The following is a 57,671-nucleotide window of genomic DNA, read 5'->3' on the forward strand; positions in this document are numbered from 1 at the left end:
CGTGGAACAGCGACTCGACGCCGTGGAACAGCGACTCGACGCCGTGGAACAGCGACTCGACGCCGTGGAACAGCGATTGGAACGGATTGAAACGGACGTGGCGGAGATCAAGGACCTCCTGGTCAAAGTACTGGCGAAGTTGTAGTTCGGGTCGATCTGGACAGCGAATGAGGAGACCCCGCCTGCCGCTTAAACTCCTTGAAAGGCCTTCCAATCTTCCTGTATCTTGACAGGCCGTATCTTCACAGCATCGGTGCGCTTACAGGCCTGGACTCCGAGAGCTGTGGGATTGGGCCGGGCACTGGATACGGACATTGGATACTTATGTCGCGCGGCGATAGAAACGGATTCGTTTTTCGAGGGAAGGACCTATGAGTGAAGAACATCAACACGACGATCTGAAAATCGTCGAAGAGCTCAAAGAAGCGGGCGAAAACATACGGACTGAGATTTCCAAGGTCATCATCGGCCAGCAGGACGTGATTCAACAACTGCTGACCGTCCTCCTGGCTAACGGCCACGCCCTGCTGATCGGCGTTCCGGGGCTGGCCAAGACGCTGCTGATCAACACGCTATCCAGGACGCTCGATCTCAAGTTCAGCCGCATACAGTTCACGCCGGACCTGATGCCTTCCGACATCACGGGAACGGAAATCCTGGAAGAAGACCGGACGACCGGTCACCGGGAGTTCAAGTTCATCCGCGGACCGATTTTCGCGAACGTGATCCTGGCCGACGAGGTCAACCGTACGCCGCCCAAGACCCAGGCGGCCCTTCTGCAGGCGATGCAGGAACACGAAGTAACGGCCGCGGGCGAGTCCATGAAGCTCGACGAACCGTTTTTCGTCCTGGCGACGCAAAACCCCATTGAACAAGAAGGCACCTATCCGCTGCCCGAAGCCCAGTTGGACCGTTTCATGCTCAGTATTTACATGGATTATCCGTCCCGAACTGAAGAGATCGAAATCGCCCGGAGTACGACGAGCGTTCAGGAGGCCGAACCGGAGCATATCCTGACGGGGACCGACGTTAAGAAACTGCAGCAGTTAATCCGAAGAGTGCCCGTGGCGGACCATGTGGTCGAATACGCCGTCTCATTGGCACGCATGACCCGTCCGAACGAGCCGGACGCCCCGCCTTTCATCCGCGACAGGGTCAGTTGGGGCGCCGGTCCACGGGCTTCCCAGTATCTGATCCTGGGTGCAAAGGCCCGGTCGGTGCTCATGGGAAACTATACGCCCACGCCGGAAGACGTGCGCGCCCTGGCGCTGCCCGTGCTGAGGCACCGCATCGTGACCAATTTCAACGCCGACGCGGACGGGGTCACCGCCGATGACATCATCACGCAACTGATGGATGAAACGAAGGGCGCCTGATCCTTTCGAAAGGCGCCTGATCTTTCTGCAAGCTCGACAGCACACTAAACAGCACGCCATGAATTCGACCGAATACCGAAAATACCTCGATCCGATGACCGTGTCCCGGCTTGCCCGGCTGGATCTCAAGGCGCGGCTGGTCGTGGAAGGGTTCATCGCCGGGCTGCACAGCAGTCCCTACCACGGGTTCAGCGTCGAATACGCGGAACACCGGCAGTACATGCCGGGCGATCCCATCAAGCACATCGACTGGAAGGTCTTCGCCAAGTCAGACCGGTTCTACATCAAGGAATACGAAGAAGAAACCAATCTGAAATCCTATATCTTCCTGGACGTCAGCGCGTCGATGGAATTCGTGTCTACGGGTATAAGCAAGCTGGAGTACGGGAGATACCTGGCGGCCGCGCTCACCTACCTCATGCTGAGCCAGCAGGACTCCGTGGGCCTGGTGCTGTACGACGAGCGGATCAGGCAATACGTTCCCCCGCGGTCGGTCCGCAACCATCTGCACATCATTCTGCAACGGCTGCACGCCGCGGCGTCCGGATCAGGAACGCGAAGCAGGGCAACGTTTCACTCGCTGGCGGAAAGGATCAAGCGGCGCGGGCTGATCATCATCATATCCGATCTTTTCGACGAACCCGGGGACATCGTCGACAGCATCCGGCATTTCCGCCATCGAAAACATGAAGTGATCGTGTTTCGCCTGCTAGATCCCGCCGAGAAGGACTTCGAATTCCGCCATCCCGCCCGTTTCCGCGACATGGAGACCGGGGAAGAGGTGTATACCCACCCGCACGTGATCCGTGAAGCCTACCTGGGGGACCTGAAGGAACAGGACGAACTGTACACCCGCGTCTGCCGGGAGAACGCCGCGGACTATCTCAGCCTGGACACCGGCACGCCATTCGACCAGGCCCTGTTGACCTTCCTCGCAAAGCGCGCCCATTTGGGCTGACCGGCGCCCTCCAAGGTTGACGCCCGTGCCCACCTGGGCTGACGGCCGCGCCCGCTGCTAACCGGTCAGATGATCGCCGCTTCATCTTCCCTGGAGAAGAAGTGGGCCCTGGCCATGTTCACGAGGAGCGGCAGTTCCGTGTTAATGGCGGGGTCTACGAAGGCGTCCACCCTGGCGATGAACGGGTACCGGCCGGTCGTCATGTAGAGGAAAGTCTCGCTTCCCATGGGTTCCACCACTTCGACGGTCGCCTTGATCTGACGGGCTTCCCGCCAGTCCTTGTTCGCATCCACGGAAGTGATGTCCTCCGGACGGATGCCGAAAGTGACCTCCCGGTCCCGCCAGGGCGACAGGGCCTCCCGCATGCCGTCCGGAATGGGAAGCCGGAGGCTGCCCTCGTCGAAGGCCGCATGCCCGTTGTCGAAAACGACCCTGCCCTCCAGGAAGTTCATGCCCGGACTGCCGATGAAGCCCGCGACGAACCGGTTCGCCGGTTTCTCGTAAAGCTCGAGGGGCGCGGCGACCTGCTGCACCTCGCCGTCTTTCATCACCGCGATCCGGTCGCCCATGGTCATGGCTTCGACCTGGTCGTGGGTGACGTAGACGATGGTCGCCTCGAGGCTGTTATGGAGTTTGCTGATCTCCGTCCGCATCTGCACGCGCAGCTTGGCGTCCAGGTTCGAGAGGGGTTCGTCGAAGAGGAACACCTTGGGCTTGCGCACGATGGCGCGGCCCACCGCCACGCGCTGACGTTCGCCGCCCGACAGCGCCTTCGGCTTGCGGGCGAGGAGATGGCCGATGCCCAGGATGCCGGCGGTCTCGTTGACCCGCGCCTCGATCTCGGCGCGGGGATACTTGCGCAGCTTGAGCCCGAAGGCCATGTTCTCGTACACCGTCATGTGGGGGTACAGCGCGTAGTTCTGGAACACCATGGCGATGTCCCGGTCCTTCGGCGGGACGTCGTTCACGCGTTTCCCGTCGATGTGGATTTCGCCGGAAGTCACTTCTTCCAGCCCGGCGATCATGCGCAGCGTGGTGGACTTGCCGCAGCCCGAGGGGCCGACGAGAACCACGAACTCCCGATCCTTGATCTCCAGGTTTACGTTGCGGACCACGGTGTTCTTGTCGAACCGCTTGTCCACGTTCTTCAGGACTACATCCGCCATGAAAGCACTCCTCCGGGACCTCTCCGGTTGGTCTGTGAGACTCCCGTATTGTGTGACACGCAAGGGTTTTTGTCAATACAATATCCCCGCCTTCCACGCCCGGTATCCGCGCGGTTTTATTTGACTTTGCCCCATAAAAACGTTATTTTGTCTGCTCATTTTTGGGAAACATTCCACTTGCCTGTTGCGCCGTGCGCAAACCCCAGTTAACCGGACTGCCGGGAGGAGTCTTACCATGCCGCTCATCGTCGAACTGGACCAGATCAAGGAAGCCCTCGAAGGCATAGACGTCATTCAGGATATCGAAGACGGTTTCGTCGCCTATTCGCAGGGGAAGGTGCAGGTGCCGCCCGTCGGTGAGATGCACTTCGAGGATCCTCCCGGGAACGTGCATATCAAGTACGGCGCGATCGACGGAGACGACTACTACGTCATCAAGCTGGCCTCCGGGTTCACCGACAACCCGAACGTCGGCGTTCCCCGCGTCCAGGGCATGATGCTGATCTTCAACCAGCGGACCGGTCAGCCTGTGGCGATACTACTCGACGAAGGGTACCTTACCACGGTGCGCACGGCCGCCATGGGGCCGGTCGTGGCCAGGGCCCTCGCGCCGAAGAACGTGAGCCGCATCGGCGTATTCGGCACGGGACTCCAGGCGCGCATGCAGGTAGAGTACCTCAAGGGCGTCGTCGACTGTACGGACGTGATCGCCTGGGGACGTTCCGCCGAGAGCAAGGCCTCCTACAAGAACGAAATGGAAGCCCAGGGATACACCGTCGAGATCACGGATGACGCCGGCGCCGTGGCGGCGACAAGCAATCTCATCATCATGTCCACGCCGTCCCTTTCACCGCTGCTGACCGCCGACCAGGTGCGTCCCGGTACGCACATCACCGCGATGGGCTCCGACACGCCGGACAAGATCGAACTCGATCCTGGCGTCCTCGCGAAGGCCGACGTGGTCGTGGCGGACAGCATTCCGCAGTGCAGGCTGCGCGGCGAAATCGCACAGGCGATGAAGGCCGGCGCCATAACCGAGGACAAGGTGGTCGAACTCGGAAACGTGATCCAGGATCCGTCCCTGGGCCGTACTTCCGACGACCAGATCTCGATCGCCGATTCGACGGGCGTCGCAGTACAGGACATCCAGATTTCCAAAGCCGTCTATCACGCCGTAAAGTAAGGAGCAATCACATGGCAGCGGCCTTCCAGCCTTTCGAACTGGAACGCATCATGTCGGACTGGGAGCAGGTCGTGGAGTACAACCTGTCCGAGAGCGGCGCGCACCCGGTTAAAGTCAGAGAATTGATCGAACACGATCCGGACATCCTGGACCGTATGCTGGATACCGAACTGGGCTACGGATACGCGAATGGCTCGCCCGAACTGCGGGAGGCCATCGCCCAGTACTATCCCGGCGCGACCGCCGAGAACGTCCTGGTGACCATCGGGTGCATCGAGGCCAATTTCATCACGTTCCAGACATTGCTGGAAGGTGGCGGAGAGGTGGCGGTCCAGGTGCCCTGCTACCTCCAGAGCTGGGGACTCGCGCACAACCTGGGCGCCGTCCGGCGGACGTTCCGCCTCGATCCCGACCGCAACTGGGCGCTCGATACGGACAGTCTCGAAGACGCCATCTCGGACGAAACGAAGCTGATCTCCATCTGCAATCCGAACAATCCGTCCGGACAGATCCTGACGGAAGCCGAAATGGACGCCGTCGTCCGTGTGGCCGAAGGCAGCGGCGCCTACCTGCTCGCGGACGAGATCTACGCTGGGTCCGAACGGGAACGCGAGGAAGTATCGCCCACCTTCTACGGCCGGTACGACCGGGTCATCTCTGCAGGCAGCATGTCCAAGTCCTTCGCCATGCCCGGCCTGCGGATCGGCTGGCTCGTCGGTCCCCAAGACCTGATGAAGCAGCTCTGGATGCGCCACGAGTACCTGACGCTGAGCACGGCCAAGCTGTCCAACCACTTCCTCGCGCCGCTGGCGCTGCGCCCCGACGTGCGGAAGGCCATCTTCGAGCGGACGCGGGGCTATATAAGGCGCGGATGGGACAACTACCAGACCTGGATCGACGAAAACGCGGACATCCTGAGTCTCGTGCCGCCCCAGGCGACGGCCATTTCCTTTGTCCGGTACAACCTGAAGACCGATTCCGCGACGCTCGCGAACCGGCTTATCCAGGAGAAATCGGTGCTCATCGGGCCCGGCGACTACTTCGGCGTGCCCAACCATCTCCGCATCAGCTACGGCCTGCCGCCCGACTACCTGAACGAGGGGTTGCGCCGGATCTCCAGCCTGCTCCGCCAGGTCGCCGAGGAAGAGGCCGCCGGATCCGAAAACGAGCGCGGCGCGGCCGCCGGCTGATCACGGGGAGGGCCTGCCATGAAGCCGTCCCTGGATCCGCTGGTACCGGTTGACGAGTTCCCAGTAGCGCAGACCTGCACGTATATCAACGCGGCCAACGTGACGCCCATGTACCGTCCGGCGGCCGCAGCGATCACCGAATGGTACCGGGACGTCGCCGAGCACGGCAGCAACCACTTCGACGAAGAAGCCGAAGCCACGGTCTTCGACGAACTCCACCGGCAGGCAGCCCGGCTCTTCAACGCTTCTCCGACAGACATCGCCGCGGGATCCAGCACCACGGAACTCCTGAGTTCCCTTGCCTGGGCGGTCATTCCCGGCGCGGAGGCCAACGTTGTCAGCACCGACGTTTCCTTCCCCGCCTCGGTCTACCCCTGGCGTCGCGTCGCCAACCACACGGGCTGCGAGATCCGGCTTGCGCACGCGCGGGGAGAGACCGTCGATCCGGATCGCGTCAGGGACCTCGTGGACGACAATACGGCGGTGGTGGCCCTGTCCCATGTGGAGTTCCGCAGCGGCCAGCGCTGGGACCTCGCCGCCTTTGCAGAGATCGCACACCGTCACGGCGCACTGCTGGTCGTGGATGCCACGCAGTCCGCGGGCGCGGTGCCCATCGACGCGCCCGGCATGGGCGTGGACGCCGTGGCCGCCGGGGCGTACAAGTGGCTGTGCGGCCCATTCGGCGTGGCCGTCATGTACCTCGCGCCGCACCTCTACACGAGCCTCGAACCCGGCCTGGTGGGTTTTCGAAGTCAGAAGGACATCTGGGATATCCGCACCGATCCGCCCGACTACCCGGAGGACGCGTCCCGGTTCGAGTTCAGCACCATGGCTTACGGGCTGTCCGGCGGGTTCGCGAAATCGATCGGGTTCCTCGTGGACACGGGGATCGACCGGATCTTCGAACATAACCAGGTCCTGGCCGACCACCTCATCGACGGCCTGGCCGCGATCGGCGCCGAGGTCACCTCCCCGCGGGATGCCGACCAGCGTTCGGCCATCGTCACCGCCCGTTTTCCGGGCCGCGATGTCTCCGAAGTGGCTCGGTACCTGAAGCAGGCCAGCGTCATGGTCGCCCTGCGCGGCCCCGTGATCCGCTTCTCGCCCCACCTGTACAACCGGATGGCCGACGTGGAACGGGCGCTTGAAGTGATTTCCGGAATGCCCTGATTCCGATACCGGACCGGTCCGAAAAAAAAAACCAACCATGTACAAGTACCAGTGGTACCAGTCGATCTACGACAACTTTCCCGCCATTGCTGAAGAAGCCCGGAAATACGGCGAGAAAATCGGCACGCTGAAGCTGAAGCAGGACATCGGCCTGTACGCCGGAAGCTCGGCCAGACCGGGCAACCTGCCCGATTACGTACTCGACGCGATCGTGGAAGCCAACCGGGGCGGCAAGACCTACCCGGTCCGGGTGATCGAGGACGAACTACGCGAAGTCGTCAAGGACGTCTACGGCGACGAGTACGACGCGGTGGCCGCCAATACCTGCGAAGCACTGCTGCGCCTCACGCTCGAAACCCTGTGCGCGCCGCCCTCCATGCGCCACGGCGACATCTACCGCGGCCGAGTGCTCATGCCCTACGGGGAGGATTACGAGTGGATCGGCGGATACGGCCGGGCCTTCCCGCCGCGGTACAAGAACCTCCTCGTGGACCGGACCATCGCCGGCGGCGAACTGGGCATCGAGAACAAGAGCCTGGCGAACCTCGAGACGCTCTACGTCCGCATGGCCGGCGCGAAGTACGATCCCCACGGGATCCGATACAATCCCACCTCGCTGCTCACCGCCGTCGACGTGGACGGCACCATCGAAAACGTGAAGAAAGCAGCCGAAAGAAACGCTTCGCTGCTCACGGGCATCGCCACGGTGGGGTACGACACCCCCAGCTACGGGCTCGGAGAGCAGGACGAGCAAGGCGCGCCTATTCTCCTGAAGAAACTGGCCGACGTGGCCCGGGATTACGACGTACCATACATTGTCGACACTGGCGGCTCGATCCCCATCGTGGGCATGGACCCGAGGGACATCGGCTGCGACATCATCACCTTCAGCATGGACAAGCCCGGCCGCGCACCCGCGTCGGGACTGCTCATCGGCAGGGAAGAGACCATCAACCCAATCCGCAAGGGCATGGGCCTCGGCGGCCAGCGCTACGGCGAGCTGTCCTCCCACGGAAAGGCGGTCTATACCTTCAGCGATCCGGGCCGGGACACCCTGGTGGGCCTGACCGCGTACCTGAAGGTCCTGCGCGACCGGCCCCGACTGGTAACCGACCCCGTGGACCGGTTCCACGAAATCATCGTGGAGGAGTTCTCGCAGCTGGAGCCCGCACGCTTCCGCGACGACCTGATCTTCACGAAGACCTACCAGCTGGGAGGCACCGAACTCAACTACGAACGCACGTGGAAGGACGGCGCCTTCGGCATCCCGATCTTCAACCTCGAAGACCTGTGGGCCAACACCAACCCCATCGTGCTCGCCCAGGAGCACATGGGCGTCGAACCCGCCACGATCTACAGTGGGAAGATGTTCCTCGGTCCCGGCTTGGGCACGTTAGACCGGGAGGGGAACCTGATCGAGGAATACGCGGTGCTCGGCGCGAAGACCCTGGTCAAGGCCGTGGAAATCGTGTGCCGGCATGCGGGGTTGGAGGATTGACTGTTACGTTGTCTTGACGACGAAGTACTTGCATGTGATATTGAAATGTGATATCATATGACATGAACAGTCGTCAGCGGTAAATTCTGGAAGCGGTTTTTACCGACCCGATATCCTCGAACATAGAATGGCGACAAATCGAGACTCTTCTTGTTTCAGTGGGTTGTGAAGCAATAGAAGGTCGTAGATCCAGAATAGCTTTCAAGTACGGGACGCATCGAGCAGATTTTCATCGACCTCATCCGGGCAAAGAGGCTAAACCCTATCAGGTACGCGCTGCACGGGAGTTTCTTACATGTATGGGAGTAACACCATGAAGCCGATGCGCTACAGGGGATATCCAGCACGCATCGAATACAGCGATGAGGACGGATGTTTCGTCGGCCGCGTGGCTGGTATTCGCGACATCATCACGTTTCACGGAGAAAGCGTTGGAGAAGTTCGCGAGGCTTTTGAAGAGGCGGTTGAGTTCTACCTGGAAAGCTGTGACGAACGGGGCGAGGCTCCGAACAAGCCTTATTCCGGGAAACTCCTGTTGCGAATAGATCCTGAAATCCACGCAGCAGTAGCCGAGGCGGCCGATGTCGACGGCGTGAGTATAAACCAGTGGGCTGGAGAAAAGCTGTCAGAGGCGGTTGTTCAAAAACACTGATTCCGGAAAGTTCGTCGGATACCCTTCCTTAACCTGCACCGCGTATCAATTCCATCCCACGTCTTCCAGCACAAGCGACTCCATTTCATCCCACTGGCCGGAGGGCAGATCCTCCTCGCACAACTGCGCCAGTTCTTTCTCGAAGAAAAACGCCTCCTCGCCGAAGGCCGGCTCGAGGTCGTCCAGCCAGATGGCTTCTCTATCGTACCGGGCAAAAAACGGCCGCAGGACCCAGTCGGGATTGCGGCCCTGCAGGAACCGGAGGGCGATGATCTTCTCCCCGTGGATCTCGCTGATGCCCAGTACGTGGACCTTGCCGGGATGGGCCGACATGCTGGGTCCGCGCACGGTCCGGCAGATGCCGCTAACCTGCTGATAGGCGTTCTGAAAGATCTCCCAGGCCTCGACCATCGGCACGGCGAAGAAATGCTGAACGCCGGTGTCCCGCACCATGAACATGTAGTACGGCACCATCCCCAGGTCCACCTGCCTGCGCCACATGGCCGCCCACGTATCCGGATCGTCGTTGATGTTCCTCAGGATGGGCGACTGCGTGTAAACCTTCGCTCCCGTTCCGCGAATCCGGCTGACCGCCTCTGACACCACGTCGGGCCGGAGTTCGGCGGGATGGCTGCAATGGGCCATGATGGCCAGGTGCTTGCCGGCGCGGTTGATCCGTTCGAACAGCGCCAGCACGTCGTCCGCATCCGGGTCGGTGAGGTACTTGTAAGGCCAGTAGGCCAGCGATTTCGTCCCGATCCGGATCGTGTGCAGATTGGGGAGATCGGCCTTCAGCAACGCATCGATATACACGCTGAGGTTCTTTGCCCGCATGACCATGGGATCGCCGCCCGTGAAAAGCACATCGGTGACCTGGGGATTGTCTTCGAGGTATCTGATGAGACTTTCGACCTCGCGGCTGGCGAACTTCAGTTCATCGATGCCCACGAACTGCGGCCAGCGAAAGCAGAATGTACAGTAGGCGTGGCAGGTCTGGCCCTGGGAAGGGAAGAACAGGACCGTTTCCCGGTACTTGTGTTGCATGCCGTCCAGTTTCTCGTTGTCCTCCCTGGGGACGTTGTGCTCGAGCTGACCCGCGGGCTGTGGGTTCAGATCCCATCGGATCCGGTTCACGGTCCGTGCCATTTCCGCTTCCCCCGCCCCCTTTTTCACCAGGGCCGCCACCTCGTCGAAGTGGTCTGGCGACAGCATTTTCCGTTGCGGAAAGGTGAGCTGGAACATGGGATCGTCAGGGATGTTCTCCCACTGGATCAGGTGCTCCACCACGTGGGAATTGGTCCGGAAAGGCAGAACCCGCGCCACGACTTCCATTTCGAATTTCAGGTCGTCCGGGAGTCTGTCGATCTGAGGTATTTTTCGGTAGTTCCTGAGATCGTATATCCGAAACCTGGGGGTCTTGCCGTTCATGTTTCTGATCATGGTACTTTCCTTACTGATAACCGGGATCCGGCGCCCGGATATCGAAACCGCCCCGCGTGCTTCCTACAACACGACTCGATTCGGGTAGTGACAGGGTGGGGCGTCGGACTATCAATTGCAACGCGGACCCATGAGTGACGGCTCAGACCCAAAGAAGTCGGCTCGGAACGGAGAAGGGCGGCTCGGACCCATAGAAAGTGGCTTGGACCCGTGAAGTTCGATCCGCGCGGGGCGAAAAGAAAAGCCGCGATGGGATCGGAATCCAGGCGGCTTCAGGCACGGATGCCCGTGCATCCACGAGCCGCCATCGCCCCGGGTGGCACAAACAAGAAGGCCGTCCGGGCCTAAAATAGAGAGAAAGCCGTTCCGCGAGAACTATCGGAGACGCTCAACTAGTGACGCTCAATGAGCGCGAATCCCGAGGGATACGTCTTTGTCGCGCAGTTACCCGCTGTCGCCGGTTAGTTATGTGGGAGACCATTTTCGGCGGGGGCAACAACCGCGATAGAGCAGGCTACGCAGACACTGCCTCGCGCCGCGGGAGGACGATACGTCCACTTAAACCTCCTTTGGGTGAGGGCGTGTTCAGGGGAAGATCGGTACAGTTTCAAGATAACCGAAGGCGCACCGCGCTTCAAGTCCTTTCGACCAATGGCGCGAAGCCTGGCCTTCTTGCACCTGTGCTTTCCAGGAGAAGGAACTAACCGAACTTTGCGAACCAGTCCGTTCCGAACAGCCGCTCTGCCGCCGCGATGCGGTCCGCGCTTCCGAGATCCGCCCACCGCGCTTCTTCGGCCCGATAGGCTCGAATTGGGCTGCCCGTACCCGCCAGATCCAGGAAGAAGTCGATGATCGAAAAGGGACCGGTACTGGTCATCTTGCGCAACGCCTCTGGGGACACGACGTAGACGCCCATGAAGGGCAGGGCGGTAACGGGACCCTCCATCGACCGGACCGTGCGCGTCTCTCCCGTGATATCCGAACGCCAGCCGCCCAGCCGTCCCGCCCTATCGAAAAGCAGGTGACGCGAACTCTTCCTTCCCTTCACGGCCAGGGTGGCCAGAGCGTCCGAAGCCGAACCGGCATTCGAGGCGCGGTGGACCGTCATCAATTCGGAAAGATCCAGGTCGGTCAGCACGTCCACGTTGTGCACCAGGAACGGCTCCTCGCGGTCGAAGAACCACGCGGCCTTGCGCACCCCGCCGCCCGTGCCCATGATCTCCTCCTCCACGGATACGGTCAGCGAAACACCGGGGCCATCGTGCGCGGCCGCGAAGGCCTCGATCTGATCCGCGAAATGGTGGGCGTTGATGATGATGTCGGTGAAACCATGGCGGGCGAGCCGCCTGATCACCCAGTAAAGCATGGGCCTGCCGGCCACTGTCACGAGCGCTTTGGGCCGGGCGTCGGTGAGGGGCCGGAGCCGGGTGCCCAGGCCCGCCGCAAGGATCATGGCCTTCACGAATCCTCCTGCTCCCGGTGCCTCAGGCGGACCACGACCCCCTGCCGGCCCGCCAGGTGCGCCGCCAGCCGCTCCGCGAAGTACACCGATCGGTGCTGGCCGCCCGTGCATCCGAAGGCGACGGTCAGGTCCGTGAACCCGCGACGCAGGTGGTGATCGACCGCCCGGTCGACCATGGTCCGCACGTCCCCCAGGAAGGACCGTGCCTCCTCGAGTTCGTCCAGGAAGGCCGCCACCGGTGCGTCCTTTCCCGTCAGATCCGCGTATGCCGGAATGCGGCCGGGGTTCTTCACGATCCGGCAGTCGAAGACGAACCCTCCGCCGTTTCCGCTCGGATCCCGGGGCAGGCCGAGATGATAGGAGAAACTCCAGAGGTGGACGGTCAGTCCTTCACCGGAAACCTCGCCCATACGCCGGAGCGCCGGATCGTCGACGATGCGCGACCAGGCACGGTTCAGCTCAGGCAGGTCGACTGGCAGGCCGGCCCGCTCGAGCAACCCCTCGAGGTTACGGACGCCGTGGGAGATGCTGGTCAGGAAGTGGGACTTGCCTTCGTACAGGCCACGGTACCCGTAAGCGCCCAGCGCCTGCATGAGACGGACCAGGGCGTAACCGTAATAGTGCGCGAGGAACGCATCCCGGCGAAGGGGGGCATACTCGCCGGCCGCTTCGACATAGTGATCCAGGAGTTCGTCCCGGATCTCCCACGGGATGTCGGCCTTGGCATCCTGCAGGAGAGACGCTACGTCGTATTGAAGCGCGCCCTGCCGCCCGCCCTGGTAGTCGATGTAATGCGGATGTCCCTCATGCCACATGATGTTGCGGGACTGGAAGTCGCGGTACAGGAAGTAACGTGTATCCGCTTCCAGGAGGAACGCCGTGAGCCGCTCGAAATCGTTTTCGAGGGCCTGCTCGTCGAAGTCGACAGGCACGAGCTTCAGGAAGTGGTACTTGAAATAGTTCAGGTCCCACCGGATGGACTGGGCGTCGAACCGGCTCCTGGGGTAACAGACCGAAAAGTCCAGGTCCTCCGCCGCGGTGACCTGGAATCGGGGCAGGTCGTCGAGCACCTGCCTGTACATCGCGACCATTTGATCCGAGAAAGCGCCTTCCTCGGCGCGGGTGGCGGCCACCCGGCTGAACAAGGTCTCGTCACCCAGGTCCTGCTGCAGGTATACGCCCTGTTCCAGGTCCTCGGCGAAGATCTCGGGCACCGGCAGGCCGTGGCGGTTGAAGTGGCGCGAAAGCGCAAGGAAGGCGACGTTCTCCCGGCGGTCGGAATTCGCCGCGCCGATAACGGTCGATTCACCTTCCAACAACCGGTAGTACTGCCGTCTCGAGCCGTCCGCGCCCAGATTGGCGATGCGTGTCGGCGCACGGCCGAACGTGCGGCGATAGAGACGTGCCAGCCTGTCCTGGGCATCACGAGTCATGGTCGCCTGTCCCGGCCGGGTGCGGTCCGGCGTCTCATCAACCAGGCCGCTTCATGATCAGGAGCAAGGGTCTGTGATCGGTGGGATACATCCGGCGCGCGTCGTTGTTGTTGTCGAGAATGACGTAGACCCGGTCGCGGTCCATGGCGAGCCCCTCCGCCGTCTTCGCGCCGAACTGTTCGTGTTGATAGAGGTATTCCGGGTCGTTGACGATATGGGCGAAGGACCAGATCGTCGAGGGGCTGTCCACGTCCAGGTACCGGATGGTCTTCCGGATGGTCGCGGTGCTTCGCTGCAGGATGTATACGTTCTCGACCTCCCGGTGCAAACCCGTGTAACTGTTCGCCGAGCCATGATTGGCGATCTCCACGATCCGCTGCACCGGCGCCATGTCGACTTCGATCAGGCCGCAGGGCTCCCGTTCCGCGGTGACCAGGAACCGGTCCCGCGCCATCAGTGTGATGCCTTCGAGATACCCGCCGCGCGTCTGGAAGAGACCCGCCGATGCGCCTACTTTCCGGAGGCTCGTGGTGACCCAGGACGCCTTCTTTCCGTCCGCGTCGACCTTCAGAATGGCGAACGCCCCTTCGCTGGCGAGATAGAAGCTTCCGTCGTCATCGCGGGTGATGCCCTCCAGGTCCAGCCTGAACACCCCGAAGGGTTTTGGCGCTTCGAACCGGATATGCGGAACGAATACCGCGGCATCCTCCCGGAGTTCGATCCGGAAGATGGTATCGTCGTGCTTGTCGGAAACGGTGTACAGGGTGTCGTTATGGATGAAGAGTCCCGATGGCTGGTTGGATTCGGGACCTTCCACGGGGAGGACGCTGATGGCTTCGAGGAGGACCGGGTTTTCCTGCGCTGCGGCCAGCCCGGGCATCCAAAGCAGGGCCGATGCGCATAGGGCGAGCGGCGCGAGTAGGAGGCGGAATCCGAGCGGCTGGCGTGGCGCGGCCGGTAAACGAGGGGCGTCCGGACCCCGCTTTCTCCCGGAAATCCTCCTACTCCCCATCTTCCACCTCGGCGATGTATAACTTGTGCCAGCGGAAGGAACCCACGGTGCCGTCGTCGTTTACGGCATAGCCCTTCAGCCAGGGCTTCCGGAGCTGCAGGCCCATCTTGTGATAGAGGAACGCGCCGGGATAGTCCGCCACGTGTACGGCCGAGGCTTCACGGTACAGACTTTCCCGGATCTCCGGATTCAGTTCGGCCGCGGCCGCATCCACGAGGCGGTCGAAGGTGGGATTGTGCCAGTCCTGCCGGCCGTGGCCCCGGGGCTGCGAGTGCCAGATCATGTCCAGTATGTTGCGGGGGTCGAGGAAATCGGCGCCGAAGGCGATCAGCCCGAGGTTCATGTTCCACTCGTACAGATGGTCCATGTAGGTGTGCAGGTCGGCCGTCCGGATGTCCACGTCGACGCCGAGATGCTCTTTCAGCATGCTTTGTATCGCCACGCCGATCAGGCGGTCGGAGGGCGTAGGCGCCCTGAGCCACAGCTCCTGGCGGGGGAAACCCTGTCCACCCGGATATCCGGCCTCCTGCATCAGTTGCCGGGCCCGTTCGGGATCGAAGCCCTGTACCGCGGCATGCGTGTCGCCCTCGAATTCCCTGAAGCCGGGCGGGATCATGGAATAGGCCGGTACGGCCCCTCCCCGAAGGATGATGTTGCAGATGTTGTCGCGGTCCATCACCCGCGTGAAGGCTTCCCGGACGCGAATGTCGTTGAAGGGCGGCAGCTGCGTCCTGAAGAAGAGATACCAGGTATTCAGTCCGTGAAAGCGCACGAGATCTTGCTTCAGGTCGGGATCACGCTCGATGCGTTCCAGGTCGTTCACGTCCACGTTCTCCATGTCGACCTCGTCGCTCTCGTAGGGAAGGATGGTGGCCGCGGCCGCGTTGCGAAAAGGGTGTATCACCTTCTCCAGGAAGGGCTTGTGGGGGCCGTTGTAGTAGGGATTGGGAACAAGCGTCATGTGGCTGCCGTTGACCCACTCCGTGACCATAAAACCGGAATTCGTAATGATGTTCTGCGGTTCGGTCCACTTGCGGCCGTATTTGTCCACGAGCCGCTTCGGCACCGGCATGGCGTCGCCGAAAGAAACGATATGGGGCAGGTAAGGCGCCCGCTTTTCCGTCTCGATGACCAGGGTCGAATCGTCCACGGCACGGATGCCCAGGGACGTGAGATCCTTGTTCTCCCCCTTGACGATCGCTTCGGCGTTCTTGATGTCGTAATAGAAGAAGGCGTAGATGTTGGTGGATTCAGGATCAAGCATCCGGCGGTAGGAATACACGAAGTCATGGGCCGTCAGCGGCGATCCGTCGCTCCAGCGCATCCCGGACCTGAGATTGAAGGTCCAGACTATCCCGTCATCCGAGCCCCAGCTGTGCGCGGCGCCCGGGATCGGGTTCCAGTGCTCGTCCTTGAACAGCAGGGCCTCGAAGGGCAGGATCGTCTGCTCGGTATCGTAGGGCTCGATACTGGGGTCCAGGCTCTTGGGCTCCGGACTCATGGACCGCAGCACCTGACGGGAGGCGTCCACGGCGTCGTCGGGCAACGTCACGCCGATCGAGTTGACGCGGCCGCCTTCCGTGGCGGTCCCCGTCTGTTCCCCGCCACGTTCACTTTCGCCGCAGGAAACCAGCAAGAGGATCGATACAAGTACTGCGGGAGTGCGCATAGCGTACCGTCGTCTGGTGATGGAAGCGCCGGACTTCCGGAAATACTGCGCGCTAGATCCGGATCAGTTCCTTGACCAGGAGGTCGTTAATCCGGCTCGCGAAGCCCACGGGATCGTCGAGCTTGGAACCCTCGGCCACCACGGCCTGCTCGTACAACAGGCGGCCGATGGATTCGACGCGCGCATCTTCGCCGTCGCTGTCGTGGAGCTTCTGCAGGCCCTGGACCACGGGATGTCCCGCGTTGAGTTCCAGGATGCGCTTGGAGCTCTGACCGCCGCCCTCGCCCATGCGCTGCATCAGCCGTTCCATGTGGGCGCTCATGGCGCCCTCGTCGGCCACCAGGCAGGAGGCGCTGTCCTTGAGGCGCGTGGACAGCCGGATATCCTGTACCTCCGGAATCTTGCCCTTCAGGGCCTCGATCAGGGCCTGGAAGGTCTTCTCGTCGTCCTCCGCCCTGGCCTTGTCGGTTTCGTCCGCCGCAATGTCGCCTTTGTCGGCCGCCTTGTACTTCTTCTCGCGGTACTCGTCCACCGACGACATGACGAATTCGTCGATGGGGTCCGTCATGAAGAGGACGTTCCAGCCGCGGTCCCGGAAGACCTCCAGGTACGGCGTCCGCTCGAGCATGCCGCGGTGCTCGCCGATCAGGTAGTAGATCTCCTCCTGGTCGGGCGGCATCTGGTCGACGTATTCATCCATGGAAATGTACTTCCCGGCCTCGGTGTTCATGGACTCGTACACGGCCAGCGATGTAAGCGTATCCCGGTTCTCGAAGTCCTGCGCCATCCCCTCCTTGAGGATTAGGCCCAGTTCCCGGTAGAACGCCACGTACTTGTCGAACTCGTCCTTCTTCATCTCCTCCAGCACGGTGAAGATCCGCTTGACGATGTTCTTCCGGATGCGGTCGAGGATGGGGTTCTGCTGAAGGATCTCGCGGGAGACGTTGAGGGGCAGGTCCGCGCAGTCCACCACGCCCTTGATGAATCGCAGGTAGGGCGGCAGCAGCTCCTCGCAGTTCTCCATGATCTGGACCCGCTGCACGTACAGCCTGGGCCCCACTTTGGGATCGCCGAACATCATGTCGAAGGGCCGCTTGGCCGGGATGAAGAGCAACACCTTGAACTCCGTCAAGCCCTCGGCCGTGTAGTGGATCACCCTGGCCGGATCGCCGTAATCGTGGGAGATCTGGCGGTAGAAGGCGTTGTATTCGTCTTCTTCGATCTCGTCCTTCGAACGCAGCCAGAGCGCCTTCATGGAGTTGAGCGTCTCTTCCCGGACCACCGCCTCCGTCTTGTCGTCCTCCTTGTCGTCCTCGCCCTCGACGGGTTCGTGCCGTTCCACGTCCATGACGACCGGGTACTCGATGAAATCGGAGAACTCCTTGACCACCTGCCGGAGCCGCCATTCCTCCAGGAACTCCTTCTCGTCCTCCTTGAGATGGAGCGTCACGTCGGTTCCGTGGGCCTCCTTCTCCACCGACTTGATGGTGAACTCGCCCTCTCCCGCGGAGACCCAGCGGACGCCCTGGTCCTTTGGATCGCCCGCCAGGCGGGAGACCACCGTTACCCGGTCGGCCACCATGAACGCCGAGTAGAAACCCACGCCGAACTGGCCGATCAATTCGGGACGACTGGCTTCGTCGGCCTGCTGCAGAGTCTCGAGGAAGGCCCCGGTGCCGGACTTCGCGATCGTGCCCAACTGATCGATGATGGTTTCGCGGGACATCCCCGTGCCGTTGTCGGAAACCGTCAGCGTGTTCTTTTCCTTGTCGGCGATGAGCTTGATCTTCCACTCGGTGTCGCCGTCCAGCAGGTCGCTGTTGTTGATGGAATTGAAGCGGATCTTGTTGATCGCGTCGCTGGCGTTGCTGATCAATTCGCGGAGGAAGATTTCCTTGTTGGAATAGAGCGAATGGGTGATCAGGTGAAGGATCTGCCGCAACTCGCTCTTGAATTCCATGGTTTCGGTGGACGCGGTAGGTGCTTCGGACATCGGTTGGCCTTTCCTTCTGGGCAGAGGAGCGGGTTGCTCCCCGATGGACATGCCGTCCCGGGCGGTGATTTACGCCCGGATACTACGGGTCTGGTTGGTTTTTATGCGCGCAACGTGGTGCGTTCTGCCGGCCGGCCGCTCGTCTGCGTCGAGCCGGACAACATGCGTATTATAGGGACTAAAGCCGGTAAAGTCAACACGGGGCTTCCTCCAAAAAAGGCTTTGGCGGCTTCGTGACGGGGGGTAAATTGGTAACCTGGAATACACACGTTAATGAATACCGCAGATACTTCAACAAATGAGACGAAATGCGTCGATGACATGGGTTGTTCCCGTGCTTCGTACGCGGACGAAACGGGAGGCGCCGGGATGTTGACTGATGACCAGATAGCCGAATTCCGCGGGAACGGTTTCCTCAACGGAGGCCGCGTGCTCGACGACGCCGGTGTCCAGGAACTTCGCGACGAGTTGCAGCGTGTGCTCGACACCGGCCCGGAAGGCTTTCCCGAGGACGGGCCGAGGCCGGTGCTGTTCCACAACATGGTCCGCGACCGGGAACCGGAACGCTGCGTCTGGCAGATCGTGAACATCTGGGAAGTGTCCGGCGCCTACCAGCGCTTGATCCACCATCCATTCATTGTGGATGCCATCAGCCGGCTCACGGAGGCGGACGAACTGATGGTCTGGCACGACCAGATCCAGTACAAGCCGGCGGGCTACGGCGGCGTAACCAGCTGGCACCAGGATGCGCCGCTGTGGCCCATCATACGGCCTATGACGCCGGTATCCGCATGGGTCGCCCTCGACGATGCGACGGTGGAAAACGGGTGCATGTGGATGACGCCGGGCAGCCACCGGTGGGGCAACCAGATCGAGTTTCTGCGTACGCAGGCCCACCTGCAGCAGGTCGAGGACTTCGGGCGGATCGAAGGCTTTACGCCCCCGGGCGGCAATGGCGCGGAAAAGGGGCAAATGGTAGCACCCCGGCCCTGGCCGGTGAAGGCCGGCGAGGTATCGTTCCACCACTCGCTGACCTGGCACGGATCGCCCTTCAACCGGTCCGATCAACCCAGGCGGGCCATCGCCATGCATTACATGACGGGCGAGTCCCGCTTCGTCGCTTCCGGTCAGCACGTCATGAAGGCCTTCGTCGACCTGCCGGACGGGGCGCCCATGAACCAGGCGGGCGAGCATTTCCCCTTCGTGATGAGAAACGGAAAGCCGGCCGCCCTCACTGGTTAGCGAACCTGGACGGGTGAAAGCCGCCGAACGCGAAAGCCGCCGGAAGGAGTAAACCATGGACGTCGTACGCATCGGTGTGATCGGCCTCGGGAACATGGGTGGGTTCCACGTCGAATACCTCACCGAAAACGAAGTGCCGGGCGCGAAGCTGGCGGCCGTCTGCGATGTCGATCCGGATCAACTGGCGCGTGCGAAATCGCTCGCCGGCGACGGCGTCTCGACCTATGGAAGCGCCGATGAACTGCTGGCGTCAGCGGCGATCGACGCCGTAATCATCGCGACGCCCCACTACGAACATCCGCCGCTGGCGGTCAAGGCCTTTGCCCGGGGACTGCACGTGCTCTGCGAAAAACCGGCTGGCGTATATACGCGCCAGGTGCGGGAAATGAACGCGGCGGCCGAGAAGAGCGGCCTCGTCTTCGGACTGATGTTCAACCAGCGGACGCTGGGCGAGCACCGTAAGCTCAAGGAACTCGTGTCATCGGGCGAACTGGGCGAGTTGCGCCGGACGAACTACATCATCACGAACTGGTTCCGAGCGCAGAGCTACTACGACTCGGGCGGCTGGCGCGCCACGTGGTCCGGCGAAGGCGGCGGCGTGCTCGCCAACCAGTGCCCCCACAACCTCGACCTCTGGCAGTGGATCTGCGGCATGCCCGTGCGCATTCGGGCCTTCTGCGGTTTCGGCAAGTACCACGACATCGAGGTCGAAGACGACGTGACGGCCTACGCCGAGTACGAGAACGGCGCCACGGGCGTATTCATCACGACCACGGGCGAGTCGCCCGGAACCAACCGCATGGAAATCACGGGCGACAACGGTAAGGTGGTCATGGAGGAGGGCCGGATCACCTTCTGGCGCAATCGCACGCCGGCGGATGTCTTCAACCGCGAATGGAAGGGCGGTTTCGGCAGCCCGGAAACCTGGAAGTGCGAAATCCCCTTCCAGGCCGGGGGCGAAGAGCATCGCGGCATCACGAAGGACTGGGTGCGCGCGATCCTGGAAGGCACGCCGCTCATCGCGCCGGGCGTCGAAGGCATCCGGGGCGTCGAACTGGCCAACGCCATGCTGCTTTCCGCCTGGCAGGACGACTGGGTCGATATCCCGGTGGACGAAGCGCTCTACTACGAGAAGCTGCAGGAGCGGGTTCGGTCGTCCACGGTGCGCAAGAAGGAGACCGGCGGCACGACCCTGAGCGTGGAAGGCACGTTCTAGGACGGATTGTCCACGCCCACGGCATCGGTAATCCGGTCCAGGCCGTCCCTGGCCATCAGGCTGCACAGGCTCCGGTTGATGCGTTTCACCAGGGCCGGACCGTGGTAGACCAGGGCCGTGTAGACCTGGACCAGGGTCGCGCCCAACCGGATCTTCCGGTAGACGTCTTCGGCCGTGAAAATGCCCCCGGTCCCGACGATCACGTGGCGGCTGCGATCCATCCGGGGATACCAGGCCTGGATGGACGCGTCGATCAGCGCCCGGGTCGGCCGGCCGCACAGGGTCCCGGGCATGCGGTCGAGGAGCTGTGGCGAGGTATTCAGGCTATCATAGGGCTTACCGGTGGGCAGGCCGAAGACGATGCCCTTAACGAAGGGGAATGGATCCACAGCAGCGAGCGTCTCCTCGATCGTAGCAGGGTCAGTGGTCGGCACGACCTTCAGGAAGGTAGGCGGCATGGCGTCGTAACCGGCGTATCCCGCGAGCAGCTTCCCCAGCGTGCCCGGATCGTCGAAGGGGCTTCGGCCCGATGTCGTGTTCGGGCAGTTCAGATTGAGCGTCGCGTAGTCGGCAAGGCCCAAAAAGGGACGCATCGCCGCGACCAGTTCCTCCACCACCTCTTCCGTGCCCGCCGGCCTCCCGGTATTCGTCTCCACCAGGTTGATGCCCAGGGGAACGGATGGCCGGGGTTGACCGGGCTGGCCAGGCGGGCAGGATGATTGGGTCGATCCGGCCGATCCAGGCAACCGGGGTGGCCTGGCGGAAGCAAATCGCTGCGCCACTGCGTCCGCACCGTCGTTGGGCACCCCGTAATTGACCACGATCGCTTCATCCTCCGGTACACGGAACAGCCGTGGCCGTCCGGGATTGCCCGCCGAAGGATGGAACGAGACCGAACCCACCTCCACGAATCCAAAACCCGCCGAAGCGAGTCCTTCTATGGCGACGCCGTTCTTGTCGAACCCGGCGGCCAGGCCGACGGGATTGGGAAAGGCGAGCCCACCGGCTTCCACCCTGAGCCGTGGATCCTCCACGGTAAGGAGGCCCCGGAGCATTCCGCGCACAGGTGGAATGCGTCCCGCCCTGCCGACCGCGGCCAGCGTTGCACGATGTATCCACTCCGGGTCCAGACGGAATAGCAGGGGACGAATGAGGGGGTAGAGAGACATGGGCGGCGTGGTCCGGCATTGGGTCGGCGAGGCCTGTCGTTCGGCGGTTGTCGATGGGTCTATGCACGATTATATGCGGCTGCCATGCGGCGCAAGGACAAAAAAACCGGGCGCCTCTGGAAATACGAGACGCCCGGCTTGCGTCTGGAGGAATGTCAACTGATCAGGTCAGTCGTCACACCTCCGTTGTTCAGATATCATAATTCCTCCTTTCTTTTTTTGCGCCGCCGTGCTGCAGTACGAGGCGCGGTCCATGCCGATGCATCAACATGCCGGATATGATCCGGCGTCAATTCCCCGATCGAGCCGGGGAATAAACCACAAGTCACGCAGTTTCATCGAGATAAGGAAATCGAATCGCCTCCTAAAGATTCCACGGGAGCGGATGCAGGTTGCCCCGAAGTTCAAGCATACTCCGGTCTCGGCGTGACGCCGAATCCGGGACGGACGGTCGGTGCGATGCTGCCTTCCGACACCACGGGCTCGTCGAGCAGGACCGCGTCCTCCCCTCCGCTCCACCGGTCCGGATGGGTCTCCGCCAGGTCCATGCAATCCGTGGCCGCGATCAGGTGCAGCCCCCATATCTCGCCGCCGCGATGGGGGCATACGGGCACGCCGTGTGATCTCGCCAGGTCGACGATTCGCAGTCCCGCTGAAATGCCGCCGCACCAGGTGATATCCGGCTGCCACAGATCCAGGGCGCCTGCTCGGGCGATGGCGGCGAAGGCATGGTGTGAGAAATCATGCTCGCCGCCGGCCAGCAGCACCGGAGCCAGCCGCGGCCGGAGTTCCGCCAATTCGGCCAGATGGTCCGGTGTGACGAGATCCTCGAACCAGTACGGCGCATATCCGTCCAGGATCTCGTGCATCCGCTGGGCTACCTCGGTATCCCAGGACATGTAGCAGTCGAACATGAGCAACGCGTCCCGGCCGAACATCTCCCTGCAACGGGCCGCCTGGGCCACGGCCGTATCGTAGTCGGCCTCCGACCGCCACTGGTGCGATCGCTTCACCGCGGTATAGCCCAGGTCGCGAACCCGGGACAAATCGCCCCCGGTCGCGTAGGCACGGATCCTCTCCTTCTTCAACCCTCCGATCAGATCGTACACGGGCCGGCCCTCGGCCTTTCCAAGCAGATCCCACAGGGCCAGGTCGATCCCGCTCAGGGCCATGATCGCGATGCCACCGCGACCGTACGGCAGGGACTTGAAGTAAAGGTGGTCCCAGACTCGGCGGATATCTTCCACGCTTCCGATGGACCGGCCGATGAGTGCATCGCGCAGATGTCCGTTGACGATCAGTCTGCCGGGCTCGCCGCCCCCGCCATACCCGTACCCGGTCACGCCCGTGTCCGTGTCCACCCGGACCACGATCTGCCAGTAGTATTCCTGCCAGGCGCCCGTCCCTTTCTTGTCTCGTGACGGGTAGACGGCCTTGACGTCCGTGATCTTCATTCGGTAATGGCAACAAGCTGCGGATAACAGCAACAGGTCGCGGATCGGGTGGGCATGAGAAACCCGGCCGGGGAGACCCGTGCCGGGCAGCTAAACGGTTCGGAATCGAATGGGCGCTAGTGGGATCGAACCACTGACCTCCACGATGTCAACGTGGCACTCTAACCATCTGAGCTAAGCGCCCTGCAGATCAGCATTCACCAGTGTGTTCATGACCCCGAATGCCGAGGGCCGGACTCGAACCGGCACGGACTATTGAGGTCCGGGAGATTTTAAGTCTCCTGTGTCTACCAATTCCACCACCCCGGCAAACCGTCCCCGGATCTCCCAACACAACTGCACCATGGTAGGGCGCGAGCCCCTGCAAGTCAAGTGGAAAAGAACTACGGCACGCTAAGGGAGACGCGTTGGAAACGTCCGTACAGAGGACCCGGAAACATCCTTACAGAGACGCCGGAATCGTCCGTGCACATTCAGTTGCCGGCCAAAGATCCATGGCACTAACCGGGACCTTCCCCCAGTGCCCCGGACCAGCACGCGAAGGGCCGGCCCTTTCGTTCGTCGTCCTTGAAGAAGGCCAGGTAGGTCATGACGTCGTAGGCGATGAAGGCCCGGCCTGAACGGGAGGACCGGGCGAGGCGGTGCACCCGGCGCCAGGTACCCGCGTTGAAGTAGACCTGTGCGCCCCGGCTCCCGTTCCCTGGCGGGACGTCGAGGGGCACGATTTCGTGATGATGGGTGTGACCGTACACCACGAACCGGGCTCCGAGGTCCTCCACCGCTTTCTCCCTGGCGGCGTGGGCAAAGTAGGAGTCCGCTGCATCGCCCGTAACCCGGTTCCACCACGCGCCCAGCTTACCGGACAGGCCCAGCGGAACGTCCCGCGTGAACCGGAGCGCGTACTCCAGCTTGTCCACGCTCTCGAAGGGGTTGTACATCGAACCCCGGTCCCGTATGAAATCCAGGCCCAGGAAGTCGTCTACCAGGCTGTTCCACGTATCCTTGACTTTCCCTGCCTGCATCGGGGACACGCCGTGTTCATGCAGCAGCGCGTCGACCCAGACGGAGGCGGCGGCCAGCGGGCGGACATTGTCCAGTTCGCGCAGGCCTTCGATATAGGTCCGGGGAAGCAGCGAGCCCATGCGGTTGCGGACTTCGAAGGGAAATCGATTCAACAGCTCGATCACGATCGCGTCCCCCAGGGAGGGTTGGTCCCGCGAACCGGAGAAGTTGAACGGGTCGTAGATATCGCCATGGCACGCCCGGACGCCGTGCTCCCGCAGTATCCCGGCAATACGGGCCGACTCTTCGAGTTCGTGGGGGAAGGGCTGTTCAGGGTCGTTTACGAGTCCCAGGGCGGCTGCGACCTTTCTGCGAAGGAGTTGGCAGGATCTGCCTGGGATGCAGTAGAACCAATCGTGATTCCCCACCATGTAGTGGATGCCGACCTCGACCGGCACGCCGGGTGCGGATGGCCGTGGGTCTCCATTGGCGCCGCCGGGCGGAGGCAGCAGGAGGCCGCCGGGTTCGGCCAGGTTCCTCAGGCAGGTCAGCGACGGTTCGTTGTGCGCCAGGATAGCGGTGGTGATGTCGTTCAGCTTCCCGATGTAAGGCAGATCATCGGGATCGCTCCAGGGACGCGGTCCATAGTCGTTCTCCAGCCACGCGGTGGACCTGAGGACGTCCAGGATATCTCCGAGAAGGAGGATGTCGATTCGTTCGATCGGCTGGTACCGGCCTCCCTTGCGCCATGAGGCCGCGATAGCCATGTCCCGGACACGCCTGGCAAAAATCCGAAAGGCGTTTTCCTTGATGGTCTGCCCGGTCGTGCCGTCGGTAAGGTGAAGATCGCTGATGATTACTATCATGAAGGTTCTGGTCATCCATCCCGCTGGGTGAGGTCGAAACCGATCAGGTAGGTTCCACCGGTGCCCCGGCCATGGACAGTCATGCGGGCCTTTTCACCATCGGTCAATTCCCCGAGCGTGGTTGATCCCCTGAAGAGGATCGCATCGCCGCCCGCGATCTTCTTCAGGAGGAAGGATTGAAGGTCGTCCGCAGCGGCGCCCAGGGATTCGGGCAGGTGCAGGGGCAGGTTTTCAGGGATCGTTCCCTTGATTCTTCCGATAACGGCTTCGACGATCCCGCTCAGGAAATCCTTGATCTTGTCCCAGGCGTCCCTGCGGTCCACGTCGAACACCTTGAACTGGATGTAATGGATACGCTTCCCCCGCACCAGCAGGATCAGCGTGTACCAATCGTCTATCGCCTCCATTTCGAACCGGCCGCACCGGTCGGGCGTTCCTTCGCCGATCCTGAGATTCTCCTCCCCGGCGCTTCGAACGTAATTCGGCTTGCCCGACCTCCCGGAATCACATTCCCAGAAGGTGTCGAGGCTCGGCATCACGGCATGTTCGGTGGCAAACTGGCTTCGGTGGTTGATAAAGCGCAGATCGACGACGAAGCGGAAATTGGCCTTGTTGTTCGGAAGATCCGCGGGAAACAGGAAATCCGTGAGCGTGAATTCATAGAGCGGCAAGGAGATGCTCCGCATATGCACACGTGTGCGTAAACGGTCAAAAAAAGTACGACTCGGCATTCCCGGTTCAAGCAGGAAGACGGATGGGATACCTCAAGGCGCCAGGACAATCGACGTCTCGCAGATCGGATCCATCCGTGAGTCGATATATCGGAAGGAGCCGGACCGGACAATACGACCGGACCGGCCCCTGTAATTCGATTTTAGCCTATGGCGTCTTTCAAAGCTTTGCCGGCCGTAAACTTGGCCACGTTTCTCGCCGCGATCGTAATGGACTCGCCCGTACCGGGATTTCGCCCCTGGCGAGCAGCGCGGTTCGATACGCTGAACGTGCCGAAGCCGATCAGCGTGACGGAATCGCCGTCGCTGAGACTGCTCTTGATGGCGTCGAGTGCTGCGGCGACTGCGGCGTCGGCTTGCGCTTTGGACAACCCAGTAGCATCAGCAACCTTACCGGCCAATTCTGTGCGATTCATTGATTACCCTCCAGATGAAATAATGGGAGTAATGCACCCGATAGAGTGCGAGAATTCCCGCGACAGACCGTTAAAAAGGTCCTGTGCTTGCGGGTGAATTACGTGAAATGTACGTGCAATATATTTCGTACGCTATTTCGTAAGCAAGTTTTTTTTCGCTATACCTGTGTATGGTACTGCGACAGGACGGGCGATTTCATTGATTTCGATCCACGAAACTTCTATTTTTCAATCTAATCATGCCAGCAGAAAATCCGTCCAAAAGACTGCTTCTCCTGATGCCGACGACGACCTATCGCGCGGATCCGTTTCTGGAAGCGGCCCGTCGCATGAACCTTGAAGTCGTCGTGGGATCGGACTTTTGCCAGGTGCTGGCAAAGGAGTGGGACATCCCGCTTTCGCTCAGGCTCCGGTACGTGTCGCAGGCCGTGAAAGAAATCGTGGACTACGACCGTGAACATCCCCTCGATGCCATCGTGCCCGTCGACGACTATACCACCGAAATCGCCGCCAGGGCGTGTAAGGTCCTCGGCCTTCCGCACAACACGCCCGAAGCAGCCATCGCCGCGCGCAACAAGTACCGCATGCGTGAAATGCTCTCGGACGCGGGGGTATGGTGCCCCTGTTTCGCCCGGTTCGACCTGTCGCTTCCCGTCGAGGAAATCGCACTCGAACAGCGTTACCCATGTGTACTCAAGCCCATTCTGCTATCGGGCAGCCGGGGCGTAATCCGGGCCGACACGCCGGACGGCTTCATCGTAGCGTTCCGCAGGATCGGCCGCATACTCGAAAGCGCCTCGGACCGGCCGCCGAGCCTTGATCCCGACGCCCGCCGCATCATGGTGGAATCCTATATGCCCGGCCAGGAGGTTGCCCTGGAGGGGCTGTTGAACGGCGGACGCCTGCGCGTGCTCTCCCTTTTCGACAAGCCCGATCCCCTGGAAGGACCCTTTTTCGAAGAGACGATATACATAACGCCTTCGCGCTTGCCCAAAGAGACGCAAGAGGCCGTGTCCGATACCGTCCAGCAGGCTTCCACGGCCGTGGGACTCACGGAGGGACCGGTCCATGCCGAATTGCGGGTCCACCACGGCGAGGCCCGGATCATCGAGATCGCGGGCCGGTCCATCGGCGGCCTCTGCTCGCGCGTCCTGGAATACGGACTGGGGGTGTCCCTGGAGGAACTCATCCTGCGCCACGCCCTGGGGCAGGACGTGGACGGCGTCGGCCGCAAGGCGCAGGGCCGCAGCGGAGCGGATCGCGGGACGGATGGTCTCGACCGGCAGGTCGACGCGGGCAACAAGCCGGGGGCCGCGGGCGTGATGATGCTGCCGGTGCCGGAAGGCGGATTGTTCCAGGGATACGACGGCGTCGAGGAGGCGAAGAAGACCCCGGGCGTGGAGGACGTGGTCGTCACTGCGAAGGAAGGCGACATGCTGACCCCATTGCCGGAAGGGGCCGGCTACCCCGGTTTCATATTTGCCAAAGGGGATGAACCAGGCCAGGTCGAGCAGGTCCTCCGTAAGGCTCATGGCCGGCTTCAAATGCGCGTCAAGACGGTCCTGGCTACGTAGCAGGGATCGATACGGCCTGACGCGCGGCGGGGATCCGTGCCGCCCACGAAGGTCGCGTACAGGCAGAGCATCGGCAGAGAGGCAATCAAAAAGGGAGATGCAACCGTGCCAAAGCATTACGAACGGGTGATGAACATATACCGGGAGATCAGCGACCTGTACGGCGCCCTGGCCCTGATGGGGTGGGACCAGGAAACCTACATGCCGCCCAAGGGCGCGGCCAGCCGGGGACGGCAACTCGCCACCCTCTCCGGAATGGCCCACGAACGGATCACATCCGATGAAATGAGAGCGGGACTGGATTCCGCGCGGTCGGAATCGCTGGCGGCCGACGAGGAGGTCAACATTCGCGAGATCGCCCGTTCCAGCGACCGGGCCGTCAAAATCCCCGTCGACCTGGTCAAATCCATCGCGGAAACGAGTTCGGCGGCCATCGGTGTGTGGATCAAGGCCCGGCAGGAAGATGATTTCCCGGCCTTTGCCCCGTGGATAGACAAGCTGGTCACCCTCCAGCGACAGGTCGCCGAGGCCGTCGGCTACGAGGACGAACCCTACGACGCGTTGCTCGATGAGTACGAACCCTATGCCACCACGAAAGATACCGCGGCGGTCTTCGACTCGATTCGCGGCCCCCTCGTGGACCTGGTGCAGCGCATCGCGTCCTCGGAAGTAAAGCCCCGCACCGATTTCCTGGAGCGGAATTACCCTATCGACGACCAGCGGCGCATGGGCGTCACGGCCGCCGAGCGCATGGGCTTCGACTTCGAGGCCGGCCGCCTGGACATCTCCCCCCATCCCTTCTGCACACACATGGGCGTGCAGGACGTCCGCCTGACGACCCGGTACTCCGAGACCCTGCCCATGCAGTCCTTCTACGGCGTCATCCACGAGGCGGGACACGGCCTCTACGAGCAGGGCCATGACCCGGTCCACGAAGGCACGCCCCGGGGCGCGTCCGTGTCCCTGGGCATCCACGAATCCCAGTCGCGCCTGTGGGAGAACATGGTTGGCCGGAGCAGGGCCTTCTGGCGTTACTTCTACCCCGAATTCGCCGCCGTGTTCCCGGACCAGGCCGCGGACGTGACCGAAGAGGAGGTCTACGCTGCGGTTAACGAGGTGAAGCCCTCGCTCATCCGGGTCGAAGCGGATGAGATCACCTACAACCTGCACATCCTGCTCCGGTTCGAAATAGAGCGCGGCCTGTTCACGGGCGAATTCACGGCAGGCGATCTCTCCGCGGTCTGGAAAGAGAAGATGAAGTTCCTTCTCGGCATTGAGCCGCCGGACGACAGGGACGGCGTGCTGCAGGACATCCACTGGTCGCACGGGAGTTTCGGCTATTTCCCCACCTACACCCTGGGCAATCTGTACGCCGCGCAGTTCTACCGCGCCGCCGAGCGGGACCTGCCCGGCCTGTCGGACCGGATCGCCCGCGGGGAACTGCTGCCGCTGCGGGACTGGCTCAGGGATCACATCCACCGGCCCGGCATGACCCACCGCGCGGGTGACCTCGTGCGGCACGTCACCGGCGAGCCGCTCACCGCAGACTGCTTCCTGGCCTACGTAGATGGCAAATACCGTTCCCTGTACCGCCTATGAACGTTACAGGCGCCCCTTCCTTTCAGCAAGTAGCGACACCGCGGGCCGTGGCCCTGGGCCTGGCGCTTGCCGTGGTCGTCAATATCTTCTCGCTGACGAGCCATTACCTCCTCGGATACACCCACCTCACCTTCGCCCATATTGATCTCGCCCTGCTGATCCCGTTTCTCCTGGGCGTTATGGGACCCAACATACTGCTTAAGGCATACCGTCCCGCCTGGGGCCTGCGGTCGCGGGAACTGCTTTTCGTCTTCATCCTGGGCTGGGTCGGTTTCATGGTGCCGACCTGGGGGATGTCCAACTACGTAGTCAGCATCATGGCGTCGGCAGAATACTACGCCTCCCCCGAGAACCAGTGGCGCGAGTTGTTCTTTCCCTATCTCCCGGACTGGCTGGTCGTCACCAACGAACAGAACGCGAACAGCGACTACTACTGGGGACTGCCCGAAAACTCCCCGATCCCCTGGGCGGCCTGGATCATCCCCTCGTTCTGGTGGCTGTCGTTTTTCGGCGGACTCCTGGCCGTCGGTATATGTTTCGTCATCCTGATGCGCAAGCAGTGGGTGGAGCACGAGCGTCTTTCCTATCCCCTCGTGCAGACGGCGGTCGTGATGACAGAGACCACTGACGAAGAGCACTTTGCCGTGCCGACGATCATGCGGCACCGCCTGTTCCTCATCGGCGCCGTGGCTACCTTCTCCATCATGCTCTGGAATACCGCGGCGTACTGGACTCAGTGGTTTTCCTTTCCCATCGACGCCAATGTCGCGCTCAACGTCGAACTCGGCCGGTCCTTTCCCGCACACCCGATACGTATGAACGTCATCACCTTTGCCTTCTCCTATTTCATCAACATGGATATCCTGTTCAGCGTCTGGTTCTTCCAGATCGTCAATACGCTGGAACAGGGCATCCTGGCCCGTGTCGGGATCACCGGCGACTCGGGTACCGCCGTCCCCGGCGGCCTGGTCGCGGTCCAGTTCATCGGCGGCATGATCGCCTTCGCGCTATGGGGATTCTGGATCGCCCGAAGGCACCTGGCCATGGTCTGGCGGCACGTTATGGGGAAGGACACGAACCTGCGGGACGACGACGAGTTCTTCTCCTACCGCGCCGCCCTGATTTCAGGCGCCTGCGGCCTGGCATACATTATCTGGTGGCTGCACGCGGCGGGCATGTCCTTCCCGGTGATCGTGGTGTTCCTCACCCTGCTGTTCCTCTTTTACTTCGCGTTGTGCCGGGTCATGGCGGAATCAGGCCTGGTCTTCCTGGACCTGCCCATCAACGCCCACCAGTTCACCGTCGCCATGCTGGGTTCCGCCTCCCTTTCCCCGCAGAACCTGACGGGTCTCGGCCTGGGAAGCGCCTTCGCCCGCAACTGGAAGACCTTCACGATGATCACCCCCTCGCATGTCGCGCGGCTGCAGTCCATCCTGGGCATGTCGGGACGCGTGCTCTTCTTCTGGTCCGCCGTCGCCTTCGCCGTCAGCGCGGTTACGGCCATCGGCTACTCGGCCTATACGGGATACAGGATGGGCGGCGCGGCGAATTACTACGCCAACGTCGCGGGCGACCCCGGTTTCTACGACCTGATCGTCACGTGGATGAAGAACAGTACCACGATTTCGGGGGCGGAAGTGTTCTTCCTGGCCGCCGGCATGCTGATGGTCACGGGGATGACCTTGGCCCGGTACTACTTCAGCTGGTGGCCCATATCGCCCATCGGTTTCGTGGTGGCCGCCGGCGGACCCGCCCGGCATGCCTTCTTCCCCGTTTTTCTCTCCTGGCTGTTGAAGACGATCCTGATCAGGATTGGTGGCGTGCGTCTCTACCACGCCGTTCAGCCCCTGATGATCGGCATCATCGTCGGCTACGTCCTCGGCGCCGCCATTGCGGTGCTGGTGGATTATTGGTACTTTCGTGGGACCATACACGAACTGCAGTTCTTCTAGCCGGAGTACCGCGTGAATTCGCTAGAAATACACAGCGTCCTCGAGGCACTGGGCGATCCCGCGATCGCCGCCCATTCGCAGCGGTTCTTCAAGACCGGGCCGGGAGAGTACGGAGAAGGAGACCGTTTTCTCGGGATCAGGATTCCCGTGATACGTGCCCAGGTGCGCAGATACCGCGGTCTTTCCATGGCCGAGACCCTGCGCCTGCTCGTATCTCCCTATCATGAAGTACGCATGTTTTCGCTGCTGTCGCTGGTCATGAGATTCAACAAGGGCGATGAGCCGGAGAGAAGGACGATCTACGAAGCGTATCTCGATCATACGGCCTTCATAAACAACTGGGATCTCGTCGACTGCTCCGCCCATCCCATTCTGGGCGGGTACCTGGACGGGCGGGACAGGAAACCGCTCTACGTGCTGGCGGAATCGGAATCGATGTGGGAACGCAGAATGGCCATCATGGCCTGTCTGCATTTCATCAGGCGGCACGATTATGCCGACGCGCTGAGACTTTCGGGGCGCCTGTTGAACGACGGGGAAGATCTGATCCACAAAGCCGTGGGCTGGATGCTCAGAGAGATCGGAAATCGGGATCTGCCCGTTGAGCGGAAGTTTCTGAAGACCCGTTACCGGCGCATGCCCCGCACGATGCTGCGCTACGCGATAGAGCGGTTCCCTGCAGCGGAAAGAGGCCGATACCTGCGGGGCGAGGTGTAGACTTGCATACCCCGGTCCCGTAGGGTTGCCCCGGTGGAGTCCACGAATGAATGCGCAGGCCGTTCAGAAAATCAACGCGTGGATCGGCGACGGCACCCTTTCCCGGACGGCGGGCGAGGCTATCGTGCAGTGGCTGGACGACCCGGCCTGCGACGCCTTCGCCGGCGAGATTCGGGCCCTGGTCGATACCGGGAACACCGGCGAACTGGAAGACGCTTTTGGCACGTCCATCGCCTTCGGAACGGGCGGCATGCGTGGCCGCATGGGTCCGGGTCCGAACCGGTTCAATACCCTTACCGTGGGCGGAGCGGCACAGGGCCTGGCGCGGTATCTCCTCCGCGAGGACGGGCCGAAAGGCTGGTATACCCGAAGCCTCGGCGGTCGGACCGGCGCAGGCGTCGTCGTGGCGTGGGACACCCGGCACAACTCGGAGACATTCGCGAAGGAAACGGCCCGCGTGCTTGCCGCCAACGGCGTACCGGTGCTGATCTTCGATGGCTATCGCTCGACTCCCGCCCTGTCTTTTGCCGTCCGAGATCAGCAGGCCGCGGCCGGAGTAGTGATCAGCGCCAGTCACAATCCGCCAGTAGACAACGGTTTCAAAGTATACGGTCCCGACGGCGGCCAGGTGGTGGCGCCGCACGACGAGGGAATTACCGGGGAGATGCGCCGCGCAGAGGAGATTCGGCGCATACCGTTCGACGAGGGAATCGAGCGGGGCCTGATCCGGACCGTCGATCCGCAGGTGGACGCCCGGTATGGCGCCGTGCTTTCGGACCTGTCGCTGGACGATGCGCGGGACGTGCAAGTAGTGTATACACCACTGCACGGCGTGGGCATGACCTCGGTCGCCGCTGCACTGGAAGAACTGGGCTACCAGGACGTGCACTACGTAGACGAGCAGGTCGTGCCGGATGGCGCGTTCCCCACGCTAGAAGGCGGTATCGCGAATCCGGAGAAACCGTCGGCCTTCAAACTGGGCATTCGAAAGGCCGCTGAAAACGGCGCCGACCTCGTGCTGGCCAGCGACCCTGACGCCGACCGAGTCGGCTGCGCGCTTCCGTTGCCTGACCGGGGTTGGGAGGCGGCGGAAGAGGATCTCGTACTGAACGGCCACCAGATCGGCGTCCTACTCTGCCACTATGTGCTCAGCAGGAAACAGGCGGCGGGTACACTGCCCCCGAGGGGGCTCTTCTGCAAGACGGCGGTGACCTCCGACCTGGCCGCGATCATCGCCCGGTCCTGCGGCCTGGAAGTCGTGGACGACCTTCCCGTCGGTTTCAAGCACGTCGGCGCGGCCATCGATCGAATGCCGGCGGACATGACTTTCGTGTTCGGCACGGAGGAAAGCCACGGTTACCTGGCGGACGCGCGGCTCCGGGACAAAGAGGCTGCCACCGGCATCCTTCTTGCCGAGTACGCCGCCCGGGCGAAGCGAGAAAACCGGACCCTGCGCGACGAACTGGACGACATCCACCGTCGGTACGGGTATTTCAGGGAAGTTCAGCGGTCGGTCGCCCTTCCAGGCACGGAAGGCACGCGGAGGATCGTAGACCTCATGGCCGCCCTGCGCGCTAAACCGCCTCGACAGATAGGCGGACGGGCCGTATGCCGCGTGATCGACCGTCTGAGCGGCCAGTCGCGTGACCTGCGTACGGGTACGACCGGCCCCGTCGCAGGCGAACGGGTGAATATCCTGGTCTTCACCTTCTCGGAAGCCGGCCACACACGGGTGATCGTGCGCCCATCGGGTACCGAGCCCACGATCAAGTATTATGTTTCCGCGTCATCGGTCGACATGGACGGTACCCGGGGATTGATCGACAGCCTGGCGGAGTCCGTGCTCGACGCAATAATCGAATGGTGCGAAGGCGTATAACAGTCCTGCCTGGACCCACTCGAACCCGGTCGAAATCTGTCGCGTCCCTGGGCAGCACCCGGCCCCGAACAGGATAAACAACCCATCTCGAAAGGCATCGATCCATGCGCATCATCGACTCTGGCGTACTCAGCCGTAGCGTATCCGGCACCGACCGCGCAAACCTTACATTTCCAGCCGTCCTATGCAAGTCCGACGGTACGTTGATCGCCACCTGGCACAGCGGCACGACCAAGGACTGCGCGGACGAAGTAATTGAAGTCAGCCGGTCCTCCGACCTCGGGCGGACCTGGACCGCACCCGAACGGCCCTTCGAGTGCCCGGCCCTCCGCGGCGTCCGGGGATCGGTCAAGATCGTCTACCTCACGGAACTGGCGCCCGGCCGGATCATCGCCGCGTCCATGTGGATCGACCGCGAGACCTATCCCGACGCCCCTGGGCTTTTCAACCCGGAGACCGAGGGATGCGTGCCCATGTCGATCCTCCTTGCGGACTCCGAAGACAGCGGAGATACCTGGACCGCGTGGCGCGAAGTGCCCATGCCGGAAGAGATCGGGCCCGCGAGCCTGACCAATCCGATCATGCAACTGCCGGACGGCACCCTGGTTATGACCATCGAGACCAACAAGCACTATCTCGACTCCTCGAAATGGTATCAGCGGGTCGTCGCATTTCACTCCACGGACGGTGGGATGACCTGGGGTGAGCCGGTGGATATCGGGTACGATCCGACGGGCCTGATCTTCAACTGGGACCTGAGGTCGGCGGTCGCGCCGGACGGCCGAATCGGCGCATTCGCGTGGACCTACAACACCGAAACAGAGTCCTACCTGAACATCCATCGGCGCATCAGTTCCGACTGCGGCCGGACCTGGTCGGACCCGGAGGACATCGGCGTCACCGACCAGGCGGCCCATCCCGCGGTGCTGCCGGACGGCCGCGTCGTCCTTGCCTGGGTGGACCGCTTCAACGACCAGTCCATCAAGGCCCGCGTCGCGCCGTCCATCGACGGCGTCTTCAGACCGGAATCCGAGGTGACCCTGTACACCCACGAGGCGCCGAAGGAAGATCCCAAGGGCGCCCTGGGTTTCTCGGTGTGGTCCTTCGGACTGCCCTATGCGGAAGCCCTGTCCGACGGCACGGTCCTGGTGGCCTACTACGCGGGAACCGAAGACGCCATGGATGTCCTCTGGACCCGGCTTGCCCCCTGAGGCGACCATGATCGGACACTACCTCCTCACCGCCTGGCGGAACATCCTCGCGTCCCGGTCCCACGCGGCGATCAACGTGATCGGGTTCGCCATCGGCATGGCCTGCTGCCTGGTCATCCTCCTGTACATCCGCGACGAGCTGAGCTACGACCGGCACAATACGCGGGGAGATCGCATCTACCGTGTGGTGACGGACCGCACGGCGCGGACACCCGGCATCCTGGCCGACTTCATCGGCAACCAGCTACCCGAAGTGGAGGAAGTGCTGCGTATTCGGGCGACGGTGGGGACCTGGCTGTTCACAACCGATGAAAGACAATTCTACGAGCAGCGGGTCTACTGGGCGGACGGCAACCTCTTCGACGTGTTCGATGTGCCCCTGGTGCGCGGCAATCCGGAAGCCGCGCTCACGGCGCCGAATACGATGGTCATCAGCGCCTCCATGGCCCGCAAGTACTTCGGGGATGCCGACCCCATCGGCAAAACGATCACCGGTGACCACCTCTTTCCCTTCACGATTACCGCGATCATGGAGGACCCACCGCCCTATGCCCATTATCACCCCGATTTCTACGTATCCATCGCCACCACGACGGGGCGGGGCGATCCGATCCGCCTGCTGACGAACTGGGCCAACAGCCAGTACTACACGTACCTGATTCTTCCGGAAGGCGCTTCACCCGGCGGGATCGGCGCTCTGTTGCAGGCACGGCTGGATGAACATGTCGACGCCTCCGAACGGGCAACGGCCTTTACGCACACCTATACCCTGCAGCCGCTTTTCGACATCCATCTCTATTCACAACTGGAGCTGGAAATGGAGGGAAGCGGCGACGTCTCGTTCATCTGGATGCTGATCGCCATCGCGATGTTCATCCTGATGATCGCCTGCATGAATTTCACGAACCTGGCGATCGTCCGGTCCATTACCCGCGCCCGTGAAATCGGCATGCGCAAAGTCTCCGGAGCTACGCGGGGCCAGATCGTCCGGCAGTTCCTGGGCGAAACCATACTCCTGAGCGCCGTCGCGTTCCTCGTTGCCCTGGCCGCCGTCTGGGTGATCCTGCCCGTGTTCAGGTCCATGACGGGTCATGTGCTTTCCATGCCCGCACTGGAACCCTGGTCCGTGCTGGGCGGCACGGTCATCGTCCTGGCCGCCGGCGTCCTCGCCGGCGCCTACCCCGCCCTGCTGCTGTCCCGGATCAGTCCCGCGGCGATCTTCCGCGGTCCCTCGAGTACAGGTGCCGTGAACCTGCGTAAAGCCCTCGTGATCGTGCAGTTCACCATGGCCATCCTGCTGATGATCGGCACGGGAACGGTATACCTGCAACTGGAGTACATGCGGGAAAAACACCTGGGTTTCGAGAAGGAACACGTGGTGATCCTGCCCGACCTCGAAGGCATGGACTTCGACTTGATCCGGGACCGGTACCCGCAGCATGCCGGGGTAGTCAGCGTCTCCGGGGCGAACTACATGCCCGGCCGCGCGGCCGGCCGCGGGAGGCTGCCCATCCTTCCCGTCGGCCGCGTCGACGATCCGTCGGCGGGTACCGTGGAGATGCAGCATATCCATACCGAAGGGGGCATGGTCCGGACGCTTCGCCTTTCCTTGCTGGAAGGCAGGGACATCTCGTGGGAACGGGACTTCGAGTGGGTTGAGGGTCCGGACGGAGATGGGTGGGGGAGATCGACCGGAAGTCTCCTCAACGTGGAGGCGGTCAGGCGCCTGGGATGGGGTTCACCCGGAGAGGCCATGAATCAGTTTGTACGAATGAGGAACAATGAGTTGCAGGTTGTCGGGGTGGTGGGCGACTTCCACTTAAGGACCCTGCACGAGCGGATCGAACCGGTGATCTTCACCTTCGGCGGCTCCGGCTACTGGGCCGTGCGGTTCGTTCCCGGCGATCCCGGCGAGACCCTGCGGGACCTGGAATCCATGTGGAAGGCATCCATGCCGGAAATCCCCTTCACCTACTCGTTCCTCGACCAGGACGTGGACCGGCTCTATCGTTCGGATCAGTTGCTGGGCCGACTCGTGACCATGTTCGCCGGCCTGGCAGTCTTCACCGCGTGCCTCGGCCTGTTCGGGCTCGCGGTCTTCACGGCAAAACAGCGTACGAGGGAGGTGGGCATACGAAAGGCCCTCGGCGCATCGGCACGTCAACTCGTCCTGCTGCTTTCCAGGGAGTACACCGTCCTCGTGGTCATCGCGAACGTCATCGCCTGGCCGGTGGCCTACTACGTCATGCAGCAGTGGCTTAGGCAGTACGCCTACCATACCGAGGTCTCGCTGCTGCTGTTCCCCGCGGCCGGTCTGCTCGGGCTGTTGATCGCGTGGTTGACGGTCAGTTCGCAGACGCTGCGGACCGCCGCCACGAACCCGGTCGAATCGCTCCGACGCGATCAATAGACTTTATTGCGAACCGTCCCGGTACCGGAAACCGGTCCCTCATCGATAACCAACCTGCAAGTAAGGTCTACAGGCTATTCGAAGAGCAGTCCGATACCCGCCGCGATGTATTCCGGGGTGTCGCTCGGATGGAACCGGTAGCGCAGCCGACCCTCCCGGTCCACGAGGAACAGGGTGGTCGTGTGGGCTACCAGGTAATGGCCCGTCTCGTTCGGCTCCTGGTACTTGTACAGCACGCCGTAGCGTTCGGCGACCGCGTCGATCTCCTCCCGCGATCCCGTGAGACCGCGGACGTCCACCGTGGAGAAATAAGCCAGGTATTCCCTGAGCTGCTTCGGCGTGTCGCGCGAAGGATCGACAGTGATGTATATCGTACGCACGCGCTGGCCGGGTTCGAGATCGAGCACGTCGTAGACAGCCGCCAGCTTGGAAAGCATGAGCGGACAGGCGTCGGGGCAGTAGGTGTAGCCGAAGAAGATCAGGAAGGCGTCGCCGCGGTGCTCGGCCAGGTCGAACGACTCCTCGTCCTGGTCGGTGAGCGTGAAATAGCCGCCGAACCGTTCGCCGTAGTCCAGCAGTTCGGGGATGTCGATCTGCGGCGGTGGCGGCGGTTCGGTGCGGCATCCTGGAATGACCAGGGTGGCTGCGGCGACCAAGGTAGCCAGACCGCTGAGGATCGTAATCGTCGAATGATAAAAAGGCGTCTTTGTACCCAATGGAATACCTTTAGATCAACTGCACAAAATGAACGCACCTACGGACGGCTCTTCAGCACCTCGGCCGTGACGGTCCGTGCCGACTGATCGTCGAAGCGCAGCGTTAGCGTAACCTCTTCCCCTTCCTCCAGCGGGTTGCTTACACCGAATAACATGATGTGGTTGCCGCCAGGCTCCAATGCCGCCTCGCCTTGCGCCGGAACCACCACGCCTTCGATCTTATCCATCTCCATCATATCGTCGACCTGGCGCATGGCATGCAGCTCCGTGTATGCCGCGGCCGGAGTCTCAACGGACAGCAGTTCCCTGGGCTGGTCCGACCGGTTCCGGATCACCAGGTAGGCGGCGGTGACGTCCCTGTTCGGCGGCGTAGCCCGGACCCAGGCGCCGTCGATCTCCAGGTCGTCCGCCGGCTGGCAGCCGGCCGTGATGATCACCATCAATATCCAGATTCCGAAAATACACCTGTGACAGGTCTTGTTCGCCATATCGAGTACCAGGGTTCAGGTTAAGGCGCATCCGCAGGCGGCTTGTAGAATGAAGGCGCGTCCGCAGGCGGCTGAAGCGACGCCACGTACATGGCGATCTTGAAGCGCTCTTCGTCCTTGATATGGGGAAAGGGCACCATGGACGGGCTGTCGGGCATGCCTTCCCTGAGCGTGCGGGCGATCGTGACCACGTCGCGTCCGATACGGTAGGCCCCCGGGTCCCGGAAATCGCGCGGTGGAGGTTTCAACGTGTAGGAGATCGGGCCGTCGCCATGGCCGTCCATACCGTGGCACACGGTGCAGCCGTACCGGGCATACAGCGCCTTTCCGTCCTGCACGAACTCCCAGGGGATCTCGTGAAAGCCGATCGTCCCCGGCGTGATCGTGCCTTCGACCAGCTGGGCCATGAACGCCCGGGCAACGGCCTCCCTGTCATCTGGGTCCGCTGGTTCCGAGTCCGAACCGGACGAGCCGCATCCAGTGTAAAGGAGCACCAGCACGACGACGAACCATGGGCCGCCTCGAAGCCATCTGACGCTCCGAAGCCATGGACTGCCCCTGCGCCACAGGCTGCCCCGAAGCCGCAGCGCTCGAGCCGGCTTCAACCACGTTGTCCCAGCCGAAAACATGGTTCTATCCTATGGGAATTCCGTCGCACTGTCAACGACTACCGCCCTCGTATTCACCACCGGATCGGGTGGTCCGGGGCGGCGGGAGACGATGGTCCGGCGCGTCGGCAGAGGTTGGTCCGGAGCGCCGGCGGACGATGGTCCGTACCCCCGCAATTCAATTGACGATGCATGAGGGGGTGCATACATTTCCGTCGTCTTCAACGCCCCATCCCACCCACGGCCGGACCGGGCACGCACCGCAACCGGGGAGAGACCTTGCGAAGCTTCAGGGAATCGCTGTCGATCTACTTCGAGCGCCGCATGGCCCGCATACTGCTGCTCGGGATCATCAGCGGATTCCCCTGGGTGCTCATCGGCAGTTGCCTCAATCTCTGGTTGAAAGATGACGGGCTTTCCCGCACGGCCATAGGCTGGGCCAGCCTGATCTTCGGCGTGTACGCCTTCAACTTCCTTTGGGCGCCGCTGATCGACCGTATCCGGTTGCCGTTGCTGACGGGATGGCTCGGCCACCGGCGGGCCTGGATCGTTACGCTTCAGGCCGTCATCCTGGCGTGCCTGGCGCTCTGGAGCCTCGCCCATCCGACGGCGGATCTCAGCGTTGTCGTAGCGATCGGACTCGTCATAGCCATCGCGTCCGCCACCCAGGACATCGCGATCGACGCGTTGCGCATCGAGCAGATCGGCACGTCGGAATCGGAATCCATGGCCGCCGGCGCGGCCACGGCCGTCGTCGGGTGGTGGACGGGGTTCAAACTCGGCGGCGTGATCGCCCTGGAGACCGCGCAGGCCTTGCAGGCCGCCGGCGTCGAAGACTACTGGCAGACCACCTTCCTCTGTCTCGGGGCGGTGGTCATTCTCTGCAACATCGGCCTCGCCTTCGTCCGGGAGTCCACCGCCGCCGATCGCATCGCGGCACAGGCCGAGGACGACGAACGGATTGCCTCCGGCCTGGCGCTGCCGAGTGGGTTTGGGCGGGTCGTCGCCTGGTTCGCGGGTACCGTGGCCAATCCGTTGACGAGCTTCTTCCGGCGCAACGGATTCGCAATCGCCGCCGCCGTGCTCGGATTCGTCTTCCTGTTCAAGATCGGCGAAGCGTTCCTGGGCCGCATGTCCCTCATCTTCTACCGGGAGATCGGATTCAACCTGTCGGACATCGCCCTCTATTCCAAGGGGCTGGGCTGGGTCGTCACCGTGGCCTTCACCGTGCTGGGCGGTTTCTTCGCCATTCGGGTCGGACTGGTGCCGGCCATGTTCGCGGCGGGGGTCGCCATGGCGGCCACCAATCTGCTTTTCGCTACCCTGGCCTGGACGGGCAAGTCCGAGTTGATGTTCGCGACCGCCGTCGTGGCGGACGACATTACGGGCGCCTTCGCGACAGTCATATTCGTAGCCTTTATCTCGATGCTCGTCGACCGGACCTATACGGCCACGCAATACGCGCTGCTGGCCTCGATCGGTACGGCGGGGCGAACCCTCTTCGCGGCGTCCTCGGGCGCGATGGTCGACTGGCTCGATGGCGACTGGGGGACCTTTTTCATCATCACGGCGCTTATGGTGGTCCCCTCTCTCGCGTGTCTCTGGGCCATCCGGACCAGGCTGAGGGACCTGCTCGCCGGCAAGCGCGTGCGTATTTTCGGCAAGTCCATGCAGGAAGAACCCGAAGAAGCGACCTGATCACCGAACCATGGAGGCTATACATGTACATCGGAACGCAGACCCGGTGCCGGAACGATACGGATATCGAGGTCCTGGCCCAGCTCGGCGTGTTCAACGTGGACCAGACGCCGGAGGAGCCCTGGGCCGAATGGACGGCCGACCTGCTGAAGGCCCAGCGCGAGCGGTTCGACCGGTACGGGATCAGCCTCGAGATGATCCATATTCCCCTGGGCTCCGCGAGTGCCTTCCACAACGAGGCCGGCGCCATATTCCTGGGCAAGAGCGATGCGCGGGACCGCGCGCTGGACCGCATGTGCGAGACCGTGCGCATGGCTTCGGAGGCCGGGATACGGGGACTGAACTACAACATCACCCTGCTGGGCCATCTGCGTACCGAACCCAGTTACGGCCGCGGCGGCGCGAAGCTGTCGACCTTCGACTACGACAAGCTCGACCAGGCCCGGCCTGAATTCGAAGGCGGTCCCGCCGACGAGGACGAGATGTGGGAACGCATCGATCACTGGCTGAAGACGATCATCCCCGTGGCCGAGGAATACAAGGTACAGATGGCCTGCCACCCGTCGGACCCGGGCATCGGGCACGGTCGGACGTACCGGGGCGTTGCCCGAGTGCTGGGCATGTCGGACGGCTTCAAGAAGCTCATCGACCTGTACGACAGTCCCTACAACGGGCTGAACTTCTGCCAGGGCTGCATGTCGGAAAGCCTGGAGAACCCCGCGGAAGAGATCTACGACGTGATCCGCTATTTCGGCACTCGGAAGAAGATCTTCAACGTCCACTTCCGGAACATCAAGGGACGGCTGAACAACTTCGTGGAGGTCTTCCCCGACGAGGGCGACGTCGACATGCTGAAGGCGATGCGCACTTATAAGGAAGTGGGGTACGAGTACATGATCATGCCGGACCACGTACCCGGCATTTCGGGGCCCGAAGCGGGCCAGGTGGGATTCGCCTACGCCTACGGGTACATCCACGCGGCGATCCAGGCGGCGAATGCCGCGGACTAGCCTGGACTAGATCGGATTAGCGAGCCGGGGTGGCCTGTGCGGCATTGTAGGTCCGCAGCCCATCATCCCCGATCGGCTCCAGCGGCGTGAAGTCCCGGTTGTTCTGGTACCAGGGCCTGACCTCGCGCGTGCAGGCGTTGCCGACGGCGTTGTAGATCAGGTAGAAGATGGCCCGCCGCCAGGGCGAGACGTTGTCGGCCGAACCGTGGACGATGTTGCTGTGGATCAGGGCGACCGAGCCCGCGGGACCGATCAGCGGTTCGATGCCGTTCTCGTCGGCCAGTTGCTGCAGCGTGGTCTGGTCGATATGGAACAGATCGTAGCCGCGGCCCTTCGCGTCCTCGTGCAATTCCGAGTCCAGCAGGCCCCACCGGTGGGAACCCGGAATGATCAGGAGTGGCGAAGTGACGGGCGTGCAGTCGTCGATGAACACCGACGCCATGATGCAATTCGGCTCGGGCATGCCATCGACCTTGTACCATGACGGGAAATCCTGGTGCCAGGTCCAAGAAGCCCCGCTCCCGAAGCCCTGCTTGGGATTCATCCGGGTCTGGTGGAGATAGACCTCGTCCCCCAGCAACTGCCGGACGGGATCCATCAGGCGGGGAAGCCGCGCCAACCGTTCGAAGGGCTCGGAGTAGGTATGGGCGCCGAAGGCCAGCCGGGCGGCCGTGGGGTCGTCCTTCTCCCGCACCACTTCCGGACCCTGCCGGCTGAGCACGTCCGGCACCGCGGCCTTTAGCGTCCTCACTTCCTGTTCGTCGAGCAATCCGGCGAAGAACAGGTAACCCGATTCGTGAAAAGCGTCGATCTGCTGGTCGTTAAGCGTCATACTTTACCTCTTTATCTCTGCTCCCGCTCCAACTTCCTCTCTTCCACCCGCTCCATCAAACGTTCCATCGTCGGCCCAGGAATCTTCGATTTGTCATAAACGTACGCCAGGGGTACAAGCCGGGCGCCGTCGGCGTTGGCCACGGCGTAACTGTCCCGTCCCGGGAAGTACTCCAGGTATTCATCCGGCATCTGGTACATGGTCGCACCGCCGAACCGGCCGTCTTTGGCCACGGCGTAGAAGTTCAGGCTGAACATGGGCCGGCCGTCGTCCGTCAGCAGACGGTCCTCCGTCATGGCCACGGCCCGTTCGAGGGTAGCCAGGCAGGCTTCCTGGGGTGATTTGCCCTGCCGCATGAATTCCACGATGAGAAAAGCGCCGCAGACCTTTATGTTCGCCTCGCCGCGCCCCGTGGAACCGGCGGCGCCCACTTCGTTGTCGCAGTACTGGCCCGTGCCGATGATGGGGCTGTCGCCCACGCGGCCCGGGATCTTCCAGGACAGGCCGCTCGTGGTCGTCACGCTGCCGATATCACCGTTGGCGTCCACGCCGCACATGTTGATGGTGCCGCCCGGGCGATCGATCACGATATCGTCCTCGTGGTCGAGCCAGTCGTCGTCCGGGTTGAGCTGGGAACGCCAGCGCAGCCAGTCCTGCCTGCTTTCCTCCGACAGCAGGTTTTGCTCCTTGAAACCCATGCCCAGGGCGAAGCGCTTCGCGCCCTTGCCGACCAGCATGATGTGGTCGGTGTAATCCATGATCGCCTTGGCCACCAGCGACGCCGAGGCGATGTCCTCCAGCGCGGCGACGGAACCGGCCCGTCGTGTGGGACCGTGCATGACGGACGCGTCCAGGGTGACGACGCCGTCTGCGTTCGGACGCCCGCCCAACCCCACGGACTGGTCATTCGGATCCAGCTCCTGGATGTTCACGCCGGCGATGACCGCGTCGAGGGGGTCGGCCTGGTCATTCGACATCATCTCGTAGGCCTTCCTTACGCCGCGGATCCCGTTGCGAGACGAAACAATGGTTGGCGGTGCGGGTGCGCCGTGGTTAGTGGGTACGGGTGCGGCGTGGGCCTTCGCGGACGCCGCGTGACCAGCGGCAAGGCCGGTCAATGCGAGGGCGGAGGTTTCCAGAAAAGCGCGGCGGGTAACTGGCATGGGAGTACCTCGATGTATTTGGGATGAGCGTGCCGGGCGTGCGAAAGTCAGGTCGGTATTATACGTCGGCTGGTGCGGCCATGACAAGGAAAAGTGGCGATCCTGGATCAATCAATCAGCCGCTGCGGAATGGGAGTATGCGGCGTGAGGCCCGGGCGGCCTGCGGTCCGGAAGGATTGGTCTTATCTTTGGGGATTTTACGTTAAACTGAACATCATCATTAAAGTCGGGCGCGAACTCCAACCCAGAGGGTTTGTCCTGAATGTTCACTGTACGCTACGTTTAACATCGGGTATAACCTTATCCCGCTGGTGCTCGTGCTGGAGATTTTCTCCCATCGGTCTCTTTCGATTACCGCGCCGATCGCCATGCCAACCGCCCCACAGATTAACCCGGAATAGCCAGCGATTACGGCGGTCCATTGGAGTCTCTCTTTGGTACCACAGAAGAAAGAAATCAAACCACAGTCTTCTTCGGCCAGCAAACCTGCTGCTATCCCGACTGCTGCTCCTGTCCCGCCACCTATCAGAAATCCGCGTTTTTTATAGGTTCGCTTCCCCATGTAGCGTTCCAACAACACGATATCTACCCGCGGTACGGATAGCAGTTTGCTGTTTGTCAGCCTCAATAGCAAACTGTCCGAAGGACTCTCCTGTACATATCCATCGAAACGTACATCGGATGGCGAAGTAGTGACCCTTACGCGTTCTCCCAAACTCTGAGCCACTGCAACCGAGGACACAGCGCTCAAAACCAGCAACATGCAAAGACGTAATAACCAGTGCATCGGGAAGCCCCTTATCACGGACGGTCAGTTTAATTCAGTATTGTAATCAGCGAGTCACGAGGGATGGCGGTCTGTACGATGCCTTGAATATTTCATATAATGACACAGTTTCTTGAATGTCAACATTTTAGCGAGGATTTGTAATGATTGTAGACGGCAGAGGTCAGCGCGTGTCCCGGGCCTGGTGCAATACCTCGTACAGCATCACGCCCGCGGCCACGGCCAGGTTCAGCGAATCGGCCCGGCCGGCCATGGGAATGCTTACCACGGTATCGCAGGCTTCTATTGCTTCTTTGGAGAGCCCGTGCTGCTCGCCTCCCAGGCACAGGAGGAGGGGTGGGGCGTAGGTCGCGGACCGGAAGTCGGCCGGCGCGGCGTCCGCAGTGCCGATCATGGGGATATTCACTTGGCGTTTCCACTGGATCAGCGCTTCGAGGGAGGAACGGATGACCTGCTGCGAAAATACGGCGCCCATGCTTCCGCGGATAGCTTCCGGATCGTAGGGATCCGCCGTATTGCCCAGCAGGATCACGCCCGTAGTGCCAGTGGCGTCGCTCGTGCGAAGGATCGAACCCAGGTTGCCCGGGCTGCCCACGTCTTCGAGGACCACCCAGCCCAGGGTGTCGGCTGCAGCGGCATCGGCGCGCCTCGCACACGCGCCGTCCAGGGCGGTCCATCGCTGCCTTGCGACGACCCCGATCCCCGCCGGTCCGTCCTTCCCTGACAACGATCGAAAGACGTCGGCGCCGACCTCCAGGATTGCAACGCCTTCTACTCTGGCGCGGCGCACCGTGTCCTTTCCGAAATCGCTTCGTAGCAGTTCCGGCGCGAAGACGAGGGTTTCGACATCCGCCCCGGTCTGCACCGCTTCGCCGGCGAGCCGGATGCCTTCCGCGAAGAACAATCCGGTCTCCTGGCGCCTTTTGCGCTGTGAGAGCGCCCGGATCGCCTTGATTCGGGGATTCTGCAGACTGGTAATGGCCATGATTGACAACCGTACAGGAGGACTTGAACAGCGTCAAGCCTATCTTCCCGGGCGCGGACAATCACCTTGACACAGGCTTTCGGCTGGCTATACCCTTTTCCTTCACCGGTCGTTCCCCATGACCGACCGCGAACCGTTCGCATTGCGCCGGCCTGAAAGGCTCCCCATGTCGGTCACCCCGCCGGAAACAGCCCGGGAAGCCCATCGCGTATTTACGCCGAGGGAGATGGTCACGCCTCGCGCCGTGGCCGTGGGCATGGCCTGCTCGCTGATCCTGGGCGTCGCCGATCCCTACTCCAACATGATCATCCAGGGTTCGTACTTGGGCAGCAACTTCACGCCCATCGGCGTGGTCTTCCTCTTCGCCGTTCTCGTCGGCATCGTCAACACGCTGCTGCGCACCTGGTCGCCGGGACTCGCCCTCACGCAAGGCGAACTGGCCGTCGTCTACATCATGTCGCTCATCGCGTCGGCCATCCCGTCGTACGGACTGACCGAGGTCCTGCTTCCCGCCATGGCGTCCATGTACTACGCCACGCCGGAAAACCGCTGGATCGAGACCATAACCCCTCACGTGGAACCCTGGCTGTTGCCCCAGGACTCCGAGGCCGTACGATCGTTCTTCGAAGGCCTTCCCCGGGGCGGGGCCATCCCCTGGGGCGAGTGGGCCGGACCCCTCGCCGCCTGGCTCAGCTTCGTGCTGGTGCTGTACTTCGTGGTATTCTGCATTACGGTCATCCTGCGCAAGCAGTGGGTGGAGCGCGAGCGCCTGGTCTTTCCCCTGGTCAAGCTGCCGGCCGAGATGATCGATCCGGGCGAAAACGGTGCCCGTTCGCGCCTTGCGCCGTTCTTCCGCAACCGGATGATGTGGGCGGGTTTCGCCATACCCTTCCTGATCAACGCCTGGAACGCCGTACACAACTACATCTACTTCTTTCCCACCATCTACTTCCAGGAGACGATCAGTCTCTTCGGCAACCAGCTGGTGCTGCCCATAAACCTGTCCTTCCCGCTGGTGGGCTTCGCCTATCTGCTCAGTCTCGAGATCTCCTTCAGCCTCTGGCTCTTCTTCCTCATTGGCCGTTTTCAGAACCTGGCGAACGCGAGCTTCGGCATCGATCTGGCGGGCAGTACCACGCTGCCCGGCGAGTACCAGATGTTCGGCGCCCTGCTGGTCCTCGCCCTCTTCAGTCTCTGGCTGGCCCGGGCCCATATCCGCGAGATCCTGGGCAAGGCGCTACGCGGCGGAGCCACTCCGCACGACGCCAACGAACCCCTCTCCTACCGGTTCGCCGTGATCGGCGGAGGACTGGGCGTGCTGTTCCTGCTCGGATGGCTGTGGATGATCGGCCTGTCCGCCTGGCTGGCCATCATACTGCTGATCCTCGTGCTGGCGGTCTACGTCGGTTTCGCGCGGATCGTGGCCGAAGGAGGCGTCCTCTTCGCGGAGACCTTCAATCCCCAGGAGTTCATGATCCACGGGTTCACCGGACCCGTCTTCGGACCGCGCAACCTGGTCGCCATCGGGCTGACCAAGTTCTGGTTCACCCACACCCGCACGCTCATCATGCCCTCCATGGCCAACGGCCTGAAGCTGGCCGATACCGCGGGGCTCGGGAACCAGCGCTGGCTCACCGCGGCCATCGGCCTGGCCATAATCTGCAGCCTGGCCAGTTCGATCTACACGGTCATGTACCTGGCCTACGAATACGGGGGCATCAATCTCAACTGGCAGTTCTTCGGGGAGCTTCAGCAAAACCGGTTCAACTACTACGCCACGACCATCACCGCCACGTCCGAACCCGCCGGCCGATGGTTCTTCTTCGGACTGGGCGCCGCCATCATGTGGGCCCTCATGTTCCTGCGGCAGAAGTTCATATGGTGGCCCCTGCATTTCATCGGGTTTCCGGTGGGCGCCTCCGCGCCGCTCCTCACCGCCTGGTTTTCCATATTCCTGGCCTGGATGGTCAAGGGGCTCATCCTCAAGTTCGGCGGGATCGACATCTACCGCAAGATGCTGCCCTTCTTCCTGGGCCTGATCCTCGGCGAGTTCGTAAGCGCCGGATTATGGGTCATCATAGATGGATTGACGGGGGTAACGGGCCATATCATATTCAACTGAAATCCGGGTGAATCGACGCGAATCGACACCAACCGGGAGCATCGCATGATCGGCACCTGTGAACAGTCCGTCCTGTGGACCAGCGGCACGGACGGTTACGATACCTACCGCATTCCCGCGATCATCGTGACAGCCCGGGGAACGGTCCTCGCCTTCTGCGAAGGCCGGAGGAACAGCCGGAGCGATACGGGCGACATCGACCTGCTGGTGAAACGCAGTACGGACGGCGGGCGCACCTGGTCGAAGCAGTCGGTGGTCTGGGGGGACGCGGGGAACACCTGCGGCAATCCCTGCCCGGTCGTCGACCGCGAGACCGGGACCGTCTGGCTGCCGATGACCCACAACCTGGGCATCGACCACGAACCCCGGATCATCGACGGGACGAGCGAGGGCACGCGGACCGTGTGGGTCACGGCGAGCGAGGACGACGGCCGCACGTGGCGCGAACCCCGGGACATCTCCGCCATCGCCAAGCGACCGGACTGGACCTGGTACGCCACCGGGCCGGGCAACGGCATCCAGCTTTCGTCGGGCCGGCTTATGATTCCCTGCGATCATATCGAGGCCGGCACGAAGCGCTACTACTCCCATGTCGTCTACAGCGACGACCACGGGGAAACCTGGGCACTGGGCGGTTCCACTTCGATGGACCAGGTCAACGAATGCTGCGTCGTCGAGCTGGAGAACGGGGACGTGGTGCTCAACACGCGGAATTACGACCGGACCAAACGCACCCGGCAGGTCACCGTCAGCAGCGACGGCGGGATGACCTGGCGGGACCAGCGCCACGACGAAACCCTGATCGAACCGATCTGCCAGGCGGCCCTCGTCCGGTATCCCGACAAGGGCGACCGGCTGCTGTTCTCGAATCCTGCGAGCCGGGAGGAGCGGCGCAACCTGACCGTGCGTCTCTCCGGCAACGGCGGCAGATCCTGGCTCCACGAGCGGGTGCTGCATCCGGGACCGGCCGCCTATTCATCCCTGGCCGTGCTTCCGGACGGGACCGCCGCGTGTCTGTACGAGCGCGGGGAAGACCATTCCTACGAGACAATCACCCTGTCCCGGTTCGACCTGGAATGGTTGATGGATGGGTGAGCGCACACAACCGAGAACCGGAGACCGTACATGAAGGGCATCATACTCGCGGGCGGCCACGGGCTGCGCCTCTACCCGCAGACCCTGGCCATATCCAAGCAGATCATCCCCATCTTCGACAAGCCGATGATCTACTACCCGCTGTCCGTCCTCATGATGGCGGACATCCGGGACATCCTGGTCATCTCATCCCCCGACCACATCGACCTGTACCGGCGGCTCTTCGGAGACGGAAGCGCCCTTGGCATGCGTTTCGACTATGCCGTGCAACCCGCGCCGGAGGGGGTGGCGCAGGCCTTCCTGATCGGCGAGTCCTTCATCGGGAACGATCCCTGCGCGCTGATTTTCGGCGACAACTTCTTCTATGGAAGCAGCCTTTCGGAACTGGTCGAGCGTGCCGCACAGCACAGGGAAGGAGGACTCGTCTTCGCCTGCTACGTCAAGGAGCCCGAACGGTACGGCGTGGTCGAATTCGACGAGCGTCAACGGGCCGTCAACATCGAGGAGAAACCCCGCCATCCCCGGTCCAACTACGCCGTGACGGGCATGTACTTCTACGACAACGAAGTCGTATCCATCGCGAAGACCCTGCGCCCATCGGGACGGGGCGAGCTCGAGATCACCGACGTGAACAACATCTATCTGCGCAGGGGCATGCTGAAGGTGGAACGTTTCGACGAAGGGATTGTCTGGATGGATACCGGCACGCCGGAAAGCCTGCTGGAGGCGAGCAATTTCGTCCAGGCCGTCGAGCACCGGCAGGGGCTGAAGATCGGTTGCGTGGAGGAGATCGCCTACCGGAAGGGCTTCATCGACCGGAACCAGGTGCTGAGGACCGGTAACCTGGTGGAAGACAACCCGTACTGCGAGTACCTGCGCCGGCTAGCCGGTCCGGACGAATAAGGGGTCCGGGTGGCCCGCGCCAGGTCTCCCCGAGCAGGCCCTCGGCCGTTCCAAGCAGCCCCGGCTACTCCGCCTGGACGGTCTGCCGCTTCAGCCGGACGCCGGTCAGGACCGCGCCGTCGAGCAGGGCGCTGCGCATCTCCGTCTCGTACATGTGGGCATGGGACAGGTTGGCGTTTCTCAGGTCCACCCCCGTCAGGTCTGCATCGCCGAAAAGACACCAGGTCATATCCGCGCCTTCGAAACTCGTGGCCGCGGCAAAGGGATCGTCGGACTGGAACCTGGGCACGCCGATCCGGGCTGCGCGCAGGTCCGCCTTCCTGAAACTGGCGCTCGACGCGGTCGCGCCGTTGAGAAACGCACCGACCATGTGGGCGCCGTCGAAGCGGGCTCCCACGATGTGGGCGCCGATCAGCACCGCTCTCTCGAGCTTCGCGCCCGATAGATCCGCGCCGTTCATCTTCGCATCGCGAAACTCCGATTCGGTCAGATCGGCGTTGGTGAAATCGGTTCCTTCGAGGTTGGCGTCCCTGAAATCGACGCGGGGCAGAATGGCCTCCGACAGATCAAGGCCGCCCAGGTCAACGCCCGTGAGGTCGCCCGTGTCCGCCGCCCGGGCCAGCGCCTGTTCCCTGTTCAGTTTCTCCATGATTTTCCTCTATCGCACGTGGTTCTTCAACGTGCCGATTCCTTCCACGTAGGTTTCCATGTAGTCGCCGGCCTTGAGCAGGATCTTCGGTTCGCGGAACACGCCCACGCCCGCGGGCGTACCGGTCGAGATCACGTCGCCCGGCACCAGGGTCATGACGCTCGATATGCGCGACACCAGCGTGGGCACGTTGAAGATGAGGTTGTCGGTGTTGCTGTCCTGCAGCACCGTCCCGTTCAGCGTCAGTTTCACGGCGAGCGCGTTAGGATCGGGTATCTCGTCCTTCGTCACCAGCCACGGGCCCATGGGACAGAACGTGTCGTAGCTCTTGCCCTGGTGCCATTGCTGCTGCCGGAACTGGATATCGCGGGCGCTCACGTCGTTGGCCACGGTGTACCCGGCGATGTAGTCGTAGGCGTCCGCTTCGGAGACGGCCGTGGCGGTCCTGCCGATGACCACGGCGAGTTCCACCTCGTAGTCCACCTGCTCGCTTTCCGCCGGCAGCACCACGTCGTCGTACGGACCCACCACGGACGAGGTGGCCTTGGAGAAGAGCAGTGGGTGTTCGGGCAGCGGAACGTTCTGCTCTGTCGCGTGATCGAGGTAGTTGAGTCCGACGCACACGATCTTGGGCGGACGGGGTATGGGAGACGCCAGCCGCGCGCCTTCCAGGGGCGTCCGCGTACCGGCACCGCTTTCCACCGCCCGGGAGATGCGGGCCACCGCCTCGACGGCATCCGCTTCCAGAACGCCCAGCACGGTGCCGGGCAGGGACGCGTCGGCGGACCTCAGATCGACGATTTCATCGCCGACGACGGCACCGATCCGTTCCTGTCCGCTTTCTCCATAGGTCACTAGCTTCATATCCGGCTCCTGTATCTGGTCCTTTTGAATATGTTGAAGGGTTCAGAAACTGTACGGGCGCTCAGGTGCGATATTCCTTCCATTCCGGGTTCACGCAGTTCGGCGGGTCCCCCCCGCTGACCATGGCGATCAGGTTGGCCGCGGCCGTGTTGCCCATCTTGATGCGCGTGGCGACCGTCCCGCTGCCGACGTGGGGCAGCATGACTACGTTCTCCAGGTCTGCCAGGCCCGGTTCCAGTTCCGGCTCCCGCTCGAAGACGTCGAGTCCCGCGCCGGCGATGACGCCTTCGCGCAGTGCCCGTACCAGGGCCTTCTCGTCGACTACGGGTCCACGGGTCGTATTGATGAGGTAGGCCGTGGGCTTCATCAGGTCCAGTTCGCGTCCGCTGATGAGGTGGGTGGTTTCGGCCGTGAGCGGCACGTGCAGCGACACGAAATCCGATTCCCTGAGCAGGTCGTCCAGCGGGAGATACCGCGCGCCCGTGCACTCGATGGTCGCGTTGCGCCTGCGGCTCGTATAGACGACGGGCATGGAAAACCCGGCGGCCCGCCGGGCCGTGGCCGTACCGATGCGTCCCGCGCCGATAATGCCCAGCGTCTTGCCCGTGACGTCGCTGCCCAGCATCAGCAGAGGACCCCATCCCGTGAATCGGCCGTCGCGCACGAACCGGTCTCCTTCCGCGACCCGTCGGGCCGTGGCGAAAATGAGGGCCCAGGCGATATCGGCGGTCGTGTCGGTCAGCACGCCCGGGGTATTGGACACCGGAATACCGCGCCGCGTGCAGGCGTCCACGTCGACGTTGTTGTACCCGACCGCATACATGGCTATGCCCTTCAGGCCAGGAGCGATGTCCAGGACCTCGCCGTCGATGTCCTCGGTCAGCAGGCAGAGCAGCCCGTCGCGGCCACGGACCGCCTCGAGGAACTCCCCGCGGGTCATCGCCCGGTCATGGGGATTGACGTCCACCACACCGCAGGCCGCATCCAACATCCGGATGGACTCGTCGGGAATGCGCCGGGTAACGAGTACGTTAGCGCTCACCGGATTCGGGTTCCTCTTTCCATCTGCGCAGGGCCTCTTCGTAATCGCTCCGGTGGTCCAGGTCGATAAGTACCGCATCCGTGTCCACCGGTACCGCGCGGACGCTGCCTGAGTGCCGGTCGCGCAGCGCCTTCAATCCGCCCGGCATGGATTCGAACAGGATTTCCTCGCGGTACAAGGGCGACAGGATCATGGGATGTCCCCGCTTCCCGTCGTGCACCGGGAGTACCATGCCCTCGGGACGTCCCTCGTATTCGTCGATCAAACGGTTCACGATCCCGGTCGTGACCAGGGGCTGATCGCCGAGGGCGATCATGATGGCCTGATCAGGTTCGATGAACGCCAGGCCGCACCGGATCGAGGAAAGCATGTCGCCTTCCGGGTCCGGGTTGTACGCGAGGCGGACCGGCAATCCCGAGATCCGCTTTACGATGTCCATGGCGCGGTAGCCCAGCACGACGACGACTTCCTTCCCCAGGCGCGAACGCGTCAGCGTACGGACCACCTGTTCGATCAGCGTGACGCGACCGAAGGGAAGCAACTGCTTCGGCGTCCCCATGCGCTCGGAACGGCCGGCGGCGAGCACGAGACCCGTGATCATCGGATCGGCCGGGCCAGCGCCCACGGCCCGGTTTTCAGAGGATTCGTCGCCCACGTCCCGCTCCTCAGCGTAATCTTCACCCGCGGCGCGCCTGTCAATCGTCCGCGTGCGCGGCGTCTATGAAATACACCTTGTCGCGATCGTACCATTGCTGGTCCTCTTCCCGGAACCAGGTGTAGACGGTCTTCCCGTCGGGGCTGGCCGTGATGAAACGCTGTCCCATATTCGTGATCGTGGATCCCATGACGATGTTCTTGGCCATGGCCGGCCGGGGATTCAACGGCGTGGACACGCTGGACAGTTCATCCTTGAATACATTCGCCAGCAGGCCGACGGCGATCAGCGTCAACACCACTTTCGTGTATCGATCGACTTTGATTTCCATGTGGCTTGGATCCTCCACGCAGGTAGGTGAACAACAGCTGAACAGGGCCTCGGATCAAGCCGTTCCGAGCACCTGTTCATACATTCGTTCCGCGGAGAAGATGCCATACCTCGGGACGGTTTTCCTTCCGCGATTTTCGAATGCAGAATCGGGGTGAATCTATCCCTTCCCGCCGGTCCAAGTCAATCAAAAAATGCTTGACGCCAACCCCGTGGAAGTGTATGCTCTACGGACTTTGAACCGCGTTGTAAGTCAGTTACATACATAGGGTTTAGCACGACGTAAACCGAACTGGTCCGTGCTTTGCAGCGCACCCCGGGGAGCCCGTAATGGCCACTGAAATCATCATGCCCGTTCTCGGCATGACCATGGAATCCGGAATCATCGTGGAGTGGATGAAAGAGGAAGGCGATTCCGTCACGGAAGGCGAGGTGCTCTTCAACGTCGAAACCGACAAGAGCGTGATGGAAGTGGAGGCCAAGGCTTCCGGCACGCTACTCAAGATTCTGAACGGCCCGGGCGACGACGTGCCCATTCAGCAGGTCATCGGTTACATCGGCGAAGCGGGCGAGGTCATTGCCGAAGCGGTCGACGCGGGTGACCCCGGTGACGGCGACGCGGCGACGGTCGGCACTACGGACGGCGCAGCGGACGGCACCACAGGGGGCGCGGATGACGCGGCGGCCGCCGGCGCCGCAACGCCCGGACCACCCGGCCGCGTGAAGATTTCCCCGAAGGCGCGGCGGCACGCCCGCGATCTCGGCATCGCCATTGAGCACCTCGCGGGTACGGGTCCCGGCGGGCGGATCGTATTTTCCGACGTGGAGGCCTACGCCGCCCGGACCGCCGCAGCGGCACCCGCGCCGGCCCCGGCACCTCCAGCGGCTCCGACGGCACCCGCGGCCGTCCCGGCCGCAGCCGGCCCGGGTTCGAAACGCGCCCATCGCCGCGCACCGCTCAGCGGACTGCGCAAGATTGCCGCGACACGACTGGCCGAAAGCGCGTCGACCATTCCCCACTTCTACCTCACCATGGACGTAGACATGACCCGCCTCACCGGGCTTCGGGAACAGCTGATCGCCTATGGTGAGAAGCGCGGCCTGGCCAGGGTTTCCGTGAACGACCTGATCATCAAGGCCGCCGGCATCGCCCTGCGGTCCTTTCCCGCCGTCAACGCCTCTCTCGAGGGCGGCGAGGTCGTGGAATACGCCGACGTGAATGTGGGCTTCGCCGTCGCCCTCGACGACGGCCTGGTTGTGCCCGTGGTGGCATCCGCCGATCAGAAATCGGTCTTCGACATCGCCTCCGCGACCCGGTATCTGGGCGAGAAGGCCCGCGGAAAGGGTCTGGGTCCCGAAGACTACGGTTACGGCACCTTCACCATCTCCAATCTCGGCATGTTCGGCGTGGACCAGTTCACCGCCATCATCAACCCGCCGGAAGCGGCCATTCTCGCCGTGGGGCGGGTCAAGGACACCCCCGTCGTGGTGGACGGCAAGGTCGAGATCAAGGCCATGATGTCGGTCACCCTGTCCTCCGACCACCGGCTCATCGACGGTGCGGTCGCCGGCCGTTTCCTCTCCCACCTCAGGGAAATCCTCGAGCAGCCGCTCGAACTGCTGATCGGGCAGGACGGCGCGTGAGCCACTCCCGCCAAGACCACACGGACCCGCCCCAGGATATCGAGTTGCGCGTGAAAGCGCTCGAATCACTGCTCGTGGAAAAAGGACTCGTCGATCCGGAAGCGCTGGACGCACTCATCGACCTGTACCAGGACAAGATCGGCCCGGCGAACGGAAAACACGTCGTGGCGCGTGCATGGACGGATGAAGCGTTCAGACACTGGCTGCTCGACGACCCGAATGCCGCTATCGCATCGATGGGCTACGTAGGGGCGCAGGGCGAGCAGATGCGTGTCGTGGAGAACACCGACGATGTGCACAACCTCGTGGTCTGTACGCTCTGCTCCTGCTACCCGTGGCCGCTCCTCGGCCTGCCTCCCGTCTGGTACAAGTCCGCGCCATACCGAGCACAGGCTGTCGTGGATCCGCGCGGCGTGATGAGACAGTTCGGTACGGAGGTCGCCGAAGGGAAAGAGGTGCGGGTGTGGGATTCCACTTCCGAAATGCGCTACCTCGTGCTGCCGCAGCGTCCCGAAGGCACGGAGGGATGGAGTGAGAAGGAACTCATGCAGCTCGTGACGCGCAACGCCATGATCGGGGTCGAGGAGGCGCGGCCACCGGGATCGGAGGTCCGCGAAGCATGAGCGGTGTACACGATATGGGCGGGATGCGGGGATTCGGGCCGGTGCGGCCGGAACCGGAGTCCGAGGAGCCGGTCTTCCACGAGACATGGGAGGGCCGGGTGTACGGAATCGTCCGGCTCATCGGACTTCTGGGTCTGTGGAACATCGACATGTCGCGACACAACAGGGAACAGTTGCCTCCCGCCGACTATCTCGCCAACTCCTACTATGAGAACTGGTTCGCGGGGATCAGGGAGCAACTGGTAGGGGCCGGTCTCGTTTCGACGGAGGAATTGCAGACGGGCAGGGCATCGACCCCCGTACCGGAACGCGTCTTGGAGAAGGTGGTGCATGCCGAACAGGTGCGTGCGGCCCCCTACATGACTTCGAGTTACGTCCGGCCGGCGTCCTCAGCGCCCCGGTTCTCGCCGGGCGACCGCGTGCGCGCGATCAACCACAATCCACCTGGGCACACCCGTGTACCGGGCTACGTTCGAGGCCGCACGGGGATCGTGCGTGAGCACTACGGATCGCAGGTCTATCCGGACCTGAGCTCCCAGGGCGTGGAAGAGGGAAGGCACCTCTACAACGTACGCTTCGAGGGCCGTGATCTGTGGGGGGAATCGGCCAACGCGAACAGCGCCGTATATGTCGACCTCTGGGAGACGTACCTGGAGCCTGCCCCATGACCGACCCGCAACTGCCCGGCGGCACGAACGGGCCGGGGGACATCCTGCCGCGAAACATCCCGCCGGGGGACATCCCGCCGGGGGACGATGGCTCGCCGGTGTTTGCCGCGCCATGGGAGGCATCGGCGTTTGCGATCGCGGTGCGTCTCTCCGGCGAAGGTCATTTCACGTGGAGCGAGTGGGCCGCCACGCTGAGCGAGGAAATACGTGCGGCACAGCAGGAGGGCGACCCCGACCTGGGCGATACTTATTACAAGCACTGGCTCCGGGCCCTGGAGCGCCTCTGCAGAGAGCGCGGGCTCGTGTCGCAGGAGGAGGCGTCCAGCCGGAAGGACGCTTGGCAAAAGGCGTATCTCGACACGCCGCACGGGAAACCGGTCGAACTCGCGTCACGGCACCCTGGAAAACCCCCGCACGACCCATTCATGCGCCCCTGATCGCGCGCCCATGCGCTCTATAGAACGTCCGTGAGGCCGGGATTCTCCGAGCAACGGTGTATTTTGCATGGGTTGCACCCGGCATACCATTCGGAACCTTTCTTATTCGTTGACATTCAGTGCCCTCGGCAATAGTTTGCCGTGCGATATTCTTCACTTACCATACCAAATCTGAGTAAAGACACACGATATTCCGGCCGGATGATCTCGAATCAGCACGACATAGCTTCAGACCGCAACGGAAGGATCAATTCGGGATGATTGGAGCATATACCATGAATGGCATGTTCGTACGTTGCCTGTTGCTTTTCGCGTTATGGGTCTCATTGCCAACGTTTGCATATGCGGTCAAGTGGAAGGATGTCGAGCGGGAACTGCTCGTCCTGAACCAGAACCCATTCGATCCGGGATCGGAGGCGCTGATCGTATTCAACGACGGGATGCTTCGGGTCTTTTTTACCGGGGAGGTCTGGTGGGAACTTACGATTTACCGACGTATCAAGGTATTCAATAAAACCGGACGTGACTACGCGACCGTAACGATACCATACCTGAGCCAGGAAAAGATCAGCGATATCCGCGCGAGGGTCATCCTGGGCAACGGCGAGACCATTGACATGAAGTCCAATACCGTGGCCGATCTCCCCGGGCCGGACCGGTACGGCAAAATCAAGAGGTTCACCATCCCCGGGGTGGAAGACGGCTCGATCAT

General features: G+C 62.5%; 47 protein-coding genes, 2 tRNA genes and 3 pseudogenes (1 of these 52 running past the window's edge). 27 read left to right on the top strand and 25 right to left on the bottom strand.

Going from position 1 to position 57,671, the window contains the following annotated elements:
* Positions 1–371 precede the first annotated feature (371 nt).
* Together F4Z81_05730 and F4Z81_05735 are read left to right on the top strand one after the other, a co-directional pair.
* On the top strand, positions 372–1,376 hold the full coding sequence (locus F4Z81_05730) for a MoxR family ATPase (GenBank protein MXW04553.1): 1,005 nt from the start codon (positions 372–374) through the stop codon (positions 1,374–1,376).
* A gap of 58 nt (positions 1,377–1,434) precedes the next feature.
* A complete protein-coding gene (locus tag F4Z81_05735) occupies positions 1,435–2,334 on the top strand; it encodes a DUF58 domain-containing protein (GenBank protein MXW04554.1) in 900 nt (299 codons plus the stop codon).
* 65 nt (positions 2,335–2,399) lie between these two features.
* On the opposite strand, the gene ugpC is transcribed toward F4Z81_05735, so the two are convergent.
* Complete coding sequence (ugpC, locus tag F4Z81_05740) at positions 2,400–3,500, bottom strand: sn-glycerol-3-phosphate ABC transporter ATP-binding protein UgpC (GenBank protein MXW04555.1); 1,101 nt, start codon at positions 3,498–3,500, stop codon at positions 2,400–2,402.
* A 235-nt stretch (positions 3,501–3,735) separates the two neighbouring features.
* Here ugpC and F4Z81_05745 point away from each other — a divergent pair, with 235 nt between their 5' ends.
* The 6 genes and pseudogenes from F4Z81_05745 to F4Z81_05770 all read left to right on the top strand — a co-directional run bounded on the left by F4Z81_05745 (position 3,736) and on the right by F4Z81_05770 (position 9,193).
* Positions 3,736–4,683 (top strand): ornithine cyclodeaminase family protein, encoded by a 948-nt coding sequence (locus F4Z81_05745; GenBank protein MXW04556.1) that lies wholly within the window; start codon positions 3,736–3,738, stop codon positions 4,681–4,683.
* A gap of 11 nt (positions 4,684–4,694) precedes the next feature.
* Positions 4,695–5,873: an aminotransferase class I/II-fold pyridoxal phosphate-dependent enzyme gene (locus tag F4Z81_05750; protein MXW04557.1), complete on the top strand. Its 1,179-nt coding sequence runs from the start codon at positions 4,695–4,697 to the stop codon at positions 5,871–5,873.
* Positions 5,874–5,891: 18 nt separating this feature from the next.
* Positions 5,892–7,043 carry an aminotransferase class V-fold PLP-dependent enzyme gene (locus F4Z81_05755; GenBank protein ID MXW04558.1) on the top strand — a complete coding sequence of 384 codons (1,152 nt, stop codon included), beginning with the start codon at positions 5,892–5,894 and terminating at the stop codon, positions 7,041–7,043.
* Positions 7,044–7,080: 37 nt separating this feature from the next.
* Positions 7,081–8,541: a hypothetical protein gene (locus F4Z81_05760; GenBank protein ID MXW04559.1), complete on the top strand. Its 1,461-nt coding sequence runs from the start codon at positions 7,081–7,083 to the stop codon at positions 8,539–8,541.
* Between the two features lie 62 nt (positions 8,542–8,603).
* Positions 8,604–8,858 (top strand): annotated as a pseudogene (locus F4Z81_05765) (type II toxin-antitoxin system HicA family toxin).
* Positions 8,855–9,193, top strand: coding sequence for a type II toxin-antitoxin system HicB family antitoxin (locus F4Z81_05770; GenBank protein MXW04560.1), 339 nt, complete (start codon positions 8,855–8,857; stop codon positions 9,191–9,193). The pseudogene F4Z81_05765 and the gene F4Z81_05770 overlap by 4 nt, the downstream one beginning before the upstream one ends.
* A gap of 120 nt (positions 9,194–9,313) precedes the next feature.
* On the opposite strand, the pseudogene F4Z81_05775 reads toward F4Z81_05770, so the two are convergent.
* The 6 genes and pseudogenes from F4Z81_05775 to htpG form a co-directional block, all read right to left on the bottom strand.
* Positions 9,314–10,633 (bottom strand): annotated as a pseudogene (locus F4Z81_05775) (lysine 2,3-aminomutase).
* A 700-nt stretch (positions 10,634–11,333) separates the two neighbouring features.
* Positions 11,334–12,095 carry a nucleotidyltransferase family protein gene (locus tag F4Z81_05780; protein ID MXW04561.1) on the bottom strand — a complete coding sequence of 254 codons (762 nt, stop codon included), beginning with the start codon at positions 12,093–12,095 and terminating at the stop codon, positions 11,334–11,336.
* On the bottom strand, positions 12,092–13,528 hold the full coding sequence (locus F4Z81_05785; GenBank protein ID MXW04562.1) for a phosphotransferase: 1,437 nt from the start codon (positions 13,526–13,528) through the stop codon (positions 12,092–12,094). The genes F4Z81_05780 and F4Z81_05785 overlap by 4 nt, the downstream gene beginning before the upstream one ends.
* Positions 13,529–13,565: 37 nt before the next feature.
* A complete protein-coding gene (locus F4Z81_05790; protein ID MXW04563.1) occupies positions 13,566–14,540 on the bottom strand; it encodes an esterase-like activity of phytase family protein in 975 nt (324 codons plus the stop codon).
* Positions 14,530–16,209, bottom strand: a complete 1,680-nt coding sequence (locus tag F4Z81_05795; protein MXW04564.1) for a peptide ABC transporter substrate-binding protein — start codon at positions 16,207–16,209, stop codon at positions 14,530–14,532. Before F4Z81_05795 ends, F4Z81_05790 begins: the two co-directional genes overlap by 11 nt.
* A gap of 52 nt (positions 16,210–16,261) precedes the next feature.
* Entirely contained in the window at positions 16,262–18,202 is a 1,941-nt protein-coding gene (gene htpG, locus F4Z81_05800) for a molecular chaperone HtpG (GenBank protein ID MXW04565.1), read from the bottom strand.
* A 369-nt stretch (positions 18,203–18,571) separates the two neighbouring features.
* Between htpG and F4Z81_05805 the strand changes: the two genes are divergently transcribed.
* Together F4Z81_05805 and F4Z81_05810 are read left to right on the top strand one after the other, a co-directional pair.
* A complete protein-coding gene (locus F4Z81_05805; GenBank protein ID MXW04566.1) occupies positions 18,572–19,444 on the top strand; it encodes a phytanoyl-CoA dioxygenase family protein in 873 nt (290 codons plus the stop codon).
* A gap of 55 nt (positions 19,445–19,499) precedes the next feature.
* On the top strand, positions 19,500–20,660 hold the full coding sequence (locus F4Z81_05810; protein ID MXW04567.1) for a Gfo/Idh/MocA family oxidoreductase: 1,161 nt from the start codon (positions 19,500–19,502) through the stop codon (positions 20,658–20,660).
* Here the strand turns inward: F4Z81_05810 and pyrD are convergent.
* The 7 genes from pyrD to F4Z81_05845 all read right to left on the bottom strand — a co-directional run bounded on the left by pyrD (position 20,657) and on the right by F4Z81_05845 (position 26,298).
* Positions 20,657–21,829 (bottom strand): dihydroorotate dehydrogenase (quinone), encoded by a 1,173-nt coding sequence (pyrD, locus tag F4Z81_05815; GenBank protein MXW04568.1) that lies wholly within the window; start codon positions 21,827–21,829, stop codon positions 20,657–20,659. The genes F4Z81_05810 and pyrD overlap by 4 nt on opposite strands.
* Before the next feature lie 404 nt (positions 21,830–22,233).
* Positions 22,234–23,283 carry a mandelate racemase/muconate lactonizing enzyme family protein gene (locus tag F4Z81_05820; GenBank protein MXW04569.1) on the bottom strand — a complete coding sequence of 350 codons (1,050 nt, stop codon included), beginning with the start codon at positions 23,281–23,283 and terminating at the stop codon, positions 22,234–22,236.
* 110 nt (positions 23,284–23,393) lie between these two features.
* Positions 23,394–23,467: transfer RNA gene (locus tag F4Z81_05825), tRNA-Val, on the bottom strand.
* 38 nt (positions 23,468–23,505) lie between these two features.
* A tRNA-Leu gene (locus tag F4Z81_05830) sits at positions 23,506–23,592 on the bottom strand.
* Between the two features lie 191 nt (positions 23,593–23,783).
* Positions 23,784–25,151, bottom strand: a complete 1,368-nt coding sequence (locus F4Z81_05835) for a hypothetical protein (GenBank protein MXW04570.1) — start codon at positions 25,149–25,151, stop codon at positions 23,784–23,786.
* Positions 25,152–25,162: 11 nt separating this feature from the next.
* The gene (locus tag F4Z81_05840; protein MXW04571.1) at positions 25,163–25,822 is read right to left on the bottom strand and encodes a hypothetical protein; all 660 of its coding nucleotides are present in this window, start codon (positions 25,820–25,822) and stop codon (positions 25,163–25,165) included.
* A 203-nt stretch (positions 25,823–26,025) separates the two neighbouring features.
* The gene (locus tag F4Z81_05845) at positions 26,026–26,298 is read right to left on the bottom strand and encodes an HU family DNA-binding protein (protein MXW04572.1); all 273 of its coding nucleotides are present in this window, start codon (positions 26,296–26,298) and stop codon (positions 26,026–26,028) included.
* A 239-nt stretch (positions 26,299–26,537) separates the two neighbouring features.
* On the opposite strand from F4Z81_05845, the gene F4Z81_05850 reads away from it, so the two are divergent.
* The 7 genes from F4Z81_05850 to F4Z81_05880 all read left to right on the top strand — a co-directional run bounded on the left by F4Z81_05850 (position 26,538) and on the right by F4Z81_05880 (position 37,640).
* Entirely contained in the window at positions 26,538–27,872 is a 1,335-nt protein-coding gene (locus F4Z81_05850; GenBank protein MXW04573.1) for an ATP-grasp domain-containing protein, read from the top strand.
* A 129-nt stretch (positions 27,873–28,001) separates the two neighbouring features.
* Positions 28,002–29,471, top strand: a complete 1,470-nt coding sequence (locus tag F4Z81_05855; protein MXW04574.1) for a carboxypeptidase M32 — start codon at positions 28,002–28,004, stop codon at positions 29,469–29,471.
* Entirely contained in the window at positions 29,468–31,423 is a 1,956-nt protein-coding gene (locus F4Z81_05860; protein ID MXW04575.1) for a hypothetical protein, read from the top strand. Before F4Z81_05855 ends, F4Z81_05860 begins: the two co-directional genes overlap by 4 nt.
* Before the next feature lie 12 nt (positions 31,424–31,435).
* Positions 31,436–32,140: a DNA alkylation repair protein gene (locus F4Z81_05865; GenBank protein MXW04576.1), complete on the top strand. Its 705-nt coding sequence runs from the start codon at positions 31,436–31,438 to the stop codon at positions 32,138–32,140.
* 46 nt (positions 32,141–32,186) lie between these two features.
* Positions 32,187–34,019 carry a phospho-sugar mutase gene (locus F4Z81_05870; protein MXW04577.1) on the top strand — a complete coding sequence of 611 codons (1,833 nt, stop codon included), beginning with the start codon at positions 32,187–32,189 and terminating at the stop codon, positions 34,017–34,019.
* Positions 34,020–34,123: 104 nt separating this feature from the next.
* The gene (locus F4Z81_05875; GenBank protein MXW04578.1) at positions 34,124–35,230 is read left to right on the top strand and encodes an exo-alpha-sialidase; all 1,107 of its coding nucleotides are present in this window, start codon (positions 34,124–34,126) and stop codon (positions 35,228–35,230) included.
* Positions 35,136–37,640, top strand: a complete 2,505-nt coding sequence (locus tag F4Z81_05880) for an FtsX-like permease family protein (protein MXW04579.1) — start codon at positions 35,136–35,138, stop codon at positions 37,638–37,640. Before F4Z81_05875 ends, F4Z81_05880 begins: the two co-directional genes overlap by 95 nt.
* Before the next feature lie 74 nt (positions 37,641–37,714).
* On the opposite strand, the gene F4Z81_05885 is transcribed toward F4Z81_05880, so the two are convergent.
* The 3 genes from F4Z81_05885 to F4Z81_05895 are packed head-to-tail and all read right to left on the bottom strand — an operon-like array spanning position 37,715 to position 39,473.
* A complete protein-coding gene (locus F4Z81_05885; protein ID MXW04580.1) occupies positions 37,715–38,362 on the bottom strand; it encodes an SCO family protein in 648 nt (215 codons plus the stop codon).
* Between the two features lie 32 nt (positions 38,363–38,394).
* Positions 38,395–38,844, bottom strand: a complete 450-nt coding sequence (locus tag F4Z81_05890; GenBank protein ID MXW04581.1) for a copper chaperone PCu(A)C — start codon at positions 38,842–38,844, stop codon at positions 38,395–38,397.
* 20 nt (positions 38,845–38,864) lie between these two features.
* On the bottom strand, positions 38,865–39,473 hold the full coding sequence (locus F4Z81_05895; protein MXW04582.1) for a cytochrome c: 609 nt from the start codon (positions 39,471–39,473) through the stop codon (positions 38,865–38,867).
* Positions 39,474–39,776: 303 nt separating this feature from the next.
* On the opposite strand from F4Z81_05895, the pseudogene F4Z81_05900 reads away from it, so the two are divergent.
* Both F4Z81_05900 and F4Z81_05905 read left to right on the top strand, forming a co-directional pair.
* Positions 39,777–41,078: pseudogene (locus F4Z81_05900) on the top strand (AmpG family muropeptide MFS transporter).
* A 95-nt stretch (positions 41,079–41,173) separates the two neighbouring features.
* On the top strand, positions 41,174–42,160 hold the full coding sequence (locus tag F4Z81_05905; GenBank protein MXW04583.1) for a TIM barrel protein: 987 nt from the start codon (positions 41,174–41,176) through the stop codon (positions 42,158–42,160).
* Positions 42,161–42,176: 16 nt separating this feature from the next.
* Here F4Z81_05905 and F4Z81_05910 read toward each other — a convergent pair whose 3' ends face one another.
* The 3 genes from F4Z81_05910 to F4Z81_05920 form a co-directional block, all read right to left on the bottom strand.
* On the bottom strand, positions 42,177–42,992 hold the full coding sequence (locus tag F4Z81_05910) for a proline hydroxylase (GenBank protein MXW04584.1): 816 nt from the start codon (positions 42,990–42,992) through the stop codon (positions 42,177–42,179).
* Between the two features lie 11 nt (positions 42,993–43,003).
* Positions 43,004–44,155, bottom strand: a complete 1,152-nt coding sequence (locus tag F4Z81_05915; GenBank protein MXW04585.1) for a N(4)-(beta-N-acetylglucosaminyl)-L-asparaginase — start codon at positions 44,153–44,155, stop codon at positions 43,004–43,006.
* A 950-nt stretch (positions 44,156–45,105) separates the two neighbouring features.
* Positions 45,106–45,927, bottom strand: a complete 822-nt coding sequence (locus tag F4Z81_05920; protein MXW04586.1) for an RNA methyltransferase — start codon at positions 45,925–45,927, stop codon at positions 45,106–45,108.
* Between the two features lie 118 nt (positions 45,928–46,045).
* On the opposite strand from F4Z81_05920, the gene F4Z81_05925 reads away from it, so the two are divergent.
* From F4Z81_05925 to rfbA, 3 genes are read left to right on the top strand one after another with little or no spacing between them, the layout of a single operon-like run.
* Positions 46,046–48,049 carry a hypothetical protein gene (locus F4Z81_05925; GenBank protein ID MXW04587.1) on the top strand — a complete coding sequence of 668 codons (2,004 nt, stop codon included), beginning with the start codon at positions 46,046–46,048 and terminating at the stop codon, positions 48,047–48,049.
* Positions 48,050–48,094: 45 nt separating this feature from the next.
* Entirely contained in the window at positions 48,095–49,144 is a 1,050-nt protein-coding gene (locus F4Z81_05930) for an exo-alpha-sialidase (GenBank protein MXW04588.1), read from the top strand.
* Between the two features lie 30 nt (positions 49,145–49,174).
* Positions 49,175–50,047, top strand: coding sequence for a glucose-1-phosphate thymidylyltransferase RfbA (rfbA, locus tag F4Z81_05935; GenBank protein ID MXW04589.1), 873 nt, complete (start codon positions 49,175–49,177; stop codon positions 50,045–50,047).
* A 64-nt stretch (positions 50,048–50,111) separates the two neighbouring features.
* Here the strand turns inward: rfbA and F4Z81_05940 are convergent, their stop codons facing one another.
* The 5 genes from F4Z81_05940 to F4Z81_05960 form a co-directional block, all read right to left on the bottom strand.
* The gene (locus F4Z81_05940) at positions 50,112–50,696 is read right to left on the bottom strand and encodes a pentapeptide repeat-containing protein (GenBank protein MXW04590.1); all 585 of its coding nucleotides are present in this window, start codon (positions 50,694–50,696) and stop codon (positions 50,112–50,114) included.
* A 9-nt stretch (positions 50,697–50,705) separates the two neighbouring features.
* The gene (locus F4Z81_05945) at positions 50,706–51,560 is read right to left on the bottom strand and encodes a fumarylacetoacetate hydrolase family protein (protein ID MXW04591.1); all 855 of its coding nucleotides are present in this window, start codon (positions 51,558–51,560) and stop codon (positions 50,706–50,708) included.
* A gap of 61 nt (positions 51,561–51,621) precedes the next feature.
* Complete coding sequence (locus F4Z81_05950) at positions 51,622–52,680, bottom strand: D-glycerate dehydrogenase (protein ID MXW04592.1); 1,059 nt, start codon at positions 52,678–52,680, stop codon at positions 51,622–51,624.
* Positions 52,592–53,257, bottom strand: coding sequence for a nucleotidyltransferase family protein (locus F4Z81_05955; protein ID MXW04593.1), 666 nt, complete (start codon positions 53,255–53,257; stop codon positions 52,592–52,594). The genes F4Z81_05950 and F4Z81_05955 overlap by 89 nt, the downstream gene beginning before the upstream one ends.
* A gap of 40 nt (positions 53,258–53,297) precedes the next feature.
* The gene (locus F4Z81_05960) at positions 53,298–53,588 is read right to left on the bottom strand and encodes a hypothetical protein (GenBank protein ID MXW04594.1); all 291 of its coding nucleotides are present in this window, start codon (positions 53,586–53,588) and stop codon (positions 53,298–53,300) included.
* Positions 53,589–53,917: 329 nt separating this feature from the next.
* Here F4Z81_05960 and F4Z81_05965 point away from each other — a divergent pair, with 329 nt between their 5' ends.
* The 5 genes from F4Z81_05965 to F4Z81_05985 form a co-directional block, all read left to right on the top strand.
* Entirely contained in the window at positions 53,918–55,231 is a 1,314-nt protein-coding gene (locus tag F4Z81_05965) for a 2-oxo acid dehydrogenase subunit E2 (GenBank protein ID MXW04595.1), read from the top strand.
* The gene (gene nthA / locus F4Z81_05970) at positions 55,228–55,854 is read left to right on the top strand and encodes a nitrile hydratase subunit alpha (GenBank protein MXW04596.1); all 627 of its coding nucleotides are present in this window, start codon (positions 55,228–55,230) and stop codon (positions 55,852–55,854) included. The genes F4Z81_05965 and nthA overlap by 4 nt, the downstream gene beginning before the upstream one ends.
* Entirely contained in the window at positions 55,851–56,522 is a 672-nt protein-coding gene (nthB, locus tag F4Z81_05975) for a nitrile hydratase subunit beta (GenBank protein ID MXW04597.1), read from the top strand. The genes nthA and nthB overlap by 4 nt, the downstream gene beginning before the upstream one ends.
* The gene (locus F4Z81_05980; GenBank protein MXW04598.1) at positions 56,519–56,959 is read left to right on the top strand and encodes a nitrile hydratase accessory protein; all 441 of its coding nucleotides are present in this window, start codon (positions 56,519–56,521) and stop codon (positions 56,957–56,959) included. Before nthB ends, F4Z81_05980 begins: the two co-directional genes overlap by 4 nt.
* Before the next feature lie 257 nt (positions 56,960–57,216).
* Positions 57,217–57,671, top strand: partial view of a DUF3857 domain-containing protein gene (locus F4Z81_05985; GenBank protein MXW04599.1) — the 5' portion only. Its footprint extends 1,498 nt past the window's final position; 455 of the gene's 1,953 nt are visible here — the first part of the coding sequence; it begins with the start codon at positions 57,217–57,219; its stop codon lies beyond the right edge, outside the window.

The sequence above is a fragment of the Gemmatimonadota bacterium genome (assembly GCA_009835325.1).
GTDB lineage: Bacteria > JAAXHH01 > JAAXHH01 > JAAXHH01 > JAAXHH01 > JAAXHH01.

What these genes read in the sequence shown, in the direction of transcription:
- F4Z81_05905 (MXW04583.1), top strand. Translation starts at nt 41,174, where the DNA reads ATGTACATCGGAACGCAGACCCGGTGCCGGAACGATACGGATATCGAG.
- F4Z81_05810 (MXW04567.1), top strand. Translation starts at nt 19,500, where the DNA reads ATGGACGTCGTACGCATCGGTGTGATCGGCCTCGGGAACATGGGTGGG.
- F4Z81_05785 (MXW04562.1), bottom strand. Translation starts at nt 13,528, where the DNA reads ATGACTCGTGATGCCCAGGACAGGCTGGCACGTCTCTATCGCCGCACG.
- F4Z81_05845 (MXW04572.1), bottom strand. Translation starts at nt 26,298, where the DNA reads ATGAATCGCACAGAATTGGCCGGTAAGGTTGCTGATGCTACTGGGTTG.
- F4Z81_05760 (MXW04559.1), top strand. Translation starts at nt 7,081, where the DNA reads ATGTACAAGTACCAGTGGTACCAGTCGATCTACGACAACTTTCCCGCC.
- ugpC (MXW04555.1), bottom strand. Translation starts at nt 3,500, where the DNA reads ATGGCGGATGTAGTCCTGAAGAACGTGGACAAGCGGTTCGACAAGAAC.
- F4Z81_05790 (MXW04563.1), bottom strand. Translation starts at nt 14,540, where the DNA reads ATGGGGAGTAGGAGGATTTCCGGGAGAAAGCGGGGTCCGGACGCCCCT.
- F4Z81_05795 (MXW04564.1), bottom strand. Translation starts at nt 16,209, where the DNA reads ATGCGCACTCCCGCAGTACTTGTATCGATCCTCTTGCTGGTTTCCTGC.
- F4Z81_05920 (MXW04586.1), bottom strand. Translation starts at nt 45,927, where the DNA reads ATGGCCATTACCAGTCTGCAGAATCCCCGAATCAAGGCGATCCGGGCG.
- F4Z81_05730 (MXW04553.1), top strand. Translation starts at nt 372, where the DNA reads ATGAGTGAAGAACATCAACACGACGATCTGAAAATCGTCGAAGAGCTC.
- F4Z81_05915 (MXW04585.1), bottom strand. Translation starts at nt 44,155, where the DNA reads ATGCCAGTTACCCGCCGCGCTTTTCTGGAAACCTCCGCCCTCGCATTG.
- F4Z81_05880 (MXW04579.1), top strand. Translation starts at nt 35,136, where the DNA reads ATGCGGAAGCCCTGTCCGACGGCACGGTCCTGGTGGCCTACTACGCGG.
- F4Z81_05835 (MXW04570.1), bottom strand. Translation starts at nt 25,151, where the DNA reads ATGATAGTAATCATCAGCGATCTTCACCTTACCGACGGCACGACCGGG.
- F4Z81_05850 (MXW04573.1), top strand. Translation starts at nt 26,538, where the DNA reads ATGCCAGCAGAAAATCCGTCCAAAAGACTGCTTCTCCTGATGCCGACG.
- F4Z81_05750 (MXW04557.1), top strand. Translation starts at nt 4,695, where the DNA reads ATGGCAGCGGCCTTCCAGCCTTTCGAACTGGAACGCATCATGTCGGAC.
- F4Z81_05875 (MXW04578.1), top strand. Translation starts at nt 34,124, where the DNA reads ATGCGCATCATCGACTCTGGCGTACTCAGCCGTAGCGTATCCGGCACC.
- F4Z81_05755 (MXW04558.1), top strand. Translation starts at nt 5,892, where the DNA reads ATGAAGCCGTCCCTGGATCCGCTGGTACCGGTTGACGAGTTCCCAGTA.
- F4Z81_05895 (MXW04582.1), bottom strand. Translation starts at nt 39,473, where the DNA reads ATGTTTTCGGCTGGGACAACGTGGTTGAAGCCGGCTCGAGCGCTGCGG.
- nthB (MXW04597.1), top strand. Translation starts at nt 55,851, where the DNA reads ATGAGCGGTGTACACGATATGGGCGGGATGCGGGGATTCGGGCCGGTG.
- F4Z81_05890 (MXW04581.1), bottom strand. Translation starts at nt 38,844, where the DNA reads ATGGCGAACAAGACCTGTCACAGGTGTATTTTCGGAATCTGGATATTG.
- F4Z81_05945 (MXW04591.1), bottom strand. Translation starts at nt 51,560, where the DNA reads ATGAAGCTAGTGACCTATGGAGAAAGCGGACAGGAACGGATCGGTGCC.
- F4Z81_05930 (MXW04588.1), top strand. Translation starts at nt 48,095, where the DNA reads ATGATCGGCACCTGTGAACAGTCCGTCCTGTGGACCAGCGGCACGGAC.
- htpG (MXW04565.1), bottom strand. Translation starts at nt 18,202, where the DNA reads ATGTCCGAAGCACCTACCGCGTCCACCGAAACCATGGAATTCAAGAGC.
- F4Z81_05965 (MXW04595.1), top strand. Translation starts at nt 53,918, where the DNA reads ATGGCCACTGAAATCATCATGCCCGTTCTCGGCATGACCATGGAATCC.
- rfbA (MXW04589.1), top strand. Translation starts at nt 49,175, where the DNA reads ATGAAGGGCATCATACTCGCGGGCGGCCACGGGCTGCGCCTCTACCCG.
- F4Z81_05960 (MXW04594.1), bottom strand. Translation starts at nt 53,588, where the DNA reads ATGGAAATCAAAGTCGATCGATACACGAAAGTGGTGTTGACGCTGATC.
- F4Z81_05855 (MXW04574.1), top strand. Translation starts at nt 28,002, where the DNA reads ATGAACATATACCGGGAGATCAGCGACCTGTACGGCGCCCTGGCCCTG.
- F4Z81_05805 (MXW04566.1), top strand. Translation starts at nt 18,572, where the DNA reads ATGTTGACTGATGACCAGATAGCCGAATTCCGCGGGAACGGTTTCCTC.
- F4Z81_05940 (MXW04590.1), bottom strand. Translation starts at nt 50,696, where the DNA reads ATGGAGAAACTGAACAGGGAACAGGCGCTGGCCCGGGCGGCGGACACG.
- F4Z81_05870 (MXW04577.1), top strand. Translation starts at nt 32,187, where the DNA reads ATGAATGCGCAGGCCGTTCAGAAAATCAACGCGTGGATCGGCGACGGC.
- F4Z81_05735 (MXW04554.1), top strand. Translation starts at nt 1,435, where the DNA reads ATGAATTCGACCGAATACCGAAAATACCTCGATCCGATGACCGTGTCC.
- F4Z81_05820 (MXW04569.1), bottom strand. Translation starts at nt 23,283, where the DNA reads ATGAAGATCACGGACGTCAAGGCCGTCTACCCGTCACGAGACAAGAAA.
- F4Z81_05860 (MXW04575.1), top strand. Translation starts at nt 29,468, where the DNA reads ATGAACGTTACAGGCGCCCCTTCCTTTCAGCAAGTAGCGACACCGCGG.
- F4Z81_05910 (MXW04584.1), bottom strand. Translation starts at nt 42,992, where the DNA reads ATGACGCTTAACGACCAGCAGATCGACGCTTTTCACGAATCGGGTTAC.
- F4Z81_05745 (MXW04556.1), top strand. Translation starts at nt 3,736, where the DNA reads ATGCCGCTCATCGTCGAACTGGACCAGATCAAGGAAGCCCTCGAAGGC.
- F4Z81_05980 (MXW04598.1), top strand. Translation starts at nt 56,519, where the DNA reads ATGACCGACCCGCAACTGCCCGGCGGCACGAACGGGCCGGGGGACATC.
- F4Z81_05925 (MXW04587.1), top strand. Translation starts at nt 46,046, where the DNA reads ATGACCGACCGCGAACCGTTCGCATTGCGCCGGCCTGAAAGGCTCCCC.
- F4Z81_05950 (MXW04592.1), bottom strand. Translation starts at nt 52,680, where the DNA reads ATGCGGTACTTATCGACCTGGACCACCGGAGCGATTACGAAGAGGCCC.
- F4Z81_05770 (MXW04560.1), top strand. Translation starts at nt 8,855, where the DNA reads ATGAAGCCGATGCGCTACAGGGGATATCCAGCACGCATCGAATACAGC.
- pyrD (MXW04568.1), bottom strand. Translation starts at nt 21,829, where the DNA reads ATGTCTCTCTACCCCCTCATTCGTCCCCTGCTATTCCGTCTGGACCCG.